51 protein-coding genes and 1 tRNA gene (1 of these 52 running past the window's edge) are annotated in these 56,018 nt (G+C 67.8%); 30 read left to right on the top strand and 22 right to left on the bottom strand.

Annotated elements, in window-relative coordinates; genetic code table 11:
- The 7 genes from DWV11_RS17610 to DWV11_RS17640 all read left to right on the top strand — a co-directional run.
- On the top strand, positions 1-405 hold a 405-nt coding region (locus DWV11_RS17610; RefSeq protein ID WP_483964186.1), incomplete at its 5' end, for an aliphatic sulfonate ABC transporter substrate-binding protein.
- An 80-nt stretch (positions 406-485) separates the two neighbouring features.
- Positions 486-1,229 carry an ABC transporter ATP-binding protein gene (locus tag DWV11_RS17615; protein ID WP_115790228.1) on the top strand — a complete coding sequence of 248 codons (744 nt, stop codon included), beginning with the start codon at positions 486-488 and terminating at the stop codon, positions 1,227-1,229.
- Positions 1,219-2,157 carry an ABC transporter permease gene (locus DWV11_RS17620; RefSeq protein ID WP_115790229.1) on the top strand — a complete coding sequence of 313 codons (939 nt, stop codon included), beginning with the start codon at positions 1,219-1,221 and terminating at the stop codon, positions 2,155-2,157. The genes DWV11_RS17615 and DWV11_RS17620 overlap by 11 nt, the downstream gene beginning before the upstream one ends.
- Before the next feature lie 165 nt (positions 2,158-2,322).
- Positions 2,323-3,366, top strand: coding sequence for an LLM class flavin-dependent oxidoreductase (locus DWV11_RS17625; protein ID WP_115790230.1), 1,044 nt, complete (start codon positions 2,323-2,325; stop codon positions 3,364-3,366).
- Positions 3,367-3,472: 106 nt separating this feature from the next.
- On the top strand, positions 3,473-4,729 hold the full coding sequence (gene cobA / locus DWV11_RS17630) for a uroporphyrinogen-III C-methyltransferase (RefSeq protein ID WP_115790231.1): 1,257 nt from the start codon (positions 3,473-3,475) through the stop codon (positions 4,727-4,729).
- A 43-nt stretch (positions 4,730-4,772) separates the two neighbouring features.
- Positions 4,773-6,239, top strand: a complete 1,467-nt coding sequence (locus tag DWV11_RS17635) for an FAD-dependent oxidoreductase (RefSeq protein ID WP_115790232.1) — start codon at positions 4,773-4,775, stop codon at positions 6,237-6,239.
- An 83-nt stretch (positions 6,240-6,322) separates the two neighbouring features.
- Positions 6,323-7,681 carry an MBL fold metallo-hydrolase gene (locus DWV11_RS17640; protein ID WP_115790233.1) on the top strand — a complete coding sequence of 453 codons (1,359 nt, stop codon included), beginning with the start codon at positions 6,323-6,325 and terminating at the stop codon, positions 7,679-7,681.
- Between the two features lie 24 nt (positions 7,682-7,705).
- Here the strand turns inward: DWV11_RS17640 and DWV11_RS17645 are convergent, their stop codons facing one another.
- The 3 genes from DWV11_RS17645 to DWV11_RS17655 all read right to left on the bottom strand — a co-directional run bounded on the left by DWV11_RS17645 (position 7,706) and on the right by DWV11_RS17655 (position 11,144).
- Positions 7,706-8,386 carry a FadR/GntR family transcriptional regulator gene (locus DWV11_RS17645; RefSeq protein WP_115790234.1) on the bottom strand — a complete coding sequence of 227 codons (681 nt, stop codon included), beginning with the start codon at positions 8,384-8,386 and terminating at the stop codon, positions 7,706-7,708.
- Complete coding sequence (locus tag DWV11_RS17650; protein ID WP_115790235.1) at positions 8,383-9,621, bottom strand: MFS transporter; 1,239 nt, start codon at positions 9,619-9,621, stop codon at positions 8,383-8,385. Before DWV11_RS17650 ends, DWV11_RS17645 begins: the two co-directional genes overlap by 4 nt.
- Positions 9,622-9,701: 80 nt before the next feature.
- The gene (locus DWV11_RS17655; protein WP_115790236.1) at positions 9,702-11,144 is read right to left on the bottom strand and encodes a PucR family transcriptional regulator; all 1,443 of its coding nucleotides are present in this window, start codon (positions 11,142-11,144) and stop codon (positions 9,702-9,704) included.
- Between the two features lie 195 nt (positions 11,145-11,339).
- Between DWV11_RS17655 and DWV11_RS17660 the strand changes: the two genes are divergently transcribed.
- Entirely contained in the window at positions 11,340-12,770 is a 1,431-nt protein-coding gene (locus DWV11_RS17660) for a gamma-aminobutyraldehyde dehydrogenase (RefSeq protein ID WP_115790461.1), read from the top strand.
- A gap of 42 nt (positions 12,771-12,812) precedes the next feature.
- Complete coding sequence (gene gabT, locus DWV11_RS17665) at positions 12,813-14,168, top strand: 4-aminobutyrate--2-oxoglutarate transaminase (RefSeq protein ID WP_115790237.1); 1,356 nt, start codon at positions 12,813-12,815, stop codon at positions 14,166-14,168.
- 85 nt (positions 14,169-14,253) lie between these two features.
- Here gabT and DWV11_RS17670 read toward each other — a convergent pair whose 3' ends face one another.
- Complete coding sequence (locus tag DWV11_RS17670; protein WP_245953761.1) at positions 14,254-16,701, bottom strand: polysaccharide lyase 8 family protein; 2,448 nt, start codon at positions 16,699-16,701, stop codon at positions 14,254-14,256.
- Positions 16,702-16,939: 238 nt separating this feature from the next.
- On the opposite strand from DWV11_RS17670, the gene DWV11_RS17675 reads away from it, so the two are divergent.
- On the top strand, positions 16,940-17,809 hold the full coding sequence (locus tag DWV11_RS17675; RefSeq protein ID WP_115790238.1) for a universal stress protein: 870 nt from the start codon (positions 16,940-16,942) through the stop codon (positions 17,807-17,809).
- 14 nt (positions 17,810-17,823) lie between these two features.
- Here the strand turns inward: DWV11_RS17675 and rarD are convergent, their stop codons facing one another.
- A complete protein-coding gene (rarD, locus tag DWV11_RS17680) occupies positions 17,824-18,816 on the bottom strand; it encodes an EamA family transporter RarD (RefSeq protein WP_115790463.1) in 993 nt (330 codons plus the stop codon).
- Between the two features lie 235 nt (positions 18,817-19,051).
- Here rarD and DWV11_RS17685 point away from each other — a divergent pair, with 235 nt between their 5' ends.
- The 7 genes from DWV11_RS17685 to DWV11_RS17715 all read left to right on the top strand — a co-directional run bounded on the left by DWV11_RS17685 (position 19,052) and on the right by DWV11_RS17715 (position 27,269).
- Positions 19,052-20,482 carry an FAD-dependent oxidoreductase gene (locus DWV11_RS17685; protein WP_115790239.1) on the top strand — a complete coding sequence of 477 codons (1,431 nt, stop codon included), beginning with the start codon at positions 19,052-19,054 and terminating at the stop codon, positions 20,480-20,482.
- A gap of 65 nt (positions 20,483-20,547) precedes the next feature.
- Positions 20,548-21,912 (top strand): helix-turn-helix domain-containing protein, encoded by a 1,365-nt coding sequence (locus tag DWV11_RS17690; RefSeq protein WP_115790240.1) that lies wholly within the window; start codon positions 20,548-20,550, stop codon positions 21,910-21,912.
- An 86-nt stretch (positions 21,913-21,998) separates the two neighbouring features.
- A complete protein-coding gene (locus tag DWV11_RS17695; RefSeq protein WP_245953764.1) occupies positions 21,999-22,634 on the top strand; it encodes a hypothetical protein in 636 nt (211 codons plus the stop codon).
- Between the two features lie 85 nt (positions 22,635-22,719).
- Complete coding sequence (gene exaC, locus DWV11_RS17700; RefSeq protein ID WP_115790241.1) at positions 22,720-24,243, top strand: acetaldehyde dehydrogenase ExaC; 1,524 nt, start codon at positions 22,720-22,722, stop codon at positions 24,241-24,243.
- 3 nt (positions 24,244-24,246) lie between these two features.
- Positions 24,247-24,711 carry a DUF779 domain-containing protein gene (locus DWV11_RS17705; protein ID WP_115790242.1) on the top strand — a complete coding sequence of 155 codons (465 nt, stop codon included), beginning with the start codon at positions 24,247-24,249 and terminating at the stop codon, positions 24,709-24,711.
- Between the two features lie 80 nt (positions 24,712-24,791).
- On the top strand, positions 24,792-25,577 hold the full coding sequence (locus DWV11_RS17710) for a hypothetical protein (RefSeq protein WP_115790243.1): 786 nt from the start codon (positions 24,792-24,794) through the stop codon (positions 25,575-25,577).
- Between the two features lie 117 nt (positions 25,578-25,694).
- Positions 25,695-27,269, top strand: a complete 1,575-nt coding sequence (locus DWV11_RS17715; protein WP_115790244.1) for an amino acid permease — start codon at positions 25,695-25,697, stop codon at positions 27,267-27,269.
- 122 nt (positions 27,270-27,391) lie between these two features.
- Here the strand turns inward: DWV11_RS17715 and DWV11_RS17720 are convergent, their stop codons facing one another.
- From DWV11_RS17720 to DWV11_RS17735, 4 genes are all read right to left on the bottom strand, one after another.
- On the bottom strand, positions 27,392-28,027 hold the full coding sequence (locus DWV11_RS17720) for a DUF2461 domain-containing protein (RefSeq protein ID WP_115790245.1): 636 nt from the start codon (positions 28,025-28,027) through the stop codon (positions 27,392-27,394).
- 148 nt (positions 28,028-28,175) lie between these two features.
- Complete coding sequence (katG, locus tag DWV11_RS17725; RefSeq protein WP_115790246.1) at positions 28,176-30,353, bottom strand: catalase/peroxidase HPI; 2,178 nt, start codon at positions 30,351-30,353, stop codon at positions 28,176-28,178.
- 75 nt (positions 30,354-30,428) lie between these two features.
- Positions 30,429-30,890 carry a Fur family transcriptional regulator gene (locus DWV11_RS17730; RefSeq protein WP_115790247.1) on the bottom strand — a complete coding sequence of 154 codons (462 nt, stop codon included), beginning with the start codon at positions 30,888-30,890 and terminating at the stop codon, positions 30,429-30,431.
- 30 nt (positions 30,891-30,920) lie between these two features.
- Positions 30,921-31,685, bottom strand: a complete 765-nt coding sequence (locus DWV11_RS17735; RefSeq protein WP_115790248.1) for a hypothetical protein — start codon at positions 31,683-31,685, stop codon at positions 30,921-30,923.
- An 86-nt stretch (positions 31,686-31,771) separates the two neighbouring features.
- Here DWV11_RS17735 and DWV11_RS17740 point away from each other — a divergent pair, with 86 nt between their 5' ends.
- Positions 31,772-33,043 carry an MFS transporter gene (locus tag DWV11_RS17740; RefSeq protein ID WP_115790249.1) on the top strand — a complete coding sequence of 424 codons (1,272 nt, stop codon included), beginning with the start codon at positions 31,772-31,774 and terminating at the stop codon, positions 33,041-33,043.
- Between the two features lie 81 nt (positions 33,044-33,124).
- Positions 33,125-33,988, top strand: a complete 864-nt coding sequence (gene htpX / locus DWV11_RS17745; RefSeq protein WP_115790250.1) for a zinc metalloprotease HtpX — start codon at positions 33,125-33,127, stop codon at positions 33,986-33,988.
- A 12-nt stretch (positions 33,989-34,000) separates the two neighbouring features.
- Here the strand turns inward: htpX and DWV11_RS17750 are convergent, their stop codons facing one another.
- The 5 genes from DWV11_RS17750 to DWV11_RS17770 form a co-directional block, all read right to left on the bottom strand.
- A complete protein-coding gene (locus tag DWV11_RS17750) occupies positions 34,001-34,609 on the bottom strand; it encodes a hypothetical protein (RefSeq protein WP_245953766.1) in 609 nt (202 codons plus the stop codon).
- The gene (efeB, locus tag DWV11_RS17755; protein ID WP_115790251.1) at positions 34,606-35,922 is read right to left on the bottom strand and encodes an iron uptake transporter deferrochelatase/peroxidase subunit; all 1,317 of its coding nucleotides are present in this window, start codon (positions 35,920-35,922) and stop codon (positions 34,606-34,608) included. Before efeB ends, DWV11_RS17750 begins: the two co-directional genes overlap by 4 nt.
- A gap of 41 nt (positions 35,923-35,963) precedes the next feature.
- The gene (gene efeO, locus DWV11_RS17760; protein ID WP_115790252.1) at positions 35,964-37,169 is read right to left on the bottom strand and encodes an iron uptake system protein EfeO; all 1,206 of its coding nucleotides are present in this window, start codon (positions 37,167-37,169) and stop codon (positions 35,964-35,966) included.
- 53 nt (positions 37,170-37,222) lie between these two features.
- Complete coding sequence (gene efeU / locus DWV11_RS17765; RefSeq protein WP_115790253.1) at positions 37,223-38,080, bottom strand: iron uptake transporter permease EfeU; 858 nt, start codon at positions 38,078-38,080, stop codon at positions 37,223-37,225.
- A 216-nt stretch (positions 38,081-38,296) separates the two neighbouring features.
- Complete coding sequence (locus tag DWV11_RS17770; RefSeq protein ID WP_074591467.1) at positions 38,297-38,788, bottom strand: YajQ family cyclic di-GMP-binding protein; 492 nt, start codon at positions 38,786-38,788, stop codon at positions 38,297-38,299.
- Positions 38,789-39,016: 228 nt separating this feature from the next.
- Between DWV11_RS17770 and DWV11_RS17775 the strand changes: the two genes are divergently transcribed.
- On the top strand, positions 39,017-39,283 hold the full coding sequence (locus DWV11_RS17775; protein ID WP_115790254.1) for a hypothetical protein: 267 nt from the start codon (positions 39,017-39,019) through the stop codon (positions 39,281-39,283).
- A 145-nt stretch (positions 39,284-39,428) separates the two neighbouring features.
- A tRNA-Tyr gene (locus DWV11_RS17780) sits at positions 39,429-39,513 on the top strand.
- A gap of 81 nt (positions 39,514-39,594) precedes the next feature.
- On the opposite strand, the gene DWV11_RS17785 is transcribed toward DWV11_RS17780, so the two are convergent.
- Entirely contained in the window at positions 39,595-40,416 is an 822-nt protein-coding gene (locus tag DWV11_RS17785) for an SDR family NAD(P)-dependent oxidoreductase (RefSeq protein WP_115790466.1), read from the bottom strand.
- A 110-nt stretch (positions 40,417-40,526) separates the two neighbouring features.
- Between DWV11_RS17785 and DWV11_RS17790 the strand changes: the two genes are divergently transcribed.
- On the top strand, positions 40,527-40,982 hold the full coding sequence (locus DWV11_RS17790; RefSeq protein ID WP_245953768.1) for a DUF1801 domain-containing protein: 456 nt from the start codon (positions 40,527-40,529) through the stop codon (positions 40,980-40,982).
- 66 nt (positions 40,983-41,048) lie between these two features.
- The gene (locus tag DWV11_RS17795) at positions 41,049-41,594 is read left to right on the top strand and encodes an acyl-CoA thioesterase (RefSeq protein ID WP_115790255.1); all 546 of its coding nucleotides are present in this window, start codon (positions 41,049-41,051) and stop codon (positions 41,592-41,594) included.
- Between the two features lie 52 nt (positions 41,595-41,646).
- Here the strand turns inward: DWV11_RS17795 and DWV11_RS17800 are convergent, their stop codons facing one another.
- Genes DWV11_RS17800 through DWV11_RS17810 form a run of 3 tightly spaced genes read right to left on the bottom strand, consistent with a single transcriptional unit; the run spans position 41,647 to position 44,086 of the window.
- The gene (locus tag DWV11_RS17800) at positions 41,647-42,450 is read right to left on the bottom strand and encodes an ABC transporter permease subunit (RefSeq protein WP_245953771.1); all 804 of its coding nucleotides are present in this window, start codon (positions 42,448-42,450) and stop codon (positions 41,647-41,649) included.
- Complete coding sequence (locus tag DWV11_RS17805) at positions 42,443-43,417, bottom strand: ABC transporter ATP-binding protein (protein WP_115790256.1); 975 nt, start codon at positions 43,415-43,417, stop codon at positions 42,443-42,445. Before DWV11_RS17805 ends, DWV11_RS17800 begins: the two co-directional genes overlap by 8 nt.
- 15 nt (positions 43,418-43,432) lie before the next feature.
- Positions 43,433-44,086, bottom strand: coding sequence for a TetR/AcrR family transcriptional regulator (locus DWV11_RS17810; protein WP_115790257.1), 654 nt, complete (start codon positions 44,084-44,086; stop codon positions 43,433-43,435).
- A 121-nt stretch (positions 44,087-44,207) separates the two neighbouring features.
- On the opposite strand from DWV11_RS17810, the gene trxA reads away from it, so the two are divergent.
- Entirely contained in the window at positions 44,208-44,579 is a 372-nt protein-coding gene (gene trxA, locus DWV11_RS17815; RefSeq protein WP_115790258.1) for a thioredoxin, read from the top strand.
- 70 nt (positions 44,580-44,649) lie between these two features.
- On the opposite strand, the gene DWV11_RS17820 is transcribed toward trxA, so the two are convergent.
- Together DWV11_RS17820 and DWV11_RS17825 are read right to left on the bottom strand one after the other, a co-directional pair.
- Positions 44,650-44,928: a putative quinol monooxygenase gene (locus DWV11_RS17820; RefSeq protein ID WP_115790259.1), complete on the bottom strand. Its 279-nt coding sequence runs from the start codon at positions 44,926-44,928 to the stop codon at positions 44,650-44,652.
- A gap of 115 nt (positions 44,929-45,043) precedes the next feature.
- Positions 45,044-46,021, bottom strand: a complete 978-nt coding sequence (locus DWV11_RS17825; RefSeq protein ID WP_115790260.1) for a DNA-3-methyladenine glycosylase family protein — start codon at positions 46,019-46,021, stop codon at positions 45,044-45,046.
- 128 nt (positions 46,022-46,149) lie between these two features.
- Between DWV11_RS17825 and DWV11_RS17830 the strand changes: the two genes are divergently transcribed.
- The 4 genes from DWV11_RS17830 to DWV11_RS17845 all read left to right on the top strand — a co-directional run bounded on the left by DWV11_RS17830 (position 46,150) and on the right by DWV11_RS17845 (position 50,520).
- Positions 46,150-46,542, top strand: coding sequence for a VOC family protein (locus DWV11_RS17830; protein ID WP_115790261.1), 393 nt, complete (start codon positions 46,150-46,152; stop codon positions 46,540-46,542).
- 78 nt (positions 46,543-46,620) lie between these two features.
- Positions 46,621-48,006: a cystathionine beta-synthase gene (locus DWV11_RS17835; RefSeq protein WP_115790262.1), complete on the top strand. Its 1,386-nt coding sequence runs from the start codon at positions 46,621-46,623 to the stop codon at positions 48,004-48,006.
- A gap of 38 nt (positions 48,007-48,044) precedes the next feature.
- Complete coding sequence (locus DWV11_RS17840) at positions 48,045-49,208, top strand: cystathionine gamma-synthase (protein ID WP_115790263.1); 1,164 nt, start codon at positions 48,045-48,047, stop codon at positions 49,206-49,208.
- Positions 49,209-49,212: 4 nt separating this feature from the next.
- Positions 49,213-50,520: a glycosyltransferase 87 family protein gene (locus tag DWV11_RS17845; protein ID WP_115790264.1), complete on the top strand. Its 1,308-nt coding sequence runs from the start codon at positions 49,213-49,215 to the stop codon at positions 50,518-50,520.
- Positions 50,521-50,605: 85 nt separating this feature from the next.
- Here the strand turns inward: DWV11_RS17845 and DWV11_RS17850 are convergent, their stop codons facing one another.
- Entirely contained in the window at positions 50,606-52,768 is a 2,163-nt protein-coding gene (locus DWV11_RS17850; RefSeq protein ID WP_115790265.1) for a phosphocholine-specific phospholipase C, read from the bottom strand.
- A 169-nt stretch (positions 52,769-52,937) separates the two neighbouring features.
- Between DWV11_RS17850 and DWV11_RS17855 the strand changes: the two genes are divergently transcribed.
- Both DWV11_RS17855 and DWV11_RS17860 read left to right on the top strand, forming a co-directional pair.
- Complete coding sequence (locus DWV11_RS17855) at positions 52,938-53,504, top strand: winged helix-turn-helix transcriptional regulator (protein WP_115790469.1); 567 nt, start codon at positions 52,938-52,940, stop codon at positions 53,502-53,504.
- Complete coding sequence (locus DWV11_RS17860) at positions 53,501-54,820, top strand: MFS transporter (protein WP_115790266.1); 1,320 nt, start codon at positions 53,501-53,503, stop codon at positions 54,818-54,820. Before DWV11_RS17855 ends, DWV11_RS17860 begins: the two co-directional genes overlap by 4 nt.
- Here the strand turns inward: DWV11_RS17860 and DWV11_RS17865 are convergent, their stop codons facing one another.
- Positions 54,821-56,018: the 3' portion of an APC family permease gene (locus tag DWV11_RS17865; RefSeq protein WP_425452078.1), read on the bottom strand. Its footprint extends 308 nt past the window's final position; 1,198 of the gene's 1,506 nt are visible here — the last part of the coding sequence; its start codon lies off the right edge, out of view; it ends in the stop codon at positions 54,821-54,823. It lies immediately after the preceding gene.

Raw genomic sequence — 56,018 nt, forward strand, 5'->3', positions numbered from 1 at the left:
GACGAGAAGGACCTCTGGGCCAAGGGCGAGTTCGTCACCACCGTGCTGATCGTGAACAAGGCATTCGCCGCCGAACACCCCGAGACCGTCAAGGCCCTGCTCAAGGGCCACGTGGCCTCGGTGGACTGGCTGACCACCGCCCCGGCCGCGGAGAAGGCCTCCGTGATCAACGCCGCCCTCAAGGACAGCGCCGGCAAACCCCTGGCCGCGGACGTGATCGCCCGCTCCCTGAAGAACATCACCTTCACCACCGACCCCCTGGCCGGAACCTTCCCGAAACTGCTCCAGGACGGCGTGGACGCCGGCACCACCAAGACCGCCGACCTCACCGGCATCTTCGACCTCCGCACCCTGAACGAGATCACCGGCACGAAGACCTCAGCCGCAGGCCTCGGCCAGGACTAACACCACAAACCCCGGCTTCCCGGGCCACCACGGCCCGGGAAGCCACCGCTCGTAGTAACGCCAACTCAAAGGACGGGAACATGCCAGTCGTACTGGAACATCTGGGTAAACGCTTCGGCGACGGCGCCCCGGTGCTGGACGACGTCAACGCCACCATCGCGAAGGGCGAGTTCGTCGCCCTCCTCGGCGCGTCCGGCTGCGGCAAGTCCACCCTGCTGAACATCCTCGCCGGACTGGAGGAGCCGACGTCGGGCGCCTTGGAGGTGCCGGCAGACGGTGCCGCCTTCATGTTCCAGGACTCGGCCCTCTTCCCGTGGCTGACCGCCCGCGGCAACATCGAGCTCGCACTTCAGCTCGCCGAAAAAAACTCCGGCAAGCGCAGCAGCAAGGCCGAACGGAACGCCCGCGCCACCGAACTGCTCGAACTTGTGCACCTCGGCGGGGCGGGAGACAAGCGCCCCCACGAGCTGTCCGGCGGCATGCGGCAGCGCGTGGCCCTGGCCCGTTCGCTGGCGCAGGACCGGCAGCTGCTCCTCATGGACGAGCCCTTCGCCGCGCTGGACGCCATCACCCGCGACCTCCTGCACGATGAACTGGAACGGATCTGGAAGGAAACCGGCCGGACCATCGTCTTCGTGACCCACAACGTGCGTGAAGCCGTCCGCTTGGGCCAGCGGGTGCTGCTGCTGTCCTCCCGTCCCGGCCGCGTGGTGGCTGAATGGGACGTCACCGAGGAACACCGCACCGACGCCGGCCAGGCCGGGGAACTGACCGCGACCATTACCCGCCGCCTGCGCGAGGAGATCCGCCGCCATGCCAACTGAACAGGATGTCCGCCCCGTGACTGACCCCAACTTCGCATCCGGTCACATCACTTCGCCCGTCCTCAAGGGCAACCCCGAGGATCTGCGCGACCTCGAAGCCGGCCTGGACAAGCTCCAGTCGGATGTCCAGCGCAAGGCGGGCATCGACTGGAGCCGCGTGCTGCTGCCCATCGCAGCCCTCGTGGTGCTGATCCTCGTCTGGCAGTTCTACGTTTCGCTCGGCCTGAAGCGCCGCGACCAGGTGCCGGGTCCGCTCGACGTGCTTGGCCAGATGGGTGTGCTCTGGTCCGAAGGCAAGGTCCAGGAATCGGTGTGGACCTCGCTGCAGCGCGGCCTGCTCGGTTTCCTCATCAGCGTTGTCATCGCCACCCCGGTGGGACTGCTGCTGGCCCAGGCGGCACCCCTGCGCCGTGCCTTCGGCCCGCTGATTTCCGGCCTGCAGGTGCTGCCGTCCGTGGCCTGGGTTCCGGCGTCCATCATCTGGTTCGGCCTGAGCGACGCGACCGTGTACTTCGTGGTGTTCATGGGCGCTATCCCGTCCATCATCAACGGCCTCATTTCGGGCGTGGACCAGATCCCGCCGCAGTTCCGCAGCGTGGGCAAGGTCCTTGGCGCGAGCCGGCTCCAGATGGCGCTGCAGATCATCCTGCCCGCCGCGCTGCCCGGTTACATCGGCGGCCTCAAGCAGGGCTGGGCTTTCTCCTGGCGCTCCCTGATGGCAGCCGAAATCATTGCCACCGGCGGCACCATTGGCTTCGGCCTCGGCTCCCTGCTTGACCAGGGCCGCCTGCTGTCGGACATGGCCATCGTCATGTCCGCGATCCTGCTGATCCTCGCCGTGGGCATCCTGATCGAGCTACTTGTCTTCGGCCCGATCGAGAAGCGCCTGCTGCAGCGCCGCGGCCTGCTGGCCGGCGGGACGCGCTGAGTCCCCACTCCTGAACGCGAGCCCAAGGGCCCGACGGCGACCTCCCGCCGTCGGGCTCTTGCGTTTCCTGGGGTGCTTCTTCCGGTGGGGACGGACGGTAGGTCGAGGAAACCCCGCACAGGCCGCCGCAGGAATTCCCCGGCGTACGCGCGCGTTGACGCGGACATGACACCGCACCCCAAGCGCATCGGCTTCCTTTCCTTCGGACACTGGGGCCGCGCCCAGGGTTCCTTGGTACAAACCGGCCGGGACGCGCTGCTGCAAGGCATCGAGCTCGCGGTGGCCGCCGAGGAGATCGGCATCGACGGCGCGTTCTTCCGCGTCCACCACTTCGCCCGCCAGCAGGCCGCGCCCTTTCCCCTGCTCTCCGCGATCGCCGCCCGGACCAGCAGGATCGAGATGGGCACCGGCGTCATCGACATGCGGTATGAGAACCCCCTCTACATGGCCGAAGAGGCCGCGGCCACGGACCTGATCAGCGGCGGCAGGCTGCAGCTGGGCATCAGCCGCGGCTCACCCGAGCCCGCCCTCAACGGGGCGGCCGCCTTCGGCTATGTCCCGGCCGACGGCGAAGACCCGGCCGCCATGGCCCGGCGCCACACTGAGCTGTTCCGGCACGCGATCGCCGGCCGCGGCGTCGCTCCGGCCGATCCGGCCTACGCCGGTGGCGGCACCGGCCTGCTTCCCGTCCAGCCCACTTCACCCGGGCTGACCGAACGCATCTGGTGGGGCGCCGGAACCCGGAAGACCGCCGTGTGGGCGGCCGAACAGGGCCTGAACCTGATGAGTTCCACCCTGCTGACCGAGGACACCGGCGTGCCCTTTGACCAGCTGCAGGCCGAGCAGATCCAGCTCTATAGGGAAGCCTGGGCCGCCGCCGGGCATGGGTTCGAGCCGCGGGTTTCCGTCAGCCGCAGCGTGCTGCCGGTGGTGGACGACGAAGACCGGCACTACTTCGGACTCCGCGCCCAGGTGGACGGCCGCGACCAAGTGGGGATGCTGGACGGGGCCCTGTCGCGATTCGGCCGGAGCTACATCGGCGAACCCGACGCCCTGGCCGAGGAACTCGCCAAGGACGCCGCGGTGCAGGCCGCCGACACACTCATGCTCACGGTCCCCAACCAGCTCGGCGTCGACTACAACGCCAAACTGCTGGCGAACGTTGCGAAGTACATCGCCCCGGCGCTGGGGTGGGAGGCGAAGGCCTGAGGAAGGCGGCGGCCGGACACGTAACAATGTGACGCCGGATTACCTAGCGTTAACCGGTGTTTCCGGAGCTTTGAAGCATGTTACGGCCCGGCCCTACAGTTTTTTCATGGCAATACAGGACATCTATCCCACGGCACTGCGCCTGCTCGGCCGCCCCGTGCTGGTGGTGGGCGGCGGCCCCGTTGCCGCGCGCCGCGCCAAGGGATTGCTCGACGCCGGGGCCGAGGTCACCGTCGTCGCCCCCGTTGCCTCGCCCGCGCTCCGCGAACTCGCCGACGCCGGCCTGCTTGCCTGGGAGGCGCGCGACTACCGCTCGTCCGACGTTGACGGCGTGTGGTTCGTTCAGACCGCCACCGGCGTCGCCGCCGTGGACGCCCAGGTGGCTGCCGACGCCGAGGCGCAGCGCATCTGGTGCGTCAACGCCTCCGACCACGAATCCTCCGCCGCCTGGACTCCCGCCGTCGCAGTCGTGGACGACGTCAAGATCGCCATCAATGCCGGGGGAGACCCGCGCCGCGCGATGGCCCTGCGCGACGCCGTCGCCACCGCCTTGGAAACCGGCGACCTGCCGCTGCGCCGCAAGCGCGCGCACCAGGGTTCCGTCGCCCTCGTCGGTGGAGGCCCCGGCGACACCGGGCTCATCACCGTCCGCGGCCGCCGGCTCCTGGCCCAGGCCGACGTCGTCGTCGCAGACCGGCTCGGCCCCCGCGAACTGCTCAAGGAACTGGCACCCGAGGTCCGCATCATCGAGGTCGGCAAGACTCCCGGCCACCACCCCGTCCCGCAACTGGAGATCAACCGCATCCTCGTGGACGAAGCCCTCGCCGGCCACCGGGTGGTCCGGCTCAAGGGCGGCGACCCCTACGTGCTGGGCCGCGGCGGCGAGGAAGCAGAGTTCTGCCGGCAGAACGGCGTCGAGGTCGAGGTGGTTCCGGGCGTCACGTCCGCCATCTCCGTCCCCGCAGCCGCCGGCATCCCGGTGACCCACCGCGGCCTTGCCAAGGGCTTCAGCGTCGTGACCGGGCATGAGGAACTCGCCGAAGTCCCCGCGCGCCCGGACCATACTGTGATCCTGCTCATGGGGGTGGCCAAACTCCGTGAATCCACGGCCGCCCTCGCAGCCTCCGGAATGCCCCTGGACACGCCGGTGGGTATCGTAGAGAACGGCTATATGCCCGAACAGCGCGTCACCATCGGCACCCTGGCAAGCATCGCCGGCCAGGCGGAAGCCAGCGGTGTGGCCAATCCCGCAGTGGTGGTGATCGGCGATGTCGTGCGTGTCAGCCCCTTCGCCCCCGCACACTTCAAGACCGCCGACTACAGCACTTTGACTCCGAACAAACCCCGGGCAGCAGCCCTCTAGTCCCGCGCCACACAGCCCCGCGCCGAAGATAAGGAACACAGCCGTGTCATCAAGCACCACCGTAGGATCCATCGAGCGCCCGCTGCGCGTTGCCGTCATCGGCTCCGGCCCGGCCGGCGTCTACGCCGCTGACATCCTCACCAAGAGCGAAGCCGTCAAGAGCGGCGAGCTGAACGTCAGCATCGACCTCTTCGACCGCTACCCGGCGCCCTACGGCCTCATCCGCTACGGCGTGGCCCCGGACCACCCCCGCATCAAGGGCATCGTGAACGCCCTGCACAAGGTGCTCGACCGCGGCGACATCCGCTTCTTCGGCAACGTCGACTACGGCACGGACCTGTCCATCGAGGACCTCCGCAAGCACTACGACGCCGTCATCTTCGCCACCGGTGCCATCAAGGACGCCGACCTGAACATCCCCGGCATCGAACTCGAGGGCTCCTACGGCGGCGCCGACTTCGTGTCCTGGTACGACGGCCACCCGGACGTCTCCCGCGAATGGCCGCTGGAGGCCAAGGAAATCGCCGTCCTCGGCAACGGCAACGTTGCCCTGGACGTCGCCCGTGTCCTCTCCAAGCACGCCGACGACCTCCTCGTCACCGAGATCCCGGACAACGTCTACGCCGGCCTGAAGAACTCCCCGGTCACGGACGTGCACGTCTTCGGCCGCCGCGGCCCCGCCCAGGTGAAGTTCACCCCGCTGGAACTGCGCGAACTGTCCCACTCCAAGGACGTGGACATCATCCTCTACGCCGAGGACTTCGAGTTCGACGAGGAATCCGACCGCCAGGTCCAGAGCAACAACCAGGTCAAGACCATGGTGGGTACCCTCACCAACTGGATCGCCGAACAGCCCGAGGACCTTTCCGAGCTCAAGGCCTCCCGCCGCCTGCACCTGCACTTCCTGCACAGCCCGGTGGAGATCGTGGACTCCGCCGAAACCCCCGGCAAGGTGGCTGGGATCAAGTTCGAGCGCACCGAACTGGACGGCACCGGCAACGCCCGCGGCACCGGCGAGTTCATCGACTACCCGGTCCAGGCCGTCTACCGCGCCATCGGCTACTTCGGTTCGGCCCTGCCGGACGTCGAGTTCGACCACAAGAAGGGTGTCATCACCAACGACGGCGGCCGCGTCCTGGACGCCGACGGCCAGCACGTCCCCGGCCTGTACGCCACCGGCTGGATCAAGCGCGGCCCGGTGGGCCTCATCGGCCACACCAAGGGCGACGCCCTCGAGACCGTCACCTACCTCCTGGAGGACCGCGCCAAGCTGCCGTTCGCCGAGGCTCCCCAGGCCGACGCCGTCGTCGAGCTGCTCGACACCCGCGGCGTGAAGTACACCAGCTGGGAAGGCTGGCTGGCACTGGACGCCCACGAGCTCGCTCTCGGCGCTGCGGCCACCGAGGCCGGTACTTCGCACGGCGTCGAGGTCCAGCGCGAACGCATCAAGGTGGTTCCGCGCGAGGAGATGGTGGACATCTCCCGCGACGGTGTCGCCGCCAACGTCTAGTCAGACGGAACGCGGGGTCAGGTAGCCCCATTCCGGTCCTCCGGATGGGCCCTACGTGACCCCGCGTTGCTTTAACCTGAGGTATGGACGTCGTCGTCATCGAAACGACCCCGCTCGGGGACCGCAGCTACCTCGTTCATGACGGCATGGTGGGGCTGGTCATCGATCCCCAGCGCGACACCGACCGCGTCGAGGCCGCCGCCCGCGGCGCCGGCGTGGCCATCACCCACGTCGCCGAAACCCACATCCACAACGACTACGTCACCGGCGGACTGGTCCTCGCCGAAAAGCACGGGGCCCGGTACCTGGTCAACACCGCCGATGCCGTCGCCTTCGAACGGGTTCCCGTCAAGGACGGGCAGCTCTTCCGCGTGGGCCGCCTGTCCGTGACGGTCCTTGCCACCCCGGGCCACACCCACACGCACCTCGCCTATGTCGTGGAGGAGCCTGACGGGCCCGACGCCGGACGCCGGGCCGTGTTTTCAGGCGGCAGCCTGCTGTATGGTTCCGTCGGCCGCACCGACCTCGTGGCGGCCTCCGACACCGCCGGGCTCGCCCATGAGCAGTACGCGTCGGTGCGCAGGCTCGCCGCGTTCGCCGGTCCGGACGCGGAGCTCTACCCCACGCACGGTTTCGGCTCCTTCTGTTCCATCGGTCCGGCGAGCCGCCAGGAGGCGTCCACCATCGCCGAGCAGCTCGCGTTCAACCATGCCCTGACCGACCCGGACGAGGACCACTTCGTGGCCGGGCTGCTGGCAGCCGTCTCGGCCTATCCTTCGTACTACGCCCACATGCGGCCGCTGAATGAGGCAGGTCCCGGTCCGGCGTCGCTGGCTGTCCCGGACAATGTCGATCCCGGCGAGCTGCGGCGCAGGCTCGAGGCGGGCGAATGGGTGGTGGACCTGCGGAACCGGGTGGCCTTCGCGGCCAGCCATCTGCTGGGCAGCGCCAGTTTCGAATACGGCAGCGGCTCCAGCTTCACCAGTTACCTGGGGTGGGTCCTGCCGTGGGGGCAGCCGCTGACGCTGGTGGGGTCCCGGGACGACGTCGAACGGGCCGTCCGCGATCTCGCCCGGATCGGCATCGACTCGCCGGACGCGGCCGTCGGCGATGACTCCCGGGCCCTCGCCCCGGGTGTCCCGCTGACAAGCTACCCCCGCACGGACTGGGCGGGATTCGTTCGCGACCGCGCGGAGGGGGACACGCTGCTGGACGTCCGCCGTACCGACGAGTTCGCCGCCGCCCACGTTCCCGGCGCCGTGAACGTGCCCCTGCACGAGGTCCTGCACCGGCTCGAAGAACTGCCGGAGGCCCGCACCTGGGTGTACTGCACCTCGGGGTACCGGGCCAGCGTCGCGGCCAGCCTGCTGCACCGGGAGGGACGCGAGGTGGTGCTCATCGATGCCCGCTTCCGCGATGCTCCGGGCACGGTCAGCGGCTGATCTGCCGCCGGCCCGAGCCTCCCGCTACTGCCCAAGCCATTCCGCGCAGGAGTCCAGGTTCCGGTTGACGCTTTCGACGGCGGCCGCGGCGTCCCGTGCCTCGAGCGCGTCCACGAGTTCCTCATGGCCGGCCCCGGGAACGCCATTGAACCCGGCGCGCTGGCGCTGGACGAGCAGGTCCGCGTGGAGGGCGCCGCTGAAGCTGGCGTAGAGCTCGTGCAGCAGCGGATTGCCCGAGGCCTTGGCCACCAGGTCGTGGAACGCCCAGTCGGACCTGGCCCAGGTGTCCACGTCACCGGATGCCCACGCCTCGCGCCAGGCGCGCAGGAGGCTGCGCATCGATTCGATGTCGGCCGCTGTGGCATTGCTTGCGGCCAAGCGCGCGGCCTGGGTGTCCAGCGCGAGCCGGACCTCTAGGACATGCTGCGGGGTGTGGTCCTTGTACATGCGCCGCGCGGCTCCGGACATCTCGCTCGTGGCGCGGACGTACGTGCCGTCCCCGCGGCGGACCTCCAGCATGCCGCTGTGGGCCAGCGCCTTGATCGCTTCGCGCAGCGTGCCGCGGGAGACCGAAAGCCGGGCCATGAGTTCCGGCTCGGCGGGAATCCGTTCTTCCATAGGCCATTCGCCGGACTGGATCATGGCGCGGAGGCGGGCGGTGACCTCGTCGGCAAGAACGGGGCGGTGCACCGGGGTCAGGCTCATGAGACGCTCTTCCGTGCGGCCTGGGGCAGGACGCCCTTGGCGGTCAACAGGTGGCTGGAAACCATCAGGGCGAGGGAGGCCACGATCAGCAGGCCGAGGGGCAGCGTCCAGCCGCCGCTCGCGCTGTGCAGCAGGCCGACGCCGAACGGTCCGGCGGCCGCGATCAGGTAGCCCAGCGACTGGGCCACCGTGGAGAGCGCGGTGGTTTCCGCCGTCGAGCGTCCGCTGCGGCTGATCACCATCAGCACCAGCGGGAAGATGCCCAGGCCGAAGCCGGTCAGCACGGCCGGTACGGCAGCCCAGGCGACCGGAAGCAGCAGCATGGACACGATGCCGGCCAGGGTGGTGGTGCTGGCCAGGTAGAACGCGGGGCGCAGCATGCCCGGCCGGGAGCCGAAGGCCAGCAGCGCCATCCCGGCGACCACGGAGACGATCTGCATCAGGCCGAACTGCAGGCCGCTCTCGGTGGCCCCGAGCCCGCGGTTGGTCAGCAGGTAGGCGAACCAGCTCATGACGCCGTACGCCAGGAACCCCTGGAAGGTGAACACCGCGGTGATCAGCAGGCCGTGCCGGGTGCGCAGCATGGGCCACATGGACACGCGCTCCGTGTCCTTGCGGGTGGCCTTGCGGTGGGTGTGCACCACCATGGGAAGGAAGCCGAGGAGGGCGGCGACGCCCAGGATTCCCCAGGCGGCGAGGCCGAGCGACGGCGAGCCGAGCTGCTGCGCCATCGGAACGCTCACCGAGGCCGCGATCGTGGCGCCGCCGGACATGGTGAAGGTGTACAGGCCGGTCATGACCGGGGTCTTCGCCGCGTAGTGCTCACGGATGAAGACGGGCATGGCCACGTTGCACACGGCGAGCCCGCACATCGCCAGCACGGTCCCGGCCAGCAGGGCGCCCGTGGTGGGGACGCCGCGGACCAGCAGCCCGCCGGCCAGCAGTGCCAGCGAGAGCATGATGGCCTTCTCGACGCCGGTCTTCCGGACCAGCCAGGGCGTGGCCATTCCGGCGAAGGCGAAGCACAGCAGCGGGATGGTGGGCAGGATGGAGGCGACCACGGGCCCGTAGCCCAGGACCACCTGCAGCTCGTGGAAGAGCGAGGCGGCGCTGGTGATCCCGGCGCGCAGGTTCAGGCCGATCAGGGCAACCGCCAGGACGCCGGCGACGACGACGAGCTTGCGTTTAGGCAGGGTGGACGGGGGCAGGGTCTGTGCAGGTATCGAAGTCGCCATGCTCTAAAGGTTAGACGTTTGACGTTTCCGATGCAGACTTTTGTGGTCAATGTCTCCGGGCGGAGTGTCCGGGGGCGCGCTCAGCGCGGTTGGCGGGCGCCAAGCCGCTGAACGGCCAGGGCCAGCCAGAGCTGCACCCGGTCCGCGGTCTGCGAAGGGTCGTAGCCGCTGAGCTCGGTGATCTGGGCCAGCCGGTACCGCACGGTGTTGCGGTGCAGCGTCAGGGCCTCCGCCACCGCCGCCACCGAGCCGTTGTGGTTCAGGTAGCTCTCCAGGGTGGCCACGAGTTCGGAGCCGTGCGCGGCATCGAACTTCTGCAGCGGCGTGAGGGCTTCGGCAGCCATGTCCGCCAGAGGGACATCCTCGCTGGCCAGCAGCAGGGACGTGAGGCTGAGCCGTTCGGGCTCGTTGACGGGCAGGCCGTGGGCCACGGCGTCGCGGGCCTCGAAGTAGCTCCACCGCACGCCGTTGGGCTTCGTGTACGCGCCGCCGATCCCGATCAGCGCGTGGATCCCTGCCTCCAGCAGGTGTTCGCTGAGGTCCTTGGCCAGTGCGCTCGCGGACGTGCCGTCGTCGGGCACCACCGTCACGAGGTCCTTCCCGACGACGGCGCTGACCGCCCCGTCGAGGGACTGTGGCAGCGAGGTGCTGCCGAGCTGCTTGTGGTGGGCGCTGGACACTGCCAGCAGCACCACGTTCTTGCGGGTGCTGTTGATCCCGACGCCGGCGAGGCGGCGTGCAGCCTCGATCGTGTCCAGGGTGCCGTGGATGACGTCGTCCAGCACCTGCCCCGCCAGGGCCCGCTGGCTCTGGCGCTGCTTGACCATGTTGTTCAGTTCGACGCTGATGAGGTTCTGTGCGTAGCCGATGATTCCCGTGTCGCCGAAGGGGTGGCGCAGCCAGAGCGTGCAGGCATCGCGTCGGCCGGTGGGAATCGGGTAGGAGGACCAGTTCTCGGCCGTCGGGGCCGGGGCGCCCGCAGCGCTGTTGTAGAGCTGGGCGCTGAACTGGGTGAGCGCGACGTCGGTGCGCAGCATGCTGCCCAGCTGCTTGAGCAGTTCGCCGAGGCCGCCGCCGGTGAGCAGTGCACGGGCGAGGATCTGGTGGCCCGCGATGAGCCGTTCCAGCTTCGAATAATGGTCGGCGGACTGGGAGTCGGCAACGAGCTTGCCGATGGCGATGAAGGGGGTTTCGTAGGGTACTTCCACCAAGGGCAAACCCCAGCGATTGGCCTCGGCCACGAGGGCCGGCGGCACGGTTTCGTGGCTCAGGCCCGTGCCGAAGCCGATGCCGACGGCCCCGGCGCGCTGCACCTGGCGCACGAAGCGGCGCTGTTCCGTGGCGCCGTTGAGGCGCAGGCCCGTGGTGAGGATGAGTTCGCCGCCGTTGAGGAAACGCTGCGGATCCTCCAGCTCTGTCACCGCCACCCACCGGATGTCCGAGTTCCAGGTGGTCTCCGCGAGCCCCGCTTTGCGGAGGTTCAAGGACTGTACGGCGAGCAGCGCGGAGAGGGACATTGCCATGGAAAAAGGATAGCCCGGCGCTGGTCATTCGCACTAAGAGCGTCTGCGCCAGGTGTGCAGCTGGCTATTCCGTCCGGCGTACTGCTGGCATAGGCTCGACTGTGCTGTAGACAACACAGGGCTCTAAACAACACCTGGCTGTAGGCAGCACCGTGCTGCCAACAACACCTAGACACCGAAAGAGGGTTGTACACCGTGGTCCAAACCTTGCAGAACTTCATCAACGGGGAGTTCGTCACGCCTGCAGGCACCGAACTGCTGGACGTCGTGAACCCGACGAACGGCGAAGTGGTCGCAAAGTCGCCCATTTCGGTGTCCGCGGATATCGACGCCGCCATGAATGCAGCCAAGGAAGCATTCACCACGTGGAAGCACGTGACCCCCGGCCAGCGCCAGCTGCTGCTCCTCAAGCTCGCCGACGCCGTCGAGGCCAACAGCGACGAGCTCGTCGAAGCCCAGCACCGCAACACCGGCCAGGTCCGCTCCCTGATCGCCTCCGAGGAAGTCGCCGCCGGCGCTGACCAGCTCCGCTTCTTCGCCGGTGCGGCCCGCATCCTGGAAGGCAAGTCCGCCGGCGAGTACTTCGAGGGCCACACCTCCTACGTGCGCCGCGAACCGATCGGTGTCGTGGCCCAGGTGGCCCCGTGGAACTACCCCTTCCTGATGGCCATCTGGAAGCTCGGCCCGGCCCTGGCCGCAGGCAACACCGTGGTGCTCAAGCCCTCGGACACCACCCCCGAATCCACCCTGGTGCTGGCCCGCCTGATCGGGGAGATCTTCCCGGCCGGCGTGGTCAACGTGGTCCTTGGCAACGCCGCCACCGGCAGCCTGATGACCGAACACAAGGTTCCCGGCCTGGTGTCCATCACCGGTTCCGTGCGTGCCGGCATCGCCGTCGCCGCGAGTGCGGCCAAGGGCCTCAAGCGCGCCCACCTGGAGCTCGGCGGCAAGGCCCCGGCCATCGTCTTCAAGGACGCCGACATCAAGAAGAGCGCCGCCGCCATTGCCGAGTTCGCGTTCTTCAACGCCGGCCAGGACTGCACGGCCATCACACGTGTGCTGATCGAGGACTCGGTCCACGACGAGGTCGTCGCGGCCATGGTCGAACACACCAAGACCCTGCAGACCGGTTCGCAGAACGACGAAGACAACTACTTCGGTCCGCTGAACAACGTGAACCACTTCAACGCCGTCAGCTCCGTGGTGGAGCACCTGCCGGCGCACTGCAAGATCGAAACCGGCGGCCACCGCGCGGGGGAGAAGGGCTTCTTCTTCGAACCCACCATCATCACCGGTGCCCACCAGGACGACGACATCGTCCAGAAGGAAACCTTCGGCCCGGTCATCACGGTCCAGAAGTTCACCACCGAGGCCGAGGCCGTCGAGCTGGCCAACGACGTCGAATACGCCCTGGCCTCCAGCGTCTGGACCACCGACCACGGCACTGCCATGCGCGTCAGCCGCGACCTGGACTTCGGCGCGGTGTGGATCAACACCCACATCCTGCTGACCGCTGAAATGCCGCACGGCGGCTTCAAGCAGTCCGGCTACGGCAAGGACCTCTCCATGTACGGCGTCGAGGACTACACACGCATCAAGCACGTCATGTCCTCCCTCGACGCCTGAAAACCCGAGTCTTTTCGAGATTCAGCAAAGAAAGAAACACCAATGACTGCAACCGCACCTGAGCTCACTTACCGCCTTGAGCAGAAGCGCAACATCAACGGCGCCTTCCCGGGCCCGAAGTCCCAGGAACTGGCCGCCCGCCGCTCCGCCGTCGTCGCCGCCGGCGTCGCTTCCGGCGTCCCGGTCTACGTTGAGGACGCCGACGGCGGCATCATCCGCGACGTCGACGGCAACTCCTTCATCGACCTCGGCTCCGGCATCGCCGTGACCAGCGTCGGCGCCTCCGATCCCGCCGTCGTCGCTGCCGTCCAGGAAGCCACCGCGCACTTCACCCACACCTGCTTCATGGTGACCCCCTACGAGGGTTACGTCGCCGTGGCCGAGCAGCTGAACCGGCTCACCCCGGGCGACCACGCCAAGCGCACCGTGCTGTTCAACTCCGGCGCCGAAGCCGTGGAAAACGCCGTCAAGGTGGCTCGCCTGGCCACCGGCCGTGACGCCGTCGTCGCTTTCGACCACGCCTACCACGGCCGCACCAACCTGACCATGGCGCTCACCGCCAAGGCCATGCCGTACAAGACCAACTTCGGCCCGTTCGCGCCCGAGGTCTACCGCATGCCGATGAGCTACCCGTTCCGCGAGGAAAACCCGGAGATCACCGGCGCCGAGGCCGCCAAGCGCGCCATCCTCGCCATCGAGAAGCAGATCGGCGGCGACCAGGTTGCCGCGATCATCATCGAACCGATCCAGGGCGAGGGCGGCTTCATCGTCCCGGCCGAAGGCTTCCTCCCGGCCCTGGCCGCCTGGGCCAAGGAAAAGGGCATCGTCTTCATCGCCGACGAGGTCCAGTCCGGCTTCTGCCGCACCGGTGAATGGTTCGCCGTCAATCACGAGGGCGTCGTCCCGGACATCATCACCATGGCCAAGGGCATCGCCGGCGGCATGCCGCTGTCCGCCATCACCGGCCGCGCAGACCTGCTCGACGCCGTCCACCCGGGCGGCCTCGGCGGCACCTACGGCGGCAACCCGGTTGCCTGTGCCGCAGCCTTGGCTGCGATCGGCACCATGGAGCAGTACGACCTCAACGCCCGTGCCCGCCACATCGAAGAACTCGCCCTCGGCAAGCTCAACGAACTGGCCTCCGAGGTGTCGGTGGTGGGCGACGTCCGCGGCCGCGGCGCGATGCTGGCCATCGAGCTCGTGCAGCCCGGCTCCAAGGAACCGAACCCGGAACTGACCAAGGCCGTTGCCGCCGCCTGCCTCGCCGAGGGCGTCATCATCCTCACCTGCGGCACCTACGGAAACGTCATCCGCCTGCTGCCGGCGCTGGTCATCAGCGACGACGTGCTGCTGGACGGCCTCGACGTCCTGGCCAAGGCCATCAAGGCCCACGCCTAGCCAATAGTCCTCCAGACGGACAAAGACGTCTGGCCTCGCAAAAGAGCGGACACAGCGATCCTGTGTCCGCTCTTTGCGTTAAGCCCTAACGGGAGAGGACCACACGCTTCGAGTGCCCGTGACCGTCGAGCGCGAACTCCAGGGTCAGCGGTGAGGTGCTGAGCAGCGTGACCCCCGGGTCGGCGTCGACGACGGCGGAGGCGGCCACGCCGTCCAGTGTCACCCGGGCGAGGGGCTGGGTGCGGCTGGGGTCCGCCAGTGCCACCGTCACTTTTCCGGACTCCTCGTGCACCGCCAGGGAGCAGGGGCCGCTGCTGGTGACGCCCTGGACCGGCTGCCCGGCAGCGGTGGCGGCAAAGAAGTTCGCAAGCAGCAGGCCCTGGCTGCCGTCCCGGATCATCTGTGCGCCCGCGTTGTTGGCCAGCACCGTGATGCTCGGCTCGTCGGATTCCGTGAAGGTCACGGAATGCTCCGCCCCGGGGAAGGCAATGTAGGCGTAACCGCCGCCCTGCGGATCGGTGCCGTGGTGGTGGGTGACGGTGACATAGTCGCGGGTCTTGGGCTCGTCGTTGCCGCCCGTGTCCGAACCGGAGTTGATGCTCTTCCAGTCGCCGGTACGGCGGATCACCTGCACGTCGATGTCCCCGCTGACGTTCTCGCCAGGCAGGAAGACGTAGCCGCCGTGCCCCATGATGTGGACGTTGCGCCTGACCTTGACTGCGGCGCTGCCCGCGGCCAGGACGCGGTTCCGGTTGTCCGTGCGGATCTCCGGCACGGTGCCGGGCGCGAAGGAGCGGTTGTCCACTGTGGTGAAGACTTCGTGGCCGGACGCGGAGGTGATTCCGGCGCCGAGGCATACCACTTTGTCGTCCAGGAAGAACCAGGACTTCCGTGCGCTCAGGGTCTTGTTGAAGTTCAGGTGGTCCATGCCCTGGATGCCCCAGCGGCCGTCCAGGTCCAGGCCGCCGGCGAACGCCTGGAACGCCCGGGGGATGCCCGTGCCGTTTGCGGCGCCGCTTTGGCGCGGCTCCGACGTCACGGTGGTGCCGGGCAGCCGGTAAGGGTCCACCGTGGGCCAGAAGTCGGCGCTGTACTGGTCCGGGGCCGCCGGGATGTAGTAGAAGGTCAGGCCGTCGCCCTGGTACCAGCCGAGGTTGTTTTCGAAGTTCCCCCACTCGTAGCGGCCGATCCGCTTCGAGGAGATGTTCACCACCGCGCTGAATCCGGGGCGGTGGTGGACCAGGCGGTCCTGGTCGCCGAAGGCCTTCGTGTAGACCGGGGCGGGAGCGGCGACGACGGCGGTGTCCGCCAGGGCGGAGGTCACCAGCAGGGACTTGGCGATGCTCTGCCCCGGCAGTCCGTACAGGGTGAGGCTGGCGCGCTGCAGCCAGCCCTTGACGAGCGAAAGGTAGCGGCCGCGGTACGGTTCGCCGGCACCCGGGGCGAGCAGGAGGATGGCGGTCAGGGCGGCGGCCCCGTCCACGTAGTCGGGGTTCCTCTGCCGGGACACGGCCCGGCCGCGCACGGCATCCATCATCCGGCCGTTCCAGATGAACGGGGCGTAGGCGGATTCCACGGCGTCCAGGACCACGGACTTCTTCGGATCCGTGACCTCCCAGCCGCTGCCGCCCAGGAGGCCCAGGATCTCGGCGATGCCGCCGAGCGTCACCACCCCGTAGGTGCCCACGTAGGGCAGGTAGGTGTGCTGGACGAAGGAGCCGTCGGTGTAGAAGCCGTCGCCGCTCGTGACGTAGCCGAAAACGCTGTTCCGGCCGCCGCCCGCGGTGTCGCTCAGGGCATCGCGGGCCAATGCGATCTCATCGGGGCGTCCGTCCAGCATCCCGCGCAGGGCACAGGAGAGGGCCTTGTCGGTGCGGTTGGCGCCGGTTTCGGCGAAGCCCGTGCCGCGTCCGCGCCAGTTGGGGTCCGGGGTGAAGTAGCGCGCCGCGCCCATCAGCGCGGTCCGCAGTTCCGCGGGAACCACGTCATGCAGGAGGACCAGGATGTCGGCGGCCTTGCGCGGCACCCCGATCTCCCAGAACCACCAGTTACCCGCTGCCCGCATGCCGGCCTTGTAGGCGGTGGTGCTCAGGTAGGACAGGGCGGAGACCAGATCCGCGGCGAGCGTGGCATCGCCGTGCTGTTCCGAGCCGGCCGTGCTGTAGGCCACGGCGAGCTCGTGGATGCGGTTGAAGCTCACGCCCATGTAGCCCGTGGCGTCGGCGGCGCTGCCGATCCCGGTCAGCGGGAGGTCGGCCCAGATGCCGGAGGTTCCGCTGGGCGTGACCATGGACTGCCAGGTGGCCGCGGCACTCGCGCTCATGGCCTTCAGTGCCCCGGCGAGTTCCGGAACGGCGGCGGCGGTGCCGTCGCCGGCCAGCATCACGCGGCGGCGCGCGATGAGGTCCGCCAGCGGGTTTTCACTGGCGACGGCGGCGGCCGGTGCGGTGCCGGCGAACACGGCGGCGGCTCCCATCAAGGTCAGGACGGTACGGCGGTTCAGTTCGAAGGGGGACTGTTTGAAGGGGGACAAGCTGTGCCTCCGGGTCGTGGGGGTCTTTGCCCTGGAAATGGCCGGGGAACAAAGAAGGGTGATCGGGGTCACGTTATGTCCGGATCTGTGCACCCTCAATGCAAATGAACAAAAGTGCTCAGATTCCCTGATTCGCCGGCTCTGCGCAAGGGCATGACCCTGGGCAGCCGACGGCGGAAACCGTAGAGTTCACACTACGGAATTGCCGTTGTTGAGCTGCCCGAAGAGGGGTAATTACATGCGATACGTCGTTGGCTATTCATCCAAGGAGCGCGGCGCGGACGCCGTCGCCCTTGCCGCCTCGCTTGCCCGGGCCCAGGACGCCTCCCTGGACATCGTCCACGTGGTCGATCCGCACACCCCCTACGCGGGGCTCTACCCTGAGGGTCGCGCCGAAACCCCCACCGAACAGGCCATCCTCAGTGCCGAACGGGACAGCCTGGCCTTGGTGCCCGACGGCGTCGAGGCCACCTTCCGGGCCGTTCCCGCCGAATCACTACCCGCAGGCCTGATCGAGGCAGCCGGTGACGACGCCGGACTGATCGTGGTGGGTGCGGCCAGCAACGGACTGTTCAAGCGCTTCACCGTGGGCAGCGTGGCCAACGCCCTCCTGCACGCCTCGCCGGTGCCCGTCGCCCTGGCGCCCCGCGGCTACAACCGCACCGGGCCGGTCACCCGCTTCACCTTGGCTACCGGGCGGCGTGCCGGGGCGGATGCTGCGATCGGCACCGCCATCGGGGCGGCCAACCGGCGTGGCGTGCCGCTGCGCCTGGTTTCCCTCGTGACGCTCGACGCCGGTGCGGACGACAGCGGAGAAGCCACCAACGCCGCCCACCGCCATGCAAACACCGTCCTCAGCGACGCCGCCGCCCGGCTGCCGGAGGGGCATGACGTGAGTGTCGCCGTCGCGCATGGACGCACCATCGAAGAGGCCATCGACAGCCTGGAATGGCAGGAAGGCGAAGTGCTGATCATTGGTTCCTCCCGCCTGGGGGAGAAGAACAAGCTGTTCATCGGCAGTACCGCGAACAAGATCCTCCGCGCGCTGCCAGTGCCGATGGTGGTGGTTCCGCGCGACTACGAACGCGTGGACTCCATGCCGATCTAGGCGTTCCTGGCCTTTCAGTCCTGTGCCAGCTTGATCCGGGCCTGCCTGCGGAATGCGGCGTTCTTGCGGGTGTTGCGGAACATGTCCGCCGTCAGCAGCGCCAAGGCAAACCAGACGATGCCGAAGCCGATCCACCGCTCCGTGGTCATGGTCTCGTGGAGCACCGCGAGTGCCACGACGAACTGGAGCAGGGGTGCAAAGTACTGCAGCATGCCAATGGTGGTCAGAGGCAGCCTGCTGGCCGAGGCTCCGAAGAACACCAGCGGCACCGCGGTCACCACGCCGGAGGCGAGCAGCAGCCAGAAATGGCCGGCACCGTTGCTGGCCAGCGTGGCGCTTCCACTCACGCCCAGGGCGAGCATGGTGGCTGCCGCGAACGGGGCCAGCACCACTGTTTCCACGGTGAGGCTCGTGACGGCGTTCAGCCGCGGGCCCACGCGCTTCTTCACGAAGCCGTACAGGCCGAAGCTGAACGCCAGCACCAGGGCGATCCACGGCAGCTTGCCGTAGGAAAAGGTCAGGACGCCGACGGCGGCGAAGCCGGTCCCGACGGCGGCCCACTGGAGCGGCCGGAGGGTTTCCTTCAGGACGAAGACGCCCAGGAGCACCGAGACCAGCGGGTTGATGAAGTAGCCGAGGGAGGCCTCGACGGCGTGGCCGTTGGTGACGCCGTAGGTGTAGGTGAGCCAGTTGACCGCGATGAGCAGTGCCGCCACCACCAGCGGCAGGAAGATGGTGCGGTCCTTGAACGCCCTGGCCAGTTGCGCCCAGCTCCGGGTGACGGTGATCAGCACCGCGCAGAAGAGCAGCGACCACACCACCCGGTTCGCCACGATTTCCACCGCGCCGGCCGGCTGCAGCAGGATGAAGTAGAGCGGCAGCAGCCCCCACAAGCCGTAGGCACCGATGCCGTACAGGATGCCGGTCGTCGTCTCGCTTCTCGCTGCCTTCGCCGCGCCGGCAGTCTTCACGGCCGGAACGCCCGTGGCGGGAGCCTCCGGCGACATGGCGTTGGCGGGCAGGGCGGCTGGGGCTCGTTCGGGCGTAGGCACAGAACCAATAACATCACGTCCCCGGGGGCTATTCCTGAACGGCCGGTCGGAAGGCTGTCCGGAACCCCGGCCGGCAGCGTTGCGCTTCGTGTCACGGAGCTTCGCGTACAAGCCCAGGCAGACAGGGGAGAACTAGACTGGGGCCCTGCCCGCGATTGCGGCAGGGGTTTCGTCTGACGGAGGGTCCACGGTGTCCAACTCGGAAAACAGCTCCACTCGTCCACTGCGCGTTGCCATCGTCGGTGCCGGCCCGGCCGGCGTCTACGCGGCGGACATCCTGAGCAAATCCAGCGAGGTCCAGGACGGACACCTCGAAGTGAGCATCGACCTCTTCGAGGCGTACCCGGCCCCGTACGGCCTGATCCGTTACGGCGTGGCCCCGGACCATCCACGGATCAAGGGCATCGTCAACGCCCTGCACAAGGTGCTGGACCGCGGTGACATCCGCTTCTTCGGCAACGTGACCTACGGCCGCGACCTCACCCTGCACGACTTCCGCTCCTTCTACGACGCCGTCATCTTCTCCACCGGTGCCATCAAGGACGCCGATCTGAACATTCCCGGCATCGAACTCGAGGGCTCCTACGGCGGCGCCGACTTCGTGTCCTGGTACGACGGCCACCCCGATGTCCCGCGCGAGTGGCCGCTGGAGGCCAAGGAAATCGCGGTCATCGGCAACGGCAACGTGGCCTTGGACGTGGCCCGCATGCTGTCCAAGCATGCGGACGACCTCCTCGTCACCGAGATCCCGGACAACGTCTACGCCGGCCTGAAGAACTCCCCGGTCACGGACGTGCACGTCTTCGGCCGCCGCGGCCCCGCCCAGGTGAAGTTCACCCCGCTGGAACTGCGCGAGCTGTCCCACTCCAACGACGTGGACATCGTGCTCTACCCGGAGGACTTCGAGTTCGACGAAGCCTCGGACGAGGCCATCCGCAGCAACAACCAGATCAAGACCATGGTGAACACGCTCACCAACTGGCTGGTGGAGGAACACGCCGAATCCGAGCGGCCCTCGTCCCGCCGCCTGCACCTGCACTTCCTGCACAGCCCGGTGGAGATCGTTTCGGAGAACGGTTCCGGCAAGGTGTCCGGGATCAAGTTCGAAAGGATGCAGCTGGACGGGACCGGCAACGTCAAGGGCACCGGCGAATTCGTCGACTACCCGGTCCAGGCCGTATACCGCGCCATCGGCTATCACGGCTCGGCGCTGGATGAGCTGGAGTACGACGCCCGCCGCGGCGTCATTCCGAACGACGGCGGACGCGTGCTGGGTGCCGACGGCAAGCCGGTGCCGGGCGTCTACACCACCGGCTGGATCAAGCGCGGCCCGGTGGGCCTGATCGGCCACACCAAGGGCGACGCGCTGGAGACCATCGGGTTCCTGCTGGAGGACCGCCTTTCCCTGCCGCCGGCCGAAACCCCGGACCCCCAGGCGATCGTGGACCTCCTCGAGGAACGCGGCATCGAATACACCACCTGGGAAGGCTGGAACAAGCTCGATGCGCACGAACTAGCCCTGGGTGCCGCGTGGACTGCCGAAAACCCGGCTGCCGGCGTCGTCCGCGAACGCATCAAGGTGGTTCCGCGGGAGGACATGATCGGGATCTCCCGCGCCTGAGGCTTTCCGGCTAAGCTTTCCGGACGGGCTTTCCAGCCGGTACAGCGCCTGCCAGTGGGAGATCGATGAAGAACCCCGCCCCCTCCGCAGCCCACGGGAACGAATACCGTGGGCTGGCGCAGCGGCACGCCCGGACGGCGCACGAGCATCTGGCGGCCGGCAGCTTCTCCCTTCCCGACGACGGCGCCCTGCCGGGCCTGCGCCCGCTGGTCCGGGAGTCGTGGCAGCGCTCCGTCGCACTGCACGCCAATCCGGACACCGCCGCGGCGCACCTGGCCATGGACACCGATGAACTGGAGGACTACCGCAGCGGACACCCGCTGGCGGCGGTCATGCCGGTGATCCGCAGGCTCCTGGTCCAGCCCGGCCAGGACAGCGGCCTGGTGGTCGCCGTGGGCGACGGCCTCGGCCGGCTGCTCTGGGTGGACGGGGACCCGGCCCTCCGGCGCCGGGCAGAAAGCATGTTGTTCGTCGCCGGCGCAGACTGGTCCGAGGCGTCCGTGGGAACCAGCGCACCGGGCACGGCCCTGGCCCTGCGGCGCAGCATCCAGATCTCCGGCGCGGAACACTACACACGCGCCGTCCACCCGTGGAGCTGCACGGCCGTTCCCTTCCATGACCCGGACACCGGGGCGCTGCTGGGGGTCGTCGACATCACGGGCACGGAAGACGCCGTCGCGCCCCACACCCTGTCCCTGGTCGAGGCGACCGTCGCGGCAGCCCAGGCGCACCTCCGGATCGAACGGCTGCAGCAGGCCCGGGACGCCGTCCCGCGTATGACGCCGCGGCCGGGCGGGCGGCAGGCAGCTGCGCGGAAGGTCCCCGACCCGCTGTACCGCAACAGCCTCCAGCTCCTCGGCCGTGAACAGGCCCTGCTCAGCATCGCGGGCCGGACGGTCCAACTCTCCGGACGCCACAGCGAGATCCTCGCCCTGCTGAGCCTGCACCCGGACGGGCTCAGCGCGGACGAACTCTGTGCCTTGCTCTACCCCGGGAACGGCTCCCCGGTCACCCTCCGCGCCGAGATGGTGCGGCTGCGCAAGGTCCTGCAGGAGCTGAGCCCGGACGCCGTGCCGGGTTCGCGCCCGTACCGGCTGCCGGTCGAACTGTTCCCGGACTCCGGCCAGGTCCTGGGGTGTTTGCAGCGGGGAGCCCATCGGATCGCCCTGGAAATCTACCGCGGCGCGGTGCTGCCGCGCTCGGAGGCGCCAGGTGTCGTCGAGCTCCGTCAGCGGGTCTCCGGCCTCCTGCGCGAGGCCGTCCTCACCGATGGCAGTGCGGACTCACTTCTCAAGTACGCTGCCTTGCCGGAGGCAGCCGACGACGCCGGAGTGCGGCTCGCCGCCCTCAAGCTGCTGCCGCCGCGCTCACCCAGGCGGGCCGCCGTCGTCGCCGAACTGGAACGGATCGACAGGGAGCTGTCGGCCTGACCGCCCCGGGGGCGCCGGCGGCTTTCAGGGAACGCGGGGTTTTGGACCATATCGTGGAGCCGGACCCGACGAAAGAAGCCTCCACCGTGCTGAACAAACGCCTCGCAGTTGCCCTGACCATCTCCGGAATCCTCGTGGGCGCCAGTGCCTGCGCGGCACCGGCACAATCGGCGGATTCCTCGGAGTCTGCTGCTCCAACCGCCGCGTCCGCCGCGGGGAGCACAGCAACGGGGAGCGCGGACGCGGGCTGGGACATCGACCCGGCGGACGCAGACCAAAGGATCCGGGCGGCCGGCCTGGACATCCTGAAAGCCGAAGGTGCGGCCGAGCACTACCACGCGCACCTGGATGTACTCGTCAACGGCAAGCCCGTTGCCGTCCCGGGCGGGATCGGCTTCAGCTTCGGAAGCGACGGGCAGCCGAACGGGATCTCCGCCCTGCACACGCATGACACTTCGGGCGTCGTCCACATCGAAGCCCCCACCGTCGGACAGAAATACACCCTCGGCCAAGTCCTCAAGGAATGGGGCGTCCTGGACGGCACGGGCGCCACGGGGGCCCCGCACAGCGGAACCGGCGGCTGGACGGCGTACGTCAACGGGGCGAAGAAGGGCGGCCCGGTGGCCGGCGTCGTCCTCAAGGCCCACGACGAGGTGGTGCTCTCGTACGGAACCGCGCCGTCCACGATTCCCGGCTCCTACACGTTCCCGCAGGGCCTCTGACCGTTGCAACGTCCCTGCAACCTTCCCGCTCCTACGCTCGAGGCAATGGCGAAAGCCACCATCATGCGCAGCAAAGGAGCTAGCAATGACTGTTTACGCACAGCCGGGGGCAGACGGTTCAAAGGTCACGTTCAAGGACCGCTACGAGAACTGGATCGGCGGGGAATGGGTGGCGCCGGTCAAGGGCCGGTACTTCGAAAACATCACCCCCGTGACCGGCAAGGCGTTTTGCGAGGTGGCCCGCGGCACGGCGGAGGACATCGAACTGGCCCTGGACGCCGCGCACAAAGCCGCACCGTCCTGGGGCAAGACCTCGGCTACGGAGCGCGCCTCCGTCCTGAACAGGATCGCGGACCGCATCGATGACAACGTGGAAGTGCTGGCCGTGGCCGAGACCTGGGACAACGGCAAGCCCGTGCGGGAAACCCTGAACGCGGACATCCCGCTGGCCGCGGACCACTTCCGCTACTTCGCCGCCGCCATCCGCGCCCAGGAAGGCCACCTCTCCCAGCTCGACGACGACACCACCGCCTACCACTTCCACGAACCGCTCGGTGTGGTGGGCCAGATCATCCCGTGGAACTTCCCGATCCTGATGGCCGTCTGGAAGCTCGCTCCGGCGCTCGCCGCGGGCAACACCGTGGTCCTCAAACCCGCCGAGCAGACCCCGGCGTCCATCCTGGTCCTGATCGAACTACTTGCTGACCTGCTTCCTGCCGGCGTCGTGAACGTCGTCAACGGCTTCGGCGTGGAAGCTGGCAAGCCGCTCGCTTCCAGCCCCCGGATCCGCAAGATCGCCTTCACCGGCGAGACCACCACGGGCCGGCTCATCAGCCAGTACGCCGCGAACAACCTGATCCCGGTCACCTTGGAGCTCGGCGGCAAGAGCCCGAACATCTTCTTCGAGGACGTGGCCGCACAGAACGACGCCTTCTACGACAAGGCCCAGGAAGGCTTCACCCTGTTCGCCTTCAACCAGGGCGAAGTCTGCACCTGCCCCTCCCGCGCCTTGGTGCAGGACGGCATCTACGATTCCTTCATGGCCGACGCCGTGGCCCGCACCAACAGGATCATCCAGGGCAACCCGCTGGACACCGCGACCCAGATCGGCGCCCAGGCCTCCAACGACCAACTGGAGAAGATCCTTTCCTACATCGACATCGGCAAGCAGGAAGGTGCCAAGGTGCTCACCGGCGGTGCCCGGGCCGAGCTGCCCGGGGACCTGGCCGGCGGCTATTATGTGCAGCCCACCATCTTCGAAGGCCACAACCGGATGCGGATCTTCCAGGAGGAGATCTTCGGGCCCGTGGTGTCCGTGACCCGGTTCAGTGACTACAACGACGCGATCGGGATCGCCAATGACACCCTCTACGGTCTCGGTGCCGGAGTCTGGTCCCGCAACGGCAACGTCGCGTACCGTGCAGGCCGGGAGATCCAGGCCGGCCGGGTGTGGGTGAACAACTACCACGCCTACCCGGCCGGCGCGGCGTTCGGCGGCTACAAGTCCTCCGGCATAGGTCGCGAGAACCACGCGATGATGCTCGAGCACTACCAGCAGACCAAGAACCTGCTGGTCAGCTACGACGAAAACAAGCTGGGCTTCTTCTAAGCCATGGCACAGGCACTTGAGGCCGCCGTGACGCTGCCCGGGGAAGACTTTTCCCGGGTGGCGCTCACGGCGGCGGCCCTCGACCTGCTCCGCAGGCTCCGGCGCCTGCACGGCCCGTTGATGTTCCACCAGTCCGGGGGCTGCTGCGACGGTTCCTCGCCCATGTGCTATCCGGCGGGGGAGTTCAGCACCGGGGAGTCCGATGTGCTGCTGGGCGTTTTCGAGATCGACGACGGCGGTGCGGACGGCGGTGCCGGTGGCTTCGACGGCGGCGGTGCGGAGCCGTCCCGGGGCGGTTGGCCGCTGGAATTCTGGATGTCCCGCGAACAGTTTTCCTATTGGTCGCACACCCATCTGACAGTGGATGTCGTGGACGGCCGGGGCAGCGGATTCTCAGTGGAGGCCCCCGAAGGCAAGCGCTTCCTGATCCGGTCCAAGCTCATGGATTGGCCGGCACCAGGGGCGTAGCATGACCCGGCGACTTGACCGTATCCCCACCTGTGTTGACTAGACTGGGCTGTTCCGAATCCACGAACTTGAGGGGAATCATGTCCAACGTCGGCGTGAACGGACCGCCAGCAACTGAATCAGCCATCGGGGAAGGTGCCAAGCGGCGCGGCCGCAGGGCCGCCGTCGTCGGGACACGCAAAGGAACCGCCCGGTTCCGTGCCAATGCCGCCATCGGGGTGCCGGTGCTGGCCGTCACGGCGGCGGCGGGAATCGCCCTCGCGGCCCAGGCCGGCGCATTCGACGGTTTGACCGGGAAGGCGGGGCTGGCCGCCGCTGACGGCTCCAGGCACGCGGCAGATTCGGGCCAGGACCCCGCCCTCCCCGAACCCGGCCCCTCCGGGAGCAGCCCGGACTCCCCGGCGCAGCGGTCCGCGGCGAAGGAGCCCAAAAGAACAACCACCACCGAATCCGGAACGGACGGATCACCGACGGACGCGGGGGCTGTCCGGCAGGAGGCGCCCGTGACGGCCGGAAGCGTGCAGCCGGGAAACGCCCAGGGCGCCGCACAGCCCACGCCTCAGCAGGCGGCCGCGCCGGCCGACGCCGCCGGCAGCCCATCAGGTGGAAGCACCTCGGGCGGCACCGAACCGGTGGCGAAGTCATCCGAGGCGGCGACGGCCGGATCCGGCGCCGGAACCTCTCCAGCGCCGGCACCAAGTACCGCCCCCGCCCCCGCGCCAAGCACATCGACGGCGCCGGGTACGTCAACATCACCGAGCACATCAACGGAGCCGGCAACCCTGCCTGCCCTGATCACCTCCGTGCTCGGGGCGACCCCGGGCACCGGGGTGCTCATTGTCGGGGGCAGCTTGCTCGGCAGGTGATCCGCAGCGCGACACGCCGAAGTTGTCTCACGATGCGGGACAAAAGTGGAGGTCCACTGTATGGACACTACTCTTGATGAGTCTGTTTCACGTACCCGTCAAGATTGTGGACCCTTTATGAACCTCTTCCGGACCAAGGCAATCGAGCAGTCCATTGCGGACGCCGATGAACCCGGACGCAAACTCAAGCGCTCCCTCAGCACCTGGGACCTGATGATCATGGGCGTCGCCGTTGCTGTCGGCGCCGGCATCTTCTCGGTCGGTGCCAAGGCTGCGGCAAACTTCGCGGGCCCCGCGGTGACCATCTCCTTCGCGGTCGCTGCCGTCACCTGCGCCCTCGCCATCATGTGCTATGCGGAATTCGCCACCGCCATTCCGGTGGCGGGCTCGGCCTATGTCTTCACTTACGCAACCATGGGTGAGGTCCTGGCCTGGATCATCGGCTGGAACCTGATCCTTGAGCTCTTCACGGCCGCGGCCGTCATCGCCAAGTACTGGGGCATCTACCTCAGCAAGGTGTTCGGCCTCATGGGCGTGGACATGCCGCCCGCCTTGAACGTCGGCGGGGTGGACCTGTACTGGGGCGCCTTCCTCATCGTCGCCGTCTTCACGGTGCTGCTGGTCCTGGGCACCAAGCTCTCCGCCCGCGTGGGCAACATCTTCACCCTGATCAAGATCGGTGTGGTGCTCTTCGTCATCGTCGTCGGCTTCACCTACGTGAAGGTCGCCAACTACACGCCCTTCATCCCGCATTCTGTTCCGACCGCTGCCAGCGACGGAACCGACGTGCTGAAGCAGTCCTTCTTCGGCTTCCTCACCGGCGCCGTTCCTGCCCAGTACGGCACGCTCGGAATCTTCGCCGGCGCGGCGCTGGTGTTCTTCGCCTTCATCGGCTTCGACGTGGTGGCAACCTCCGCGGAAGAGGTCAAGAACCCGCAGAAGACCCTCCCGCGCGGCATCTTCGGCGGCCTCGCCGTGGTGACCCTCCTCTACATCCTCGTCTCCCTGGCGCTCACCGGCATGGTTCCCTACACCCAGCTTGCCGAGGCCAAGAGCCCGACGCTCACCACGGCGTTCGAAGCCGTCGGCAACACGGACGCCGCCAAGGTGATCGCCTTCGGCTCCCTCATCGGCCTCACCACCGTCATCATGGTGCTGCTCATGGGCCTGGCCCGCGTGGTCCTGGCCATGAGCCGCGACGGCCTGCTCCCGCGTGCCCTGTCCCGCACCAGCGATAAGCACGCAACGCCGGCACGCCTCCAGATCATCTGCGGCACCGCCGTCGCCCTCGTGGCCGGCCTGACCAACGTGGACCTGCTCGAGGAAATGATCAACATCGGAACCCTCTCCGCGTTCGTCATGGTGAGCCTGGGCATCCTGGTGCTGCGCAAGAAGCGCCCGGAACTGAAGCCTGCCTTCCGTGTGCCCTTCGGCAAGGTACTCCCGGTCGTTTCGGCGATCCTCTGCCTGTACCTGATGACCAACCTCGCGGTGGAGACCTGGATCTTCTTCGCCATCTGGCTGGTCATCGGCATCGCGATCTACTTCGCCTACGGCCAGCGCCACTCCCGCCTCAACGAGAAGTTCGCCGAGGCCCGCAGTGCGGTGTCCGGCAGCACTGTGTCCGGGAATGCCGCCGCATCCGGCAGCGGAACCGTCTCCGGCGAAGAGGACGACCTCAGCAGGGTCTGACCCGTGCCGCCCGGCCGCGGCACGGCGGGAATCGTCCCCGCCGCTCCGCAGAACTGAATACCGACACGATGGCCGCCTGGAACCGCCGGTTCCAGGCGGCCTCGCTGTCCCCGGCAGCCGGTTCAGGGTGCGGCGTGCTTTGAGACCCAGTCCACCAGGGGCCGCAACACCTCCCACCGGCGTGCAATCTCCTCGGCCGCCGCGGGCGTGGAGAGCCAGGCGGGCTCGCCGAGTTCAAGCCCCGCGGACAAGGCCTTATGCTTCAACAGCTCGGCCCGGGGATGGTCCTTGTCGAAGCCGCGGGGCACCGTTTTCAGTTTCTCGCCGCCGATGGAGTACCCCGCTTCGGCGATCTGCGTGACGATCCCTTCAAGTTCTTCGCCGCTGGCCGGGGCGGCCACTGCCTCCCGGAACCGGGCCAGTTGTGCCGGACTGTAGCTATGGCAGCCGCCGCCCAGTGTGAGTCCGTCCGCGGCCAAGTGGAGATAGAAGCCCAGCCCATCCTGTTCCGCCGCGAAGGCGCCCTGGGCGGTCTTGTAGGGTGATTTGTCCTGCGAGAAGCGGACGTCGCGGTAGGGGCGGAAGATCTTCGCCGGCCCGAACTGCGGCTCCAGCTGTTCAAGGAGCGCGGTGAGCGGATCCTTCACCGCGGCGTCGTACGTGTCCTTGTGCTCAAGCCACCACTCACGGTTGTTGTTCTGCTCGAGTGCGGCGTAGAACGTGAACGCCTCCGGTGGAATCCCTTGAAAAGTGTTCATGCAAGGAATCCTAGGGACCGCACGCCGGGCAGCACAGGGCCGGCGCAGGCCATGTGGAGAACCCCGCCATGTGGAAAAAGGCACCCCGCCACGGATTCTTCCGTGGCGGGGTGCCTTGTCCGGTACCGGACCTGTCCGGCGCCGGGGACTACTTCTTCAGCTCGAAGCGGTCGTTGTCCATGACCTTTGCCCAGGCCTTGGCGAAGTCGGCAACGAACTTCTCCTGTGCGTCGTCGGAGGCGTAAACCTCGGCGAGGGCGCGCAGTTCGGAATTGGAACCGAAGACCAGGTCCACGCGGCTGCCGGTCCAGCGGCCGTCAGTGGTGGAGTAGGTCTTCTCTTCGGCGTCGGGGGTCCACTCGAGGCCAAGCTCGAGCAGGTTGACGAAGAAGTCGTTGCTGAGGGTACCCGGGCGGTCGGTGAAGACGCCGAGCTGGGAACCGTCCCAGTTGTTGCCCAGGACGCGGAGGCCGCCGACCAGGACCGTCAGTTCCGGAGCGGACACGTTCAGCAGGTTCGCACGGTCGATCAGCAGGTACTCGCTGGGCAGGTTCAGGAAGCCGCTGTCGTAGTTGCGGAAACCGTCGGCAACCGGCTCAAGCCAGGCGAACTGCTCGGTGCTGGTCTGCTCCTGGGTGGCATCCACACGGCCCGGGGTGAACGGGACGGTGATGTCGTGGCCGGCAGCCAGCGCAGCCTGCTCCACGCCGACGTTACCGGCGAGGACGACGACGTCAGCGAAGGAGACCTTGATCTCCGAGGAAGCGTTGAAGTCGTCGACAATCTCTTCGAGCTTGGCGATGACCGGCTTCAGCTTCTCCGGCTGGTTCACGGACCAGCTGACCTGCGGTTCCAGGCGGATGCGGCCGCCGTTGGCGCCGCCGCGCTTGTCGGAACCGCGGAAGGAAGCAGCTGCCTTCCATGCGGTGGAGACCAGCTGCTCGACGGTCAGTCCGGAAGCGGCGATCTTCTCCTTGAGGACGGTGATCTCGGCGTTGCCGATCGTCTGGGCCGGAGCTGCGGGCAGGGGGTCCTGCCAGATCAGGTCTTCGGCGGGAACTTCCTTGCCGAGGTAGCGGGCCTTCGGGCCCATGTCACGGTGGGTCAGCTTGAACCATGCGCGGCCGAAGGCGTCTTCCAGCGCGCCCAGGTCGTCCTTGAAGCGGCGGGAGATGGCCTCGTAGGCCGGGTCGGTGCGCAGGGCGAGGTCGCTGGTGAGCATGCGCGGTTCGCGGGTGCCGGAGCCGGCGTGGGCTTCGGGAACCAGGCCGGCGCCGCCGTTGTCCTTCGGGCGCCACTGCTTGGCGCCGGCCGGGGACTCCATGAGCTCCCACTCGTAGGCGAAGAGGATGTGCAGGAACTCGTTGTCCCAGCGGGTCGGGTGGTAGGTCCAGGTGACCTCAAGGCCGGAGGTGACGGTGTCGCCGCCCTTGCCGGTGCCGTAGCCGTTCTTCCAGCCGAAGCCCTGGGCCTCCAGCGGCGCGGACTCGGTGTCCGGGCCGATCTTGTCGTCCTTGTGGGCGCCGTGGGTCTTGCCGAAGGTGTGGCCACCGACGATCAGGGCGACGGTTTCCTCGTCGTTCATGCCCATGCGGCGGAAGGTTTCGCGGATGTCGCGTGCCGAAGCCATCGGGTCCGGGTTGCCGTTGGGGCCTTCCGGGTTGACATAGATCAGGCCCATCTGGACCGCGGCCAGGGGTGCCTGGAGTTCACGGTCGCCCGTGTAGCGCTCGTCGTCGAGCCACACCTTTTCCGGGCCCCAGTACACGTCGTCGTCGGCTTCCCAGACGTCCGGGCGGCCGCCGGCGAAGCCGAAGGTCTTGAAGCCCATGGTCTCCAGCGCCACGTTGCCGGCGAGGATCATCAGGTCGGCCCAGGAGATGGACTGGCCGTACTTCTTCTTGACCGGCCACAGCAGGCGGCGGGCCTTGTCCAGGCTGACGTTGTCCGGCCAGGAGTTCAGGGGTGCGAAGCGCTGCTGGCCTGCGCCGCCACCGCCGCGACCGTCGTGCGAGCGGTAGGTTCCGGCAGAGTGCCAGGCCATGCGGATCATGAACGGGCCGTAGTGCCCGAAGTCGGCCGGCCACCATTCCTTGGAGTCGGTCATGACCTCGGCCAGGTCGGCCTTCACGGCGTCCAGGTCAAGGTTCTTGAAGGCCTCCGCGTAGTCGAATCCGGTGCCGAGCGGGTTCGCCACGGCCGGGTTCTTCGCCAGGATCTTCAGGTTGAGCTTGTTGGGCCACCACTCGCTGTTCGCGGTGCCCTTGGTGGGGTGTACACGGCCGCCGTGCGCTACGGGGCACTTGGCAATGGTGCTCTCAGACACAGTTTTCCTTCCGGGGTTGGTTTACAGAGGTAGTCCAGTCGGGCCGAAGCCGTCCGGTCGCGGTGCGACCGGCGGCTAAGGCGTCGCCTGAAGTTCTTTGGCCTGGCAGTCCTGGCAGATTCCCTGGTACAGGACGTCCGCGATCTGGATGGTCATCGGCTTTGAGTGCTCATCCCAATGCGGTGTCAGGCAAGGCGCGTGGCCAACGGCGCAATCCACGTCCTCCACCCGGCCGCATATGGTGCACACGGCGTGGTGGTGGTTGTCTCCCACACGGGTCTCGTACAACGCGGGGGAGTGCGGGGGCTCGAAGCGGCGCACCATGTCCAGTTCGGTGAGGTCGCTCAGCACCACGTAGACCGACTGCGCCGTCAGTTCCGGGAGTTCCTTCCGCGCGGCGGCGAGGATTCCCTCCGCCGGCGAATGGGGATTGCGTTCGACGGCGGCCAGGACGGCGAGCCGTTGCTTGGTGACACGGCGGCCGTGGGCATGCAGGGCCGCGGCCCATGCCTGCTGTTCGGCCGTGTGATCTGTCATGCACCCATTGAAACACTTATTTTGAGAAGATCACAATAAGGCGCGGCTAACTTCCGGCAAATCTTCCAGGGATTCCAGGGGGTTGCGTTCCTCGCCCGCGGAGCGGCCCAGCGCGTGCAGCTCAAGAGGCACCGCAGGGTCTGCCGACTCGGTCAGGACGCAGGTGTACCCGGTGACGTCGTTCCCGGTGGGCAGAGCCTCCAGGGCAGCGGCCAGGGACAGGAGCGACGACGGCGGCAACCCGGATACGGCGTCGACGCCCGGTTCCGGGACCAGGACGCGGTGGTATGCGGCGCCGTTGTCCCTGCTCACCCAAGCGACATGGCGGGAGGCGGTGTCCAGCGAGTCCGGGTCCGGGGCTTCTGCCGGGCGCGCCGCCGCGGCGCGCTGCAGCGCCGCACGCAGGGCGGCGTCCAGCTCGTCGAAAGGACCGGCGGCCCGACGGCGGTGGGCAGGCAGCGCGAGCTGGGAGCCCGGCGTCGTGCTTTCCCCGGGCCAGCGGGCGAAGAGATGGAAACCCGGGGTGGAGGATTCGGCGGCCGGTTCGCCGATCGCGGAACCGAGCGGATGCCAGCGGAACGGGAACATGACGGTGCAGAGGGTGCTGCCGAGCACTTCGTCCAAGGCGGCGCGGGCGGCCGAATAGCAGAGCAGCCAGTCGGCGGCCGACTCCTCGGTGAAGGGTGTGGCGGGGTCGCTCAGGCGCACCATGAAGTGGCCCTCAGTGAGCGGAACCCGCGGGCGCGCGACTTCCCACATGCTCGAACGCAAGAGCAGGCGACGTGCCATGGGCATGCCCTCTCCTTTCCCCCGACTCCGGAGCCTAGCAAGTGACGGCGCTATCCGGGAGTCGGCTACGCAATTCTGGATAGGGTAGGGCAGTGGCACAACTCCTGGCAGACATCACCCCGCTTCGCGAAAGTCCGGCGTTCCGGCGGCTCTGGCTGGGATCTTCCGTTGCCGCCGTCGGCTCCCAGCTCACCCTCGTCGCGGTCAGCCTTGAGGTATACCGCGTCACCCAGCAGAGCCTTTATGTCGGCTTGTTGAGCATTTTTGCCCTCGTGCCGCTGGTAGTCGCCGGGCTCTTCGGCGGCTCCGTGGCGGACGCCTTCGACCGCAGGAAAGTCGCCATTGCCGCGTCGCTCGTCCTCTGGGTGAGCACCGCCGGGCTTGCCCTGCAGGCCTGGCTGGGACTGGGCAACGTCTGGATCCTCTACTTCCTGGTGGCCGTGCAGAGCGGCGCGCAGGGCATCAACGCCCCGGCCCGCAGCGCCATCATCCCGCTGCTGGTCCGCAAGGAACTCCTGCCGGCCGCCAACGCGCTCAGCATGCTCACCATGGGGTTGTCCATGACGGCGGGGCCGCTGCTGGCCGGCGTCCTGGTGGCCACCATCGGCTTCGGCTGGACCTACACGATCGACGTCCTGAGCTTCACCTTCGCCCTCTGGGGCCTGTTGAGGCTGCCCGCGCTGCCGCCATCGAAGGGTGCCGGCCGGCCCGGGCTGCGTTCGGTGGTGGAGGGCTTCCGTTTCCTCGGCACCCGGCCCAACGTCCGCATGACCTTCGTGATCGACCTGATCGCCATGATCTGCGCCCAGCCGCGGGCCCTCATGCCCGCCATCGCGGCCACCATGCTCGGGGGCGGGGAAACCACCGTGGGTGTGCTGCTGGCGGCGACGGCAGTTGGCGCCTTCTTTGCAGGGCTTTTCTCCGGGCCGCTCGGCAGGGTCCGCCGGCAGGGCAGTGCCGTGGTCTGGGCAGTGGCCGGCTGGGGTTTCTCGATCGGGGCCTTCGGCCTGGTGGTGGTCCTCGCCGGCAGCTCCGGCCGGGGCGGCGCCACCTGGTGGCTGCTCCCCGCCGCACTGTGCTGCGTGCTCGCGGGCGTCTCCGATTCCGTCAGCGCCGTCTTCCGGACCACCATCCTCCAGTCCGCAACGCCCGACCACCTGCGGGGCAGGCTGCAGGGTGTCTTCATCGTGGTGGTGGCCGGCGGGCCGAGGATCGGGGACATGCTGGCCGGCGGCGTCACCAAGGTGCTCAGCGAGGGCTGGGTGCTGCTCTTTGGCGGGGCGCTTTGTATCGTGGTGTCCTCGCTTGTTGCCCGGCGGCAGAAGGGATTCCTGCGGTACGACGCCCACCACCCCCTGCCGTGAGCACTGACCGCGGAACGTCCGCACCGCCGTCGGCGTTATACGAAACAGAAGACCAACCCTTCACCGCAAGAAAGCAGTGACGTGCACAATCATCACAACGGACTGAAGACCGCAGCCCTTTTCGGCGTCCTCTGGGCGGTGCTGCTTGGCCTTGGCGCGGTGATCGGCGTCGGGACCCGCAGTTCGACGCCCATCTTGATCATGGCGCTGATCGGCGTCGGGACCACCGCGTACGGCTACTGGAACAGTGACAAGATCGCCCTCCGCTCCATGCAGGCCTACCCCGTGACCGAAGCGGAGGCGCCCGGGCTGTACCAGATCGTCCGGGAGCTGTCCGTGCGCGCCAATCAGCCGATGCCGCGGATCTACATCTCGCCCACCATGACGCCGAACGCCTTCGCCACCGGCCGCAACCCGAAGAACGCGGCCGTCTGCTGCACTGAGGGAATCCTGCATATGCTCGACGCCCGCGAGCTGCGGGGCGTCCTCGGCCACGAGCTCATGCACGTCTACAACCGGGACATCCTGACCTCCTCGGTGGCTGCCGCCGTCGCGGGCGTCATCACCTCGGTGGGGCAGATGCTGTTGTTCTTCGGCGGCGGCGACCGCCGGAACGCGAACCCGATCGCGATGATCGCGCTCGCGCTCCTGGCGCCGCTGGCGGCGTCCCTGATCCAGCTGGCAATCTCCCGTACCCGGGAGTACGACGCCGATGAGGACGGCGCCGAGCTCACCGGCGATCCGCTGGCACTCGCCTCGGCCCTGCGCAAGATCGATTCGGGGATTGCGCAGGTGCCCTTGCCGCAGGACCAGCGCCTGGTGAACGCCTCGCACCTGATGATCGCCAACCCGTTCCGCGGAGGCGCGATGACCAAGCTGTTCGCCACCCACCCGCCGATGCGCGAACGCATCGATCGGCTCGAACGGATGGCCGGGCGGCCGTAGCGGACGCCCTCTTCAAGTACCCGTCCAGCGCCGCAGGGTGCTGTTGAGCAGGCCCACCAGCACGCACAGCCACCAGCAGCCCTGCGAAATGCACAGGGCGAGCAGCAGGTGCTTGCGCAGGGGCGCCGCCATGGCCGAGAAGAGGGTTCCCGGCGGCAGCGCGTGCAGCTTCCGCATGGTCGGGGCCAGCAGGACTCCATTGAGCATGAGCAGCAGCACGCAGCCCAGTTTGAGCTGGGTCAGCGGGTTGCCCAGGTCCGGGTCGATCAGCGAACCGGTGACCAGGAGGGCAGCCAGGCCGCACCAGATCAATGGCTTCGCGGCTGACTCCAGGCGGCTCGTGTCGTGGATTCCGCGCCGTCCCAGGAGCCACAGAAGGCCGACCCAGTCCACCACGATGATCGCGCCGAAGGACAGCACGAGGGAAAGAATGTGCCCGGCCAGGGCGAAACGATGGACCACCGGGCCGCACTCGACCCAGCCGCCGGCCAGGACGGCCGCCAGCCAGCCGCCGGCACACAGGAGCGCCAGCAGTGCGGTGTTTATGACCGGCTTGCCCGCCGGTGTTTCTGTTCCGGGTGTGTCCGTGCCGCCGCTGGGTTCAACGACGGCTGATTTCATGCGAAGAGGCCCTCTCCGATGAAGCCTCCCGGCTTGGTTCCCGGCGGCACCGCGAACAAGCCTGAGCCGGTGTGCTTCAGGTATTCCAGGGCCAGGGTGTCGCCCTTGGCCATCGCCATCTGCATCGGCACGTAGTGGGTACGCGGGTCCTTGACGAAGGCGATGAAGAACAGGCCGGCATCCAAGTGGCCCAGGCCGTCCGAGCCGTCCGTGTAGTTGTAGCCGCGGCGCAGCATCCGCACGCCGTGGTTCTGGCTCGGGTGGGCCAGCCGGACGTGCGAGTCCATGGGCATGAGCGGTTCCCCGTCCTTGCCCTTGATGGCGAAGTCCGGCGCGGTGAATTCTTCGCCCCCGGACAAGGGGGCGCCCGAACCCTTGGTGCGGCCGATCAGGCCCTCCTGCTCCCCGAGCGAGGTCCGGTCCCAGATTTCGATGTGCATGCGGATCCGGCGGGCCACGAGGTAGCTGCCGCCGGCCATCCACGCCTCGCCGGCACGCTTGCCGGCACTGGCCCAGACATGTTCCGCAAGCAGTTCCTTGTCCTCCGCCTTGGGGTTGGCGGTGCCGTCCTTGAAGCCGAACAGATTGCGCGGGGTCTGCTGTGCGCGGGAGGTTGAGGAGGTCCTGCCGAAGCCCAGCTGCGACCACCGGACCCTGGCTTTGCCGAAGCCGATGCGGGCCAGGTTGCGGATCGCGTGCACGGCAACCTGCGGGTCGTCGGCGCAGGCCTGCACGACGATGTCGCCGTTGCTGCGGCCGGGTTCCAGGTCGTCGCCGGGGAAATGCGGCAGGTCGATCAGGGCATCCGGCCGCTTGCCGGCCAGGCCGAAGCGCGGCTTGCCGTCCTTTTCGAACAGGCTTGCACCGAACCCGAAGGTCAGGGTCAGCTTTCCCGCCGCCAGGTCGAGGGCCTCGCCTGTGTCTTCCGGCGGGGCGTCGTAGGGACCGTCGACGGCGCCCGTGGCACCCGTGGTGCGCCCCGCCGTCATCGCCTCTGCGGCTGCCGTCCAGTCCTTGAGGAGCTGGACGAGGGCGGCGCGGTCCTCCGTCGTGATGTCGAAGGCGGCCATGTGGAGCCGGTCCTGGGCGGGCGTGGTGATTCCGGCCTGGCGTTCCCCGTGGAAGGGGATGACGCCGTCGGGATGCTCCGCTGGGGCGGCGGCCGCGGCAATCGTGTCATGGCCAAGCAATCCGGCGGCGATGCCTGCCGCCGCTCCCGCGCCACCGGCGCCGGCCAGGGAAAGCAGGCCTCGACGGGAGAACCCGCGCTTCTTCGCGGGGGATTCGTCCGTTACCGGCCCGGCAGGCGTCATCGATTCTCCGGCAGCGTGGCCGCCGGAGAAGGGGCAGCCACTCACAGAACCACTGCCGCGGTCAGCCTGGACAGCGGTTCGCCCAAGGAATCGACAAGCGATGCGAGCTGCTTGACCTGCGCCTGGCTGAGCTCGTTGTAGGAGCTGAAGCCTTCACCCTTGGCGTGCTTCTTGAGTTCGGCCTGCAGTGCGGCGAACTTCTCATCGAGCGTCTTCGCCAATGCCGCGTCCTTGCGCAGCAGCGCGGGTTTGAGGCTCTCGTAGGCGATCCGGGCACCATCCACGTTGGCCTGGAAATCCCACAGATCGGTGTGCGACCAGATCTCCTCTTCGCCGGTGACCTTGCCCGTAGCCACCTCGTCGAGGAGTTCCTTGGCACCGTTGCCCAGCGAGTGCGCAGTCAGCTCCACTGTGCGGGTGCGCTTGCCCAGCTCTTCCGTGTCGGCGACGAGCTGCTTCGCCAGGGCACTGCGCTCGGCGGCGTTCAGCAGCTTGAACCCTGCCGGTGGGAACAGGTCCTTCTCGGCACGGTGCCAGCCGGTCCACTTCTGGCCGGGCTCCAGGTCCGCTTCGCGGGCGTCGAGTTTAGGGTCGAGGTCCCCGAAGGATTCCGCCACGGGTTCGATGCGCTCCCAGTGCATGCGGGTGGCAGCGTAGAGTTCGCGGGCCGTGGCGGCATCACCGGACGCGTACGCTGCGGCGAAGTCCTTGGTCCCGGCCACAAGCTGTTCGGTCTGGTCCTTGACGTAGGACGCGTACTGCCGGACTCCCGTGTCCAGGAGCTTCTTCAGGTCGTCGTCGACGGCGGTACCGGTGCCGGAGCCGGTGACTTCGAAGCCGGCACGGATGCCGTCGCCCTGCATGCCGGGCTTGCAGGAAGTGACATATTTGCCCTCGTTGGCGGAGACCACGAGCTTGCGGGTCAGGCCGGGCCCGATGTTCTCGACTTCACCGATGATGCGTAGGCCGTCCTCGGCCAGCAGGTAGAACTCGGTGACCTGCTTGCCGTCGTTCTTGACGGAGAAGCTCAGGTTGCCGCCAGGGGCAGAGGAAGCCGAGACCTTGCATTCGGTGTCCGTGCTGCTGACTTGGATGGAACCGTCGCTGCTGCCGCCGTCGGCACCCTTGCCGTTGTCGGTGCAGGCAGAGAGCGCCAGCGGAAGGACGACGGCCGCGGCGATCAGGGCGCCACACTTACGGCCGAGCGGGATGTTCGGGGCATTTTTGGGCAGGAGGGAGCCAGGCATGGGGGTTCCTTTGGTTGGGGGAGTGCGAGTTTGTCGGGTGTATTGGGGGAAGGTCAGGCGGCGGCCGCGCGAACGGGCTGCGCGCCGCCCTTGCGCGGCGCGGCGGGCGGGGCTGCCAAGGTGCTGCGGAGGTAGAAGGACAGGACGGGCACGGCGTAAAGCACCCACGCCGCGGCTTCCAGCCAGGTGGTGGCCGGGGAGAAATTGAGGGTTCCCTTCAACAGGGTGCCGTACCAGGATGACGGCGGAACCGCGGCCGAGACGTCGAACGCGAGGCTTTGCAGCCCCGGCAGTATGCCGGCCTCCTGCAGGTCATGCACGCCATAGGCAAGCACCCCGGAGGCGATGACGATCAGGCCGATCCCGGTCCAGCTGAAGAAGCGGGAAAGGTTGACCTTGAGGACACCCCGGTGCAGCAGGTAACCCAGCCCGGCCGCCACGGCGAGGCCGAGCAGTGCGCCGAGCAACGGCGTCGTGGATTCTCCGCTGGCCTGGGCGGCGGCCCACAGGAAGAGCGCCGTTTCGAGGCCTTCGCGGCCGACCGCAAGGGTGGCCACAAGGACCAGGCCCCAGGCGGCGCCGTCGGCGACCTTGTCCACCCGCGACTTGAGGTCGCTGCCGAGTGAACGGGCGGTCCGGGCCATCCAGAACACCATCCAGGTGACCAGTGCCACGGCGAGGATCGACAGGCCGCCGCCGATTGCTTCCTGGGCCTCAAAGCTGAGGCCGCGCGGTCCGAACGTCAGCAGGGCACCGAAGGCAACCGAAACAGCCACTGCGATTCCCACGCCGGCCCACAGCCGGGGCAGGAGGGAACGGCGGCCGGTCTTCACGAGGTAGGCCATCAGCAGGACCACCACGAGGGTTGCCTCCAGGCCTTCGCGAAGGCCGATCAGGAAGTTGGCTGTCATAACGGTGCGTGCTTTCTCTTAGGGTAGCCATTCTTAGGCTCGCCTAAGCCAGTACCTTACAAGCCCACCTGGAATACGCAAAGTTTTCATGAGGTAATTGCGAAAAGTTGCGGGGCTGTGCCCGCGATCGGGGCGGAGCGCGTCTGCGGGAACGCAAAAGGCCGGGGCGCACCGTCCGTGATCGGAAGGTGCGCCCCGGCCTTGGGCAGCCGCTGCTTAGCTGCGGAAGTTCACGAACTGCAGGTCGGCTTCCTCGAAGTTCTTCAGGATGGCCATGGTTGCCTGCAGGTCATCGCGGGACTTGGAAGTGACGCGGAGTTCGTCGCCCTGGATCTGGGACTTGACGGACTTGGGGGCTTCGTCACGGATGATCTTGTTGATCTTCTTGGCGATGTCCTGCGCGATGCCTTCCTTGATGGAGCACTCCAGGCGGAACTCCTTGCCGGAGGCGTAGGGCTCGCCTTCGTCGAGGGACTTGAGGGAAATGCCGCGCTTGATCAGCTTGGACTGGAAGACGTCCAGGACGGCCTTGACGCGTTCCTCGGAGTTGGCCTTCATGAGGATCTTTTCGCCGCTGAAGTCGATCTCGGCGCCAACGCCCTTGAAGTCATAGCGCTGGGCGATTTCCTTCTGGGACTGGTTGAGTGCGTTGGCGACTTCCTGCTTGTCTACCTTGCTGACGACGTCGAATGTGGATTCGCCTGCCATGACTCTCCTTGGGAATGGGGTGGGTGGATTGCGTTCCCGCGGTGCCGCCGCGGGCGCTCTTGTCTGCCAACCAGCCTAGTACCTGCGATGCGGACGGCGCAGCCCGCAACCGCTTGTTGGCGGGGTTTTACGGTTCACAGTTCGCTCACAGCACACGCACTGCCGGAACTGAGGGCCCGGGATGAGAGTTGTACCCGTTGGAGGAATCAACCCGTGGAGGAGACCCCCATGAGCAAGAATCCCGTACGCTACGTCACCCGCTCCGCTACTGCAGCCGCGACCACCATCGGCGTCGCCGCTGCCGCTGCGGGCACCGCGGTCGCTGCCGCCGCCGTCGCGGCGTCTGTGGTGCTGAGCCCGGTGCCCGACGCCGCCACCCGGCTTGAGGGCGTGCATGCGGATCTGCAGCGGGCGGTCGAGCTGCGGCAGCTCACTGCCGAGCAGGCGGTGCGTTTCGAGGAGAAGCTGACCGGCCGGATCCTCGGCGAGGCCTGAAGCCGCCGACGGCCCCGAAACCGCGGATTTCCGGGCACTCTGCCCTCGATTCGATTCTTCGGCAGAAGTTCTGTAAGGTTGTCTTGCTCGCGGTTACCGGGACGGAAACGGAACGGTTGCTGTGAGTGATCTTCTTTTGAAGTTCGGCAGATTACCCGAGCGGCCAAAGGGGGCTGACTGTAAATCAGCTGGCACTGCCTACGGGGGTTCGAATCCCTCATCTGCCACCAACGGAAACCCCGTCTGACCTGCGGAAACGCAGGACAGGCGGGGTTTTTCTGTGGTTCGGGTTGAACAGCGGGGCCGCAGTCCTAAGCGATCCAGGGAGCCGTGAAATTCCGGACGCGTGAGCCGTCTAGGTCGGCGAGGGAAACCCCGGCAAATGCGGTTGCGGCCTCGGAGGTTTGGCTGCGGAACGTGAAGTCGTGGGTGGTGGCGATGTCGGCGATCGCTTTGCCGGCACTTTCAGGAGTCTGGGCGTTGGCGAACGCACCGGTGGTGCGGGCGACATAGGCGTCGAGGAGCCGGGCGTAGGCACCAACATCACTGGGCCGTTCGACGTTGCTGACAAACTGGCTGGCAACCGCTGCCGGTTCGATGACGCCCACCTGGACGCCAAAATGCTCGGCCACTGCCGCCAGGGACTGCATGAATCCTTCGACGGCGAATTTCGCCCCGCAGTAGGCGTCTGCGAAGGGCTGTCCCACGGTGCCGCCAACGCTGGTGACGGTCAGGATCCTGCCGTGCCTGCGTTCGCGCATCCCGGGCAGGACTAGTTTGCTCAGGTTCACCGGGGCAAGGAAGTTGACGTCCAGCTGGGCCTGGATCTGGGCCAAACTAAGTTGCTCGGCCGTCCCTACGCAGCCCTGGCCGGCATTGTTGATCAAAATATCGATGCGCCCGTAGGCCGCGATCAGTTCATCCACCAGCCGCGACGCGGTGTCATGGTCAACGACGTCCAGCGCGCGGACGTCCAGTTCGACGCCGGCCTGGCTGGCGGCGTCGAGCAGTTCTGTGGCGCGGCTGGTGTCCCGCATGGTGGCTACCACCTGGCACCCCCGACGCGCGAGCTCGACCGCGGCAAAGAGCCCCATTCCGGAAGACGTCCCTGTAATCAGGGCAATATCGCTCATGGGCGCGAGCATAGCGGCGGCTCCAGGCTACGAGAATGCCGCCATGAACATCACGGCACCATCGCCGCGATCCCTTGGGGCCATCGGCCAAAGCGTGAATAATGCTCTCCATGACCAGCAAGGACACCGCTGGGGCGGACGCCGCCTTCGAGTTGCCCGAAGCCATGACCGGCCGGGCAAGTCCGGCGAAAGCCGCAGTCGGCGACAAACCGGTCTTCGCCTACATCGCCAGCCTGCCGCAGCCGCAGCGCGGCATCGCCGAATGGATCGATGCGCTGGCCGCCAGGACGTTGCCCGGACTCGAGCGCTCGGTGAAATGGGGCATGGCGTACTACGGCGTCGGTGATGGGTGGTGCTTTAGCTGCGGCGGCTTTGCCGGCCACGTCAAGCTCATGTTCATCAATGGTGTGGCGCTTGACCCGGTGCCCCCGGTGACACCAGTGGGGATGGGCAAGGCAACGCGCGGCGTGGAGCTCGAATCCGTGGACGACATCGACGAACACCAGATCGCGGAGTGGATGAAACAAGTCACCTCCGTGCCAGGTGTTGGCGGCAGGAAGCGCTGAACGCGCCTGGCCTGCTCGGCTACCCGGCCCTGGCCCGCAGATGTTACTGGCGAGTAGCATTGAGCCATGCATCTGCTTCTCCGAACCCTCCTGCTGCTGTCCACCTCCGCCCGGCGGAGCCGCGTGAGTGTGTGGGACGAGTGCTCCCTTCCCCTGCGGGTCCTGCCCACCGACATCGACATCGCGATGCACGTCAACAACGGTATGTACTTCTCACTGATGGACCTGGGGCGCTTCGACCTCATGGTGCGCGCCGGGATCTGGGACCGGATGCGTCGCCGCGGCTGGACCCCCGTCGTCTCCGGCGAGACCATCGCCTTCCGCAAATCCCTCCAGCTGTGGCAGCGCTACACCATCGAGACCCGGATCACCGGCCTCGATTCCAAAGCGATCTACTTCGAGCAGCGGATGGTCGCCGACGGCGAAATCTACGCCCGCGCCCACATCGCCACCCGGCTGCTCGCGAAGGGCCGGCCGGTCAGCCAGGAGGACATCGTGGCCGAATTCGGTGCCCCGCCGGCCTCGCTCGAGCTGCCGGAATGGATCCATGAGTGGCGGGAGAACACCGCCCTTCCGGGCGCCCGCAGGCCCGCCCCGCATTTCTGGGGCTAAGCTCCCAACGCAACTCCCGACGTCGGGAACTGCCTCAGCTGCCGGCCGCGACTCAGCTGCCGACGTCCCGCCGCTGCAGTGCCAGCGAGCTGAGCAGCACCAGCGCGGCCGAGATACCCCATAGCCAGCCGGCCGAGGCCCAGTCGGCACCGTTCGCCACCGGTGAGTTCCCGTAGGCCCAGTGGTAAGGCGAGAAATCGAGGAGCCAGTCAAGGTCCGGGCTCTGCCGCCCCACGGCGTTGAACACGTACCCCAGCACCCCGACGGCGGCACCGGCTCCCAGCCCGTAGGACTTGCGTCCGCTCAACGCACCGACAAACAGGGCAGCCGTGCCGCTCAGCAGGGCCAGGCCCGCGAACTCGACGGCGGCGCCGAACAGGTGCATGGAGTCGATCGCGAGGTGTGCCGAATCGTTCAGCGCCAGGATCAAAACGAAGACCAGGACGGCCAGCAGCACCACCCGCAGGCACATCGCGAGGGCGCGCTCCAACACCAGCTGCACGCGGGTGACGCCGTGCGCGAGGGTGAGCTCAAGCTGGCCCGATTCCTCGTCACCGCCCACTGCGGCCGCACCCCAGGACACCGTGGCGATGGTCATCAGCAGGAAGCCGATCAACCCGAACACTGTGGCCTGGGTGTAGCCGGGGCCCGAGGCGATCTGGTCGTAGTTCAGGGCCTTGGTCATTTCCGGCGGCAGGGCGTTGATCATCTCCTGCATCTGGACGCTTCCGCCGATGGACGGGTAGAGGGGCAGGTAGAGCAGGATCGCCCCGGCGAGCCCGGCCGCCCAGGCCAGGGTCGAACGCCAGGAATCCACGAAAGCCCGCCTGAAGAGCGGCATGGTGCTGCTACGCATGGCTGCTTCCTTCCTCCTGCGGTTCGCGCCGGCGGGATCCGTTGCCCCGCCGGCCATTGCCGTTGTTGCCGTACAGCCGGAGCACCGATTCCTCAAGGTCCGGTTCCTCCAGGACCAGGTCGGTCAGCTGCAACCCGGCGAGCGCCTGCACCAGCGGGCCGATGCTGCCTTCCAGCACCGCCGTCAGTTTGACGCCGCTTCCCTTGGCAAGCACCTCGACGCCCCCGACGCCGGGCACCCGGCCCAGCAGCGCGCCGGCGTCGTCTGCTGTGATTCCGTTCGCCGTGAGCCGCAGGTGCCGCACGGCACTTTCGCGCAGGGCGTCCACGGTGGCGATGGTGACGATCCGGCCGTCCCGCAGGATGGCCACCTCGTCCGCCGCCTGCTGAACTTCGCTGAGGACATGGGAGCTGAGGAAGACGGTCTGGCCCCGGTCCCTCACTTCCTGGAGCATGGTGAGGAATTCCTGCTGGACCAGCGGATCGAGGCCGCTGGTGGGTTCGTCCAGGACCAGGAGTTCGGGTTCGTGCATGAAGGCCTGGATGAGGCCGAGTTTCTGTTTGTTGCCTTTGGACAGCTTGCGTGTGTGCCGGTCGAGGTCCAGGTTCAGGCGTTCGGCGAGTTCGTCGATCCGGCCCGGACGGACGGGGCCGCTGACGGCGGCATAGTGTTCCAGCAGCCGTCGGCCGGTGACCCTGGCTTCGAGGGCGAGCTCGCCGGGAAGGTAACCGATGCGGCGGCGCAGTCCCGGCCCGCCACGGCGCGGGTCCTGGCCGAGGACGCGCAGCGTGCCCGCGTTGGGCCGGATGATGTCCAGCAGGCAGCGCATGGTGGTGGTCTTGCCTGCGCCGTTCGGCCCGATGACGCCGAAGACCGTGCCGGCCTGCACCCGGAAGTCGATTCCGTGCAGGACTTCGCGGTGGCCGAAGCTTTTCCGCAGGCCCTCGACGGTGATTGCCGGTTCCATGGGTTCCCCTTTTCGTCAGCCGGAGGTTCCGGTGCCGGCCGGTGCCTGCAGGGCTGCCCGGGCGGCATCGAGGAAGCTTGTGTCCGTGTAGAAGCCGTGGGTGTAAAGGTCCAGGGCCGGGACGGTCAGCGAACGCAGCATGTCCGGGCCGAGTTCGCTGGTGCCCAGGACGCGGGCTGCGTGCTTCCCCAGGACAAGCATGGCGAGGCTGTTGCTGGCGACCACGACGGCGGTGGCGTCGACGTCTTCGAAGGCGCGGATGGTGCCGGCGGCGATGCCGGCCTCGATGATTGCCTTCGTCTGCTGCACAATCGCGGCGAAGAACGCGTGGCCGGCCTCCGAATCGTCGCCCAGTGACTGCCGGATGTAGGCGATTTCCGGGGCATACTGGCCGGGATCGGCCAGATACTCCTGGATCTGCCGGCCCGCCGATTCGGGGTGTGCCTTGCGCAGCCCCTGTTCGCCCGTTTCGGCGATGACATGCCGGTCGCAGACTTCGCGCAGCTTGTCCTTGCTGCCGAAATGGTGGATCACCAGGCCCGGGCTCACGCCGGATTCGGCGGCAACCCCACGGATGGTGGTGCGCGCGAACCCGTCCCGGCCGAACAGGACGATGGCCGCGTCCCGGATGCGGGCGCGGGTGCTGAGATCCTCAGCTGCTGAACGCATGTTTAATACACTAAACAGCTGTTCAACGCCTTGGCAAGAGTCCGCCGTCGCGCAATTATTCCCGCTTCGCCGGGGAGCGAACAGGGGCGACGCGGGCGCCCGTCTCGCGTACGGTGGAAGCATGGCTACAGTTGACATCACCGGCGAACAGTTCGCAGCAACCATCGAGGGCAACGACATTGTCCTGGTCGATTTCTGGGCCGAATGGTGCGGGCCGTGCCGCCAGTTCGCGCCCACCTTCAAGGCCGCCTCCGAGAAGCACCCTGACGTCTTCTTCGCCAAGGTGGACACCGAAGCCGAGCAGCAGCTTGCCGCCGAGGCCGGAATTTCCTCGATTCCCACCCTCATGGCTTTCCGCGAAAAGGTGCTGGTGTTCTCGCAGCCCGGCGCATTGAACGGGCCGCAACTGGAGCAGGTCATCGAAGCCGTCAAGGGCCTGGACATGGAAGAGGTCCACGCGCACGTGGCAAAGATGCGGGCAGAGAACTCCTAGCTCCAAACAACCACTTAAACGCGAATGGCTGCCCGGCAACGGGCAGCCATTCGCGCTTAAGGACCGGAGGCTAGAGGCGCTCGATCTTGACCGGTTCGGCCAGCAGGGCGCTGAGGGACTCGTTGAGGTCCTGCACCGCGATGCCTTTGGAGTGCTTGTCCAGGTCTTCCTCGGACGCCCACTGTTCGGTGAGGACGAGCTTCTCCTCGGTGGCTTCGGTCAGTTCGTAGCGGATGCAGCCCGGCTCGTTGACGACCTCCTCGATGGCGATGTCCAGCGCGAGCTTCACACGGAAGAATTCGCCGTCGTTGGGGATGAAGGTTGCCTGCAGGTCAATAGCGGAAGTCATGGCTTTCACCTTACCGGGAGTCGGCAACGCGGGGTCAGTTACGGCCCGTGTTCGGCCCCGACATGGGCCGTAAGTGCCCCCGCGTTGACGGAAAGTTGACGGAAAGGGGAGGCAGTCAGTGGCCGCGGTGGTCCTGGATGGTCATCCGCGGGCCGAACGCCGGCTTCCGGAAGCCGCTGAGCCCGAGCAAGCGGACCACTCTCTGCCGGTGCCCGCGCCACGGCTCCATCAGGGCGAGCATGCCGGCGTCGTCCGTTTTCTTCCCGGTGAGGGCATAGCCGACAAAGGAGGCCAGGTGGTAGTCGCCCACCGCGATCGAATCCGGGCAGCCGTGCGTGCGTTGCAGCACTTCGGCAGCCGTCCAGATGCCGATGCCCGGGATGGCCTGCAGCTTCGCCCCTGCCTCCGCGGCGTCCAGGGCCGCCAGGCGTTCCAGCCCGGACGCCGAGCGCAACGCCCGCATGACCGTGGCCGAACGTTGCGGGCCGACACCCGCCTTGTGCCATTCCCAGGACGGGATGCCCAGCCACTGAGCCGCGGTGGGGGCGACAAGGAGGTCCGACGGCGCGTGGAGGCCCGCGCCCGGAGCCGGGCTTCCGTAGCGGTACATCAGGTAGCGGTAGCCGCGGCGGGCCTCGATGGTGGTGACCTTCTGCTCCAGGATGGTGGGCACCAGGGAGTCCACCACCCTCCCGGTGGCGGGCAGGCGCAGGCCAGGGTTCCGGCGTCGGGCCTCGACCACCAGGCGGGGGAGTTCCGCGTGGAAGGCGGGTTCGTCGAAACCGGACCAGTCGTCATCCCGGCCCAGAAGCCGCGGCACACCGGAGATCGCGGATTCCGCGCCGGGACCCCAGGCCTGGGCGTCGACGCAGCAGTCCGGACTGGAGACGGCGGTGAGCCGCAGGGTAGCGGGGCCGTCCGGCGTCGTGAACGCCATCCAGAGGCCGTCCGGGCGGTTGGCGAAGGACGGATCGCCGTTGCCGCGCATGAGGATTCCCAGGCTCTGCAGGAGGTTGAACGGGCCGCCGGGATGCCAGCGCACGGAGGCGTCCGCCGCGGCCGCGGCTGCGGCAGGGGCGCTGGCGATCGTCATGAATCCATCGTCCCACGGGGCGCCGACGGTATGTTTCCGGGGGCCTTACGTCCCGTCTCCGGCGCGGTTAGACTCCCGGTGTGGCGCGGGCGCCCGTGCCTTTCCGAAACGTATCCAGGAGAACCGCAATGGGTGGAATAGTACATTTCGAAATCCCCGCAGAAGACTCCGAGCGGGCCAACAACTTTTACCAGGGGGCATTCGGCTGGACGCTCAACTACATGCCGGAGCTGGACTACACGATCGCCCTGACCACGCCTTCCGACGAACAAACCGGAATGCCGAACTCGCCCGGCGTCATCAACGGTGCCTTGTTCACGCGTTCAGCGGACCTGCAGACCCCCGTCCTCACTGTGGATGTCGATGACATCGACGCGGCCCTGGCGCAAATCGAGTCGGTGGGCGGCTCGGTCCACAAGGGCAAGGACGCCGTCCCGGGCATGGGATGGTACGCCTACTTCAAGGACACCGAGGGCAACATCCTCGGCCTCTGGCAGACGGACAATTCCGCGGGGAAATGACGCCGCCGCAAACAGATGCAAGGAAGCCCGGGCAGGTCCACGCCCGGGCTTCCTTGCCGAAGCGGTAACTTGGTATCCATGAAGTACGCCGAGTCCGTTCTGGACCTCATTGGCAATACGCCGCTCATCAAGCTCAAGCACGTTACCGAGGGCATCAAGGCCACCGTCCTGGTGAAACTCGAGTACATCAACCCCGGCGGATCCATCAAGGACCGGATCGCGGTGAAGATGATCGAGGAGGCCGAACGCAGCGGCAAGCTCAAGCCCGGCGGCACGATCGTGGAGCCCACCTCCGGCAACACCGGCGTCGGCCTGGCGTTGGTGGCGCAGCAGAAGGGCTACAAGTGCATCTTCGTGGTCCCGGACAAGGTGGGCGAGGACAAGCGCGCCGTGCTGCAGGCCTATGGCGCCGAAGTTGTGGTGACCCCCACCTCTGTGGCCCCGGACAGCCCGCAAAGCTACTACGGGGTCTCGGACCGGCTGGTCACCGAAATCCCCGGCGCCTACAAGCCGGACCAGTTCTCCAACCCCGCCGCACCGGGCAGCCACTATGAAACCACCGGCCCGGAAATCTGGCGCGACACCGATGGCAAGGTCACCCACGTGGTGATCGGCGCCGGCACCGGCGGCACCATCACCGGCACCGGCCGCTTCCTCAAGGAAGTCTCGGCGGACCGTCCCGAGGCCGACGGCGGCCGGGTCAAGGTGATCGGCGCTGACCCCGAGGGCTCGGTGTACTCCGGCGGGACGGGCCGGCCGTACTTCGTCGAGGGCGTGGGCGAGGACATGTGGCCGGAAAACTACGACAGGACCGTCCCCGACGAGGTGATCGCGGTCAGCGACGGCGACTCCTTCGAAATGACCCGCAGGCTGGCCCGCGAAGAAGGCCTGCTGGTCGGCGGCTCCTCGGGCATGGCCGTGGTGGCCGCGCTCAAGGTGGCGAAGGACCTCCCCGAAAAGGCCGTCGTCGTCGTGATCCTGCCGGACTCCGGCCGCGGCTATCTCGCCAAGATCTTCAACGACAAGTGGATGCGCTCCTACGGCTTCCTCTCCGGCGGCGAGGAAGCCTCCGTGGGCGAGGTCCTCAAGTCCAAGACCGGTGAGATGCCGGACCTGGTGCACATCCACCCCAACGAGACCGTGCGCGATGTCATCAACATCATGAATGAGTACGGCGTCTCGCACATCCCGGTTCTCTCGGCCGAGCCGCCCGTGGTGATGGGCGAAGTCCTGGGTGCCGTGGACGAACGCTCGCTGACCACCAAGCTGTTCCGCGGCGAGGCGAAGCTGACGGACAAGATCTCGGAGCACATGGGGGAGCGGCTGCCGGTGATCGGTTCGCTGGAGACGATCTCCGCCGCCCGCGAACTGCTCTCAGACGTGGACACCGTGATGGTGACCTTCGTCGGCGCCCCGGTGGGCATCCTGACCCGCCACGACCTGCTCGCCTACCTGAGCCACTGATTCCCCAAGCTGCTTTCCCCGAACCAGGAGGAGTACCCATGTCTGCCCATGAAGCAGGTTTCAACACCCGCGCCGTCCACGCCGGCCAGGCCTTCGAGCCCCGCACCGGCGCCGTGGTGCCGCCGCTGCACTTCAGTTCCACCTACGCCCAGGACGGCATCGGCGGGCTGCGCGAGGGCTACGAATACGGCCGCGGCGGCAACCCCACCCGGGACGCGCTGCAGGAACAGCTCGCCGCGCTCGAGGGCGGCAGCCACGCCTTCAGCTTCGGTTCCGGCCTGGCAGCCGAAGACTCGCTGATCCGGGCCGTCGCCCGCCCCGGGGACCATATCGTGCTCGGCAACGACGCCTACGGCGGAAGCTACCGGCTCATCAACCGGGTGCTGGGCGAGTGGGGCATCGGCAACACCCCGGTGGACATGTCCGACCTTGACGGCGTGCGTGCCGCTGTTGCCGCGCACAAGACCCGGATCGTGTGGGTGGAGACGCCGTCCAACCCGATGATGCGGATTACTGACATCGAGGCGCTCGCCGCCATCGCGCACGACGCCGGTGCCCTCCTCGTCGTCGACAACACCTTCGCGTCCCCGTACTTGCAGAACCCGCTCGCCCTGGGTGCCGACATCGTGGTCCACTCCACCACGAAGTACATCGGCGGGCACTCCGACGTGGTGGGCGGCGCCGTCGTCGTCAACGATCCGGAACTGGCCGACAAGATCGGCTTCGTGCAGTTCGCCGTCGGCGCGGTCTCCGGCCCGATGGACGCGTTCTTGACCACGCGCGGCCTGAAGACCCTCGGCGTGCGCATGGACCGGCACAGCGAGAACGCCCAGGCCGTGGCCGAATGGCTGCTCCAGCGCCCCGAGGTGGAAGCAGTGCTGTATCCGGGCCTGCCGTCGCACCCGGGCCACGAGCTGGCCAAGAAGCAGATGAAGAAGTTCGGCGGCATGGTCTCCGTGCAGTTCAAGGGCGGCGAGGCTGCGGCGCGTGCCGTTGCCGAACACACGCAGGTGTTCACCCTGGCCGAGTCCCTGGGCGGCATCGAGTCCCTCATGAACTACCCCTCGGAGATGACCCACGCCTCCGTGAAGGGCACCGAGCTGGCCGTGCCTGTCAACCTGATCCGCCTTTCCTGCGGCATTGAGGACGTGGAGGACCTGATCGCCGACCTCGAGCAGGCCTTCGCGGCGATCAACGGCTAGGGGAATGGGGTCTGATCCGAGCGGTGCAAGCGCCCTGCCTGCTGCACACGTGCCGTCGCCGCGCGGCTGGGTCCTGACGGCGTTCGGCGGGCTGCTCCTTGCCGCCGCGGTGTGGTTCCTCTATAAGGACTACAAGCCGTTCCTGAACGATTTCGAGGTCTACTACTACGGCGGCAGCCGGGTCCTGGAAAGCGGCGACAGCCTCTACGCTCCCCGGGACGGCCTGCCTTTTACGTACCCGCCGTTTGCCGCCGTGCTGTTTGCCGGGCTGGCAACCATGGGTTTCGGGGCCGGCAGCATGGTCTTCATCCTCTCGGCTCTGTTCGGCGCCGCGGTGGTGGCCGCGTGGCTGTCCCGCCACTATTTCGGCATGAACACCTGGCGTGCGACGTTCGCCGATTACCGTTTCAGGACCACTACGGCCGTTGGAACGGGCGCCATCCTGCTCCTCGGACCATGGCGTGACACCTTCGTGTTCGGCCAGATCAACATCATCCTGATGGGCGTCATCCTGGCCGACTTCGCGTTGCACGGGAAGGTGCGCGCCGGGCAGATCCGTTGGCCGGCAGGTCTCCTGACCGGGCTCGCCGCCGGGGTGAAACTCACGCCCCTGGTGTTTGGGCTGTACTTCCTGGTGCGGCGTGACTTCAAGGCGCTTTCCTGGATGGCCGTGGGATTCTTCGGGTCCATCGCCGCCGGCTGGGCCGTCCTGCCGCAGGCGTCCGTGGCCTTCTGGATGAAGATCCTGCCGGATACGGGAAGGATCGGGCAGCCGGACTTCGTGGACAACCTCTCCCTGAAGGGCTTGTTGCTGCACCTCGGCCTGCCGGATTCCGCGCAGACCAGCCTTGAGTGGGCGGGCCTCTCGCTTGGGCTGGTGGCCCTCACCGTCCTGGTCATCAAGTGGGCCCTGGACGTTGACGAGAACTTCATCGCCGTCTCGGCCACCGCCGTCCTGATGCTGCTGATCAGCCCGGTTTCGTGGTCCCACCACTGGGTCTGGATGGCTGTTGCCCTGCCGGGCATGGCCTTCGCGATGCACCGCGTACCGTCACGCCAGGGCAGGATGCGCCGTGCCGGCTGGGTGATCGTGGCCTGTTCGACCCTTGCCTTCTACCTCACCCCGAAGAACATCGCAGTGCTGGCCGGCGCCGCGGAATGGGGCAAGGGCGTGGAAACACAGTTCCAGCTGTCGGTGTCCAGCCTCGGGGTGCTGTGCGGCATCGCCCTGCTCGTGTACTGGGCCTTCGCGTACCGCCCGGCGCGGACGGGAATCGGTGCGGCGCGGGCCGGGGCAGTCCGTTCTTCCTGACCTTCTTTGCGAAGCCCAACGGCCGCGGCACCCCCGGAACTCCGGGGGGCCGCGGCCGTCCTGTCTTCAGAGGAGGCCAGGAAGGCTAGCCGGAGATGCCGGGCTGGCCGTTTTCCTCGCAGCCGGTCAGCCGGCGCCGGAACGTGGCGTCCTCGGCAGCGGTGACCTCGATGTCGTACCAGCCCTTCAGGGTCGCCCAGGTCAGGGTCTTTGCGCCGCCTGGCTTCAGCTTCACCCTCGTGCTGAGCTGCTTGTATTGCAGGGCGCCCAACTGCAGCGTCACCGTCCTGGAACCGTTGTTGCGCAGATCCAGCACCACGTCGCTGCCTTCGCGCGCGATGACGGAAACGTCGACGCCGGCCGCCGCCCCCGCCGTCGAGCCCTTGAGCTCGTACTGGCAGCGGTTGGGTCCGGTGACGACCAGGTCGAAACTGCCCGACGGCGCCGCGAGCGTCACTGCCTCGCTGCCCTTCACGTCGAGGTGCCGGGGTTCGGCGAGCTCGCCCGCGTAGCCATACACGGCGAAGTGGGCCGAGCGGGTGCCGCCGTTGCGCAGGGACAGCACGACGCCGTCGGCGGTCACCGCGGCGGACGTCCCGGGCCGGTACGGCAGCGGACGCGCCGGGCGGGTGCCGTCTTCCTGGATCGGCGCTACCTGCACGGCCGGCGGAACAGGACGCCAGCGGCTGATCTTCGCCGGAACCGGACCCGGGTGGTCCAGTACCGGCGGGGTGCCGGCGGCGGCGAAGTTGAAGACACCGGTGAGATCTCCGCACACTTCGCGGCGCCAGGCGGAGATGTTCGGTTCCTGCACGCCGGTCCACGCTTCCAGGAAGCGGAGCACCGAGGTGTGGTCGAAGACCTCCGAGCTGACGAAGCCGCCGATCGTCCAGGGCGAGACGACGGTCATGGGTACCCGCGGGCCGAGGCCGATGGGCCGGGCCGTGGTCCAGTCCGTGGATTCGCCGGAGGCCGGGCGCGGCTGAACGGGCGGCGGAACGTGGTCGAAGTAGCCGTCGTTCTCGTCGAAGTTGAGGAAGATGGCCGTGCTGTCCCAGGTTTCCTGGTTGCTGGCCACGAGGTCCAGGAGGCGGTAGACGAAGTTGGCGCTGCCCACCGGTGTGGAGGCGCCGGGGTGTTCGGAGTCGGCGGCGGAGGGGACCAGCCAGCTGACCTTCGGCAGGGTGCCGCCGTCGATGTCCGCTCCGAGCCGTTCCAGGAGCGTGTCCGGGCGGCCGCGGAACATGGCTTTGTCGAAGAGGAGTTTCTCGGCGTCGGTCAGCAGCCCGCGGCCGGCTTCCAGCTGGGCAAGGAGCCGTTCCTGTTCTTCGGGGGCCTTGGCGTGGAGAGAGTCGTAGAACTCCTCCGTGGTGCGCAGGTCGCCGTCCACGGCGGCCAGCATCTTGCGGCCAATCGCCTTGAAGGTGTCGAAGTACTCGACAGCGTTGTCCGTGAAGTTGTCCCAGTCCTGGTAGATCCGCCAGGACACGCCGGCCTGCTCCAAGCGCTCCGGGTAGGTGGTCCAGTTGTAGCCGGGGTGGTCGTAACTGTAGGCGGCGTTGGTGACGGCCCGCTTGCCAGTGGCCTTTTCGGTGCCGGTGGTGCCGCTCCAAAGGTAGTTGCGGTTGGGGTTCGTGGAGCCGTTGACCGAGCAGTGGTAGGCGTCGCAGATAGTGAAGGTGTCCGCCAGCTCGTACTGCAGCGGGATGTCGGAGCGCTCGTAGAAGGTCATGGTGGAGGCGCTCTTGGCCGGGATCCACTTGTCGCACCAGCCGTTGTTCCAGGCGGTGGTGGTGCCCGCGAAGGAGTGGTCCAGGTCGCCGAGGTACTGGATGTCCGAGTCCGGACGACCTGCCAGTTCAGCGGCCTTGCGGAGCGAGAACGGAAGCACCGTTTCGCCGGTGGCCCGTGGCTGTTCGAACATCGACCTGCCGTCCCGCAGGCGGGTGAGGGACTTGTCGCCGTAGCCGCGGACGCCGCGCAGCGCGCCGAAGTAGTGGTCGAAGGAGCGGTTTTCCTGCATAAGGATGATGACGTGCTTGATGGACTGCAGGCTTCCCGGCGGCACTGGCTTGGCCATGGCGGCCTGCACCGACGGCGGCAGCAGGGAACCGGCAGCGGCAAGCGCCGTCGCCGCGGCGGTGGCGCCCAGGAAACGGCGGCGGGAGAAGCCTGTCGCGGCGGCGCCGGCGGCGGTGCCACCTTCGTCGGTTGAACGTTTCATCATCTCGGGGTCATGCGTTGCCATAGTCGGATTGCCTTTCGTAGATAAGGTCCAGCCCCACCAAAGTAGACGCTCCGGGTGAATCCTTGGTGTATTTCGCGTACACCGGCCGGCCACCGTCCCGACACCGGCGGGTCGGCTGCCAGGCCGCGGGGTGTTGGCTTTCTTCAAGAAAGCCAGCTACGATCGGGCCATGCCTCTTCGCTCCGACTGGTCCGCGCGCACGTGCAGCCTTGCCCGCGGACTGGATGTCCTCGGCGACCCGTGGGGGAGCCTGGTCCTGCGGGAAATCTTCTTTGGCAACGGCCGCTTCGATGCCATCAAACAGCGGCTTGACATAGCCGATACCGTCCTCAGCAAGCGCCTCGGCTGGTTGCTCGAGGCCGGGCTGCTGGCGCGGCGCCCCTATCAGGACGGGAGCCGCACGCGGCAGGAGTACGTCCTCACGCCCAAGGGCGAAGATGCACTGCCCGTACTCAACGCGATCATCATCTGGGCCGAGAAACACCTGGACGCGCCGGACGAGGTCTCACACATGCGCGTCATCCACACCGGCTGCGGGCAGCCTACGTCCTCTGCCGATACCTGCAGCCATTGCGGAGTGCCCCTGACCGCAGCCAACTCGAGCTGGCACAGCCTCAAGCGAAGCGAGCAGCCGCTCCCTCTCGCCGTCGCACCCGTGGAGATAGGCCCCGCCGCAGCGCCCGCCGCACCCGCCCCCGACAAAGGCTCGACCCCCGAAACGGAGATCCCCGCATGACTGCTCCCGATGTCACCGAGGTGGCGAGCCGAAAGTCCCCGCGCCGCCGCCTGCACCCCGCGTGGTTCGTGGCCGCCGTCGCGTTCCTGGCCTTGGTGGGCGCCGCCGGCTTCCGCGCCGCACCTGGCGTGCTCATGGTCCCGTTGCAGGCTGAGTTCGGCTGGTCCACCACGGTTCTGTCCCTGGCCGTCAGCCTGAACCTGGTGCTGTTCGGGCTCACCGCGCCCTTCGCCGCGGCCCTCATGGAACGCTTCGGCATCCGCGCCGTGACTTCCATCGCCCTGTGCCTGATCGGCCTCGGCTCCGCCCTGACGGTCTTCGTGAACCAGTCCTGGCAGATCCTGCTCACCTGGGGGCTGCTGATCGGCCTCGGCACCGGGTCCATGGCCCTCGTCTTCGCCGCGACCATCGCCAACACCTGGTTCGCCAGGCGCCGCGGCCTCGTGATCGGCATCCTCACTGCCGGCAGTGCCGCCGGGCAGCTGGTGTTCCTGCCGTTCATCGCTGCGCTGGCCCAGAACCCCGGTTGGCGCGGGGCCTCGCTGCTGATCGCGGCCGGCGCGCTTGCGGTCGTCCCGCTGGTGCTGCGCTGGCTGCGGAACTCTCCTGCCGACGTCGGCGTCCTGCCGTACGGTGCCGAGACTGCGGAACCGGCGGTCACGACGGCGGCTGCCGGCGACTCCACGAATGCCGCCGTCCGCGCGCTGCAGGTCCTCAGGCGCGCCAGCAAGGTGCGCACTTTCTGGGGCCTCGCGGCGGGCTTCGCGATCTGCGGCGCGACCACGAACGGCCTGATCGGCACCCACTTCATCCCCTCGGCGCACGACCACGGTATGCCGGAGACGACGGCGGCGGGTTTGCTGGCCGTCGTCGGGATCTTCGACATCGTGGGAACCATCGCCTCGGGCTGGCTGACCGACCGCTTCAACCCCAAGGTCCTGCTTGCCGTGTACTACCAGTTCCGCGGGATTGGCCTGCTGGTGCTGCCGCTGTTGCTGGGTTCCACGGTGGAACCGAGCATGATCGTGTTCGTGGTGGTCTACGGCCTGGACTGGGTGGCCACAGTGCCGCCCACCGCCGCGATCTGCCGCCGGGTCTTCGGTGCGGACGGCTCCGTGGTGTTCGGCTGGGTGTTCGCCGCCCACCAGTTGGGCGCAGCCGCGGCGGCGGTGGCAGCCGGCTTCGTCCGTGACGCCACCGGGCACTACACCTACGCGTGGATCGGCGCCGCCGCGATGTGCACCGTTGCCGCCCTCATCAGCGCCACGATCCGCAAGGACGCCGCCCGCAAGGAAGCGGTGCCGGTGGCCGCCTGACTACTTCGCCGGACCTGTTCTCGCCGTGAAGTAGGCCCGGGTGGACGGCAGGAAACGGCAGACGACGGCGAGCACCACGCCCAGGAACAGCAGCACCACGCCGCTGACGAAGGCGCCGCCCACCCCGAGGATCGTTGTGTCCCCGTACTCCGGGTCCCACATCTGGATCGCGGAAATGAAGAACGCCGCGGCCAGCAGCACGGCGCCCAGCAGCGGCAGGATCCCGCGGAACCACAGGTTCCGGGCAGAGCTGCGGAGCGTGCCGCGGAAGTACCAGACGCAGGCAAAGCCGCTGAGCGCGTAGTAGAAGGCGATGAACAGGCTGATCGAACTGATCGAGTCGGCCAGCAGGTTCTCGCTGAGGAAGGTCATGGCGATGTAGTAGACGGCGGCTGCGGCGCCCATGAGCTGGGTGGAGAAGCCGGGCGTCTGGTACCGCGGGTGGACCTTCCCGAAGCGAGGCGGCAGGGCGCCGTGGACGCCCATCGAGAGCGTGCCGCGGGCCGTGGGCAGGATGGTGGTCTGGGTGGAGGACAGCACCGAGGCCAGGACCGCGAGGACGATCAGCCAGCCCCAGGGACCCAGCACCACGTCCTTCATGGCCAGGAACACATCGGATTCGTTCTCGCTGTTGCCCAGGCCGATCCCTTCGGCGCCGGAGCCTGCGTACATCATCACCAGCAGGGCCACGGAGACGTAGATCGCAACCAGCACGAAGGCCGAGATTACGGCGCCGCGGCCGGGGGTTTTCGCCGGGTTCTCGGTCTCCTCGTTCAGGGCCAGGCAGGTGTCCCAGCCCCAGTAGATGAAGAGCGCCAGCAGCGCACCGTGCACCACGGCGCCGGGGTCCGTGAAGGCGCCGGCCGGATTGAACCATTCGAAGGTGAACGGCGTGGCATTGCCGGATCCGCCGTTGGCGATCCCGGCCATCAGGGCCACGGCGAAGATGCCCAGCGAGACGTACTGGACGTAGGTCAGGGTCCGCTGGACATGTTCGCCCAGCCGGATGCCGCGGTGGTTCACGAACGTCATCAGGGCAATGAACGCCACGCCGGTGCCGGTCACGAGCCAGGTGCTTTCGGCCAAGGAGCCGTCGCCCACCAGGAGCCACAGGTATTGCCCGGCCACCTGGGCCAGGTTCGCCAGGACCACCGTGCCCGCCAGTGACACGCCCCAGCCGCCCAGCCAGCCGGCCCAG

It is taken from the genome of Arthrobacter silvisoli (assembly GCF_003369445.1).
Classification (GTDB): Bacteria; Actinomycetota; Actinomycetes; order Actinomycetales; family Micrococcaceae; genus Arthrobacter; species Arthrobacter silvisoli.

What these genes read in the sequence shown, in the direction of transcription:
- DWV11_RS17640 (WP_115790233.1), top strand. Translation starts at nt 6,323, where the DNA reads ATGGACGTCGTCGTCATCGAAACGACCCCGCTCGGGGACCGCAGCTAC.
- DWV11_RS17775 (WP_115790254.1), top strand. Translation starts at nt 39,017, where the DNA reads ATGAGCAAGAATCCCGTACGCTACGTCACCCGCTCCGCTACTGCAGCC.
- DWV11_RS17855 (WP_115790469.1), top strand. Translation starts at nt 52,938, where the DNA reads ATGCCTCTTCGCTCCGACTGGTCCGCGCGCACGTGCAGCCTTGCCCGC.
- DWV11_RS17730 (WP_115790247.1), bottom strand. Translation starts at nt 30,890, where the DNA reads ATGACAGATCACACGGCCGAACAGCAGGCATGGGCCGCGGCCCTGCAT.
- DWV11_RS17615 (WP_115790228.1), top strand. Translation starts at nt 486, where the DNA reads ATGCCAGTCGTACTGGAACATCTGGGTAAACGCTTCGGCGACGGCGCC.
- DWV11_RS17835 (WP_115790262.1), top strand. Translation starts at nt 46,621, where the DNA reads ATGAAGTACGCCGAGTCCGTTCTGGACCTCATTGGCAATACGCCGCTC.
- DWV11_RS17845 (WP_115790264.1), top strand. Translation starts at nt 49,213, where the DNA reads ATGGGGTCTGATCCGAGCGGTGCAAGCGCCCTGCCTGCTGCACACGTG.
- DWV11_RS17715 (WP_115790244.1), top strand. Translation starts at nt 25,695, where the DNA reads ATGAACCTCTTCCGGACCAAGGCAATCGAGCAGTCCATTGCGGACGCC.
- rarD (WP_115790463.1), bottom strand. Translation starts at nt 18,816, where the DNA reads ATGTCGCCGGAGGCTCCCGCCACGGGCGTTCCGGCCGTGAAGACTGCC.
- DWV11_RS17790 (WP_245953768.1), top strand. Translation starts at nt 40,527, where the DNA reads ATGACCAGCAAGGACACCGCTGGGGCGGACGCCGCCTTCGAGTTGCCC.
- DWV11_RS17620 (WP_115790229.1), top strand. Translation starts at nt 1,219, where the DNA reads ATGCCAACTGAACAGGATGTCCGCCCCGTGACTGACCCCAACTTCGCA.
- DWV11_RS17705 (WP_115790242.1), top strand. Translation starts at nt 24,247, where the DNA reads ATGGCACAGGCACTTGAGGCCGCCGTGACGCTGCCCGGGGAAGACTTT.
- DWV11_RS17785 (WP_115790466.1), bottom strand. Translation starts at nt 40,416, where the DNA reads ATGAGCGATATTGCCCTGATTACAGGGACGTCTTCCGGAATGGGGCTC.
- DWV11_RS17645 (WP_115790234.1), bottom strand. Translation starts at nt 8,386, where the DNA reads ATGAGCCTGACCCCGGTGCACCGCCCCGTTCTTGCCGACGAGGTCACC.
- DWV11_RS17800 (WP_245953771.1), bottom strand. Translation starts at nt 42,450, where the DNA reads ATGCGTAGCAGCACCATGCCGCTCTTCAGGCGGGCTTTCGTGGATTCC.
- DWV11_RS17840 (WP_115790263.1), top strand. Translation starts at nt 48,045, where the DNA reads ATGTCTGCCCATGAAGCAGGTTTCAACACCCGCGCCGTCCACGCCGGC.
- DWV11_RS17820 (WP_115790259.1), bottom strand. Translation starts at nt 44,928, where the DNA reads ATGACTTCCGCTATTGACCTGCAGGCAACCTTCATCCCCAACGACGGC.
- DWV11_RS17860 (WP_115790266.1), top strand. Translation starts at nt 53,501, where the DNA reads ATGACTGCTCCCGATGTCACCGAGGTGGCGAGCCGAAAGTCCCCGCGC.
- DWV11_RS17830 (WP_115790261.1), top strand. Translation starts at nt 46,150, where the DNA reads ATGGGTGGAATAGTACATTTCGAAATCCCCGCAGAAGACTCCGAGCGG.
- DWV11_RS17795 (WP_115790255.1), top strand. Translation starts at nt 41,049, where the DNA reads ATGCATCTGCTTCTCCGAACCCTCCTGCTGCTGTCCACCTCCGCCCGG.
- exaC (WP_115790241.1), top strand. Translation starts at nt 22,720, where the DNA reads ATGACTGTTTACGCACAGCCGGGGGCAGACGGTTCAAAGGTCACGTTC.
- DWV11_RS17810 (WP_115790257.1), bottom strand. Translation starts at nt 44,086, where the DNA reads ATGCGTTCAGCAGCTGAGGATCTCAGCACCCGCGCCCGCATCCGGGAC.
- gabT (WP_115790237.1), top strand. Translation starts at nt 12,813, where the DNA reads ATGACTGCAACCGCACCTGAGCTCACTTACCGCCTTGAGCAGAAGCGC.
- DWV11_RS17650 (WP_115790235.1), bottom strand. Translation starts at nt 9,621, where the DNA reads ATGGCGACTTCGATACCTGCACAGACCCTGCCCCCGTCCACCCTGCCT.
- DWV11_RS17750 (WP_245953766.1), bottom strand. Translation starts at nt 34,609, where the DNA reads ATGAAATCAGCCGTCGTTGAACCCAGCGGCGGCACGGACACACCCGGA.
- DWV11_RS17770 (WP_074591467.1), bottom strand. Translation starts at nt 38,788, where the DNA reads ATGGCAGGCGAATCCACATTCGACGTCGTCAGCAAGGTAGACAAGCAG.
- efeU (WP_115790253.1), bottom strand. Translation starts at nt 38,080, where the DNA reads ATGACAGCCAACTTCCTGATCGGCCTTCGCGAAGGCCTGGAGGCAACC.
- DWV11_RS17720 (WP_115790245.1), bottom strand. Translation starts at nt 28,027, where the DNA reads ATGAACACTTTTCAAGGGATTCCACCGGAGGCGTTCACGTTCTACGCC.
- DWV11_RS17675 (WP_115790238.1), top strand. Translation starts at nt 16,940, where the DNA reads ATGCGATACGTCGTTGGCTATTCATCCAAGGAGCGCGGCGCGGACGCC.
- efeO (WP_115790252.1), bottom strand. Translation starts at nt 37,169, where the DNA reads ATGCCTGGCTCCCTCCTGCCCAAAAATGCCCCGAACATCCCGCTCGGC.
- DWV11_RS17805 (WP_115790256.1), bottom strand. Translation starts at nt 43,417, where the DNA reads ATGGAACCGGCAATCACCGTCGAGGGCCTGCGGAAAAGCTTCGGCCAC.
- DWV11_RS17735 (WP_115790248.1), bottom strand. Translation starts at nt 31,685, where the DNA reads ATGCCCATGGCACGTCGCCTGCTCTTGCGTTCGAGCATGTGGGAAGTC.
- DWV11_RS17625 (WP_115790230.1), top strand. Translation starts at nt 2,323, where the DNA reads ATGACACCGCACCCCAAGCGCATCGGCTTCCTTTCCTTCGGACACTGG.
- efeB (WP_115790251.1), bottom strand. Translation starts at nt 35,922, where the DNA reads ATGACGCCTGCCGGGCCGGTAACGGACGAATCCCCCGCGAAGAAGCGC.
- DWV11_RS17825 (WP_115790260.1), bottom strand. Translation starts at nt 46,021, where the DNA reads ATGACGATCGCCAGCGCCCCTGCCGCAGCCGCGGCCGCGGCGGACGCC.
- DWV11_RS17710 (WP_115790243.1), top strand. Translation starts at nt 24,792, where the DNA reads ATGTCCAACGTCGGCGTGAACGGACCGCCAGCAACTGAATCAGCCATC.
- DWV11_RS17850 (WP_115790265.1), bottom strand. Translation starts at nt 52,768, where the DNA reads ATGGCAACGCATGACCCCGAGATGATGAAACGTTCAACCGACGAAGGT.
- DWV11_RS17690 (WP_115790240.1), top strand. Translation starts at nt 20,548, where the DNA reads ATGAAGAACCCCGCCCCCTCCGCAGCCCACGGGAACGAATACCGTGGG.
- DWV11_RS17655 (WP_115790236.1), bottom strand. Translation starts at nt 11,144, where the DNA reads ATGGCAATGTCCCTCTCCGCGCTGCTCGCCGTACAGTCCTTGAACCTC.
- trxA (WP_115790258.1), top strand. Translation starts at nt 44,208, where the DNA reads ATGGCTACAGTTGACATCACCGGCGAACAGTTCGCAGCAACCATCGAG.
- cobA (WP_115790231.1), top strand. Translation starts at nt 3,473, where the DNA reads ATGGCAATACAGGACATCTATCCCACGGCACTGCGCCTGCTCGGCCGC.